Source organism: Halomonas sp. 5021 (assembly GCF_036663435.1).
Classification (GTDB): domain Bacteria; phylum Pseudomonadota; class Gammaproteobacteria; order Pseudomonadales; family Halomonadaceae; genus Vreelandella; species Vreelandella janggokensis.
Genome location: NZ_JAXOVU010000002.1, coordinates 57,672 through 114,980, shown reverse-complemented (window position 1 = coordinate 114,980; position 57,309 = coordinate 57,672). Strand labels below are relative to the sequence as shown.

The window sequence follows — 57,309 nt, the reverse complement described above, 5'->3', positions numbered from 1 at the left end:
ACCCTACCAGCGCGATTTCATTGCTTTTGCCATTGAGCAGGGGGTGCTCAAGTTCGGCGAATTCACGCTTAAATCCGGGCGTGTAAGTCCTTACTTCTTCAATGCGGGCTTGTTCCAGACTGGCCGCGCGCTCGCCAAGCTGGGCCGCTTCTATGCCCAGGCGATCGTCGATAGCGGCCTTGAGGCCGATGTGCTGTTTGGCCCGGCGTACAAGGGCATTCCCCTGGCGGCGGTAACTGCCGCGGCCCTGGCGGACCACCACGACCGCGACATCCCCTACGCCTTTAACCGCAAAGAGGCCAAAAGCCACGGGGAAGGCGGCAACATTGTCGGCGCACCGCTTGCCGGTGATATTCTGATTATCGACGACGTGATTACCGCAGGCACCGCTATACGCGAGGTAATGAGCCTGATCGAGCAGAATGGTGCTCGCGCAGGGGGCGTGATCATTGCTCTGGACCGTCAGGAGCGTGGCCAGGGCGAACAGAGCGCAATTCAGGAAGTGCAGGCTCAGTACGGCATGCCGGTGGTCAGCATCGTGACGCTTGAGCAGGTGCTTACCTATCTTGAAGAGCATGCCGGTGGCGAGATGCTGGCCTACGCCGAAGCCGTTCGGGCTTATCGTGACCGCTACGGAATTGCCGACTAAACGGCGCTAACGTGACAGGGCGCCCGCATAGTCTTGCTGGCGCCACGCCTCATAGCTCACGATAGCCACCGCGTTGGAGAGATTGAGGCTGCGGTTATTGGGCTGCATGGGAATGCGCAGCTTTTGCTGGGCAGGCAACGCCGCGTGAACCTCGGGCGAGAGCCCGGCGGTTTCCGAGCCGAACAGCAGCACATCGCCTGGCGCATAGGGAGCGTCGCTATGGGCGCGGGTGCCTTTCGTGGTGATTGCCCAGATGGTGCGTCCCTGCATGGCGCTTTGAAAGGCGCTAAAATCAGCATGGCGCGTCACATTGGCAAGATCACGGTAGTCCAGCCCGGCCCGGCGCAGCTTTTTCTCTTCCAGGTCGAAGCCCAGCGGCTCGATCAGATGTAATCGGCAGCCATTGTTGGCCACCAGGCGCATGATATTGCCCGTATTGGGCGCCATCCGTGGTTCAAATAAAGCGACTTCAAACATTAACACCTGCCTATTGTTAGCCCATTATGCGTCTACCCAGCGCCGCTGATTATAATCGAAACCGCCCTGCAACACTTTAGAGGTTACCCGTCGCCATGACGCCCCAGCCGCCAAAGAGCATCCTTAGCCGCATTAACGGGCTCAATCCGCGCCAGCAGGAAGCCGTGCGCTATATCGATGGGCCCTGCTTGGTCCTGGCAGGGGCAGGCTCCGGCAAAACCAGCGTGATTACCACCAAAATCGCTTACCTGGTGCAGGAATGCGGCATGAGCGCGCGCAAAATCGCCGCGGTGACCTTTACCAACAAGGCCGCCCGGGAGATGAAAGAGCGCGTCGGGCAAATGCTGCACGGCAAGGAAGGCCACGGACTGACGGTTTCCACCTTCCACACCCTGGGGCTGAACATCATCCGCGGTGAGCTGAAAACCCTGGGCTACAAACCCGGCTTTTCGCTCTTCGACCCGGAGGATGCCAAGGCGCTGCTGCGCGATTTGATGAATAAAGACGCCCAGGTAGACGCCGAACAGATCAACGCCGTGCAGAGCAAAATCTCCCAGTGGAAAAACGACCTGATGCTGCCAAGCGATGCGCTGTCGTTTGCGGCGGATGACGACGAGCACTTTGCCGCACGGGTCTACGAAGCCTATGTTCGCCATCTGAAAGCCTATAACGCGGTGGATTTTGACGACCTGATTCTGCTGCCGGTGGTCCTGCTGCAGCGCGACCCGGAAGCCCTGGCCCGCTGGCGGCGCAAGATCCACTACATGCTGGTGGATGAGTATCAGGACACCAATGTGTCCCAGTACCTGCTGGTGAAACTACTGATGGCCGAACGGGCCACCTTTACCGTGGTGGGCGACGATGACCAGTCGATTTATGCCTGGCGTGGTGCCCGGCCGGAAAACCTGATTACCCTGGGCGAAGACTTCCCGCGCCTGAAGGTGATCAAGCTGGAGCAGAACTACCGCTCCACCGGCACGATCCTGCGCGCCGCCAACACGCTGATTGCCTATAATCCCCACGTCTACGAAAAAACCCTGTGGTCGGAGATGGGCGATGGCGCCTCCATTCGAGTCATCGTCAATCGCCACGAGGAAGCCGAAGCGGAGCGAGTCGCCAGCGAAATGTTTACCCGGCGGATCAAGGAAAAAGCCGAATGGCGGGACTTTGCCGTGCTTTACCGGGGTAACTTCCAGGCCCGGCTGCTGGAGTTAAAGCTGCAGCATTACCAAATCCCCTACAAGCTGTCCGGCGGCACGTCGTTTTTCTCGCGCAACGAGATCAAGGACACCATGGCCTATCTGCGGCTGCTGATTAATCCCGCCGACGACAACGCCTTTTTACGCATCGTGAACGTGCCGCGCCGTGAAATAGGTCCCGGTACCGTCGAGAAACTTGCCAACTACGCCACCGAGCGCTCGATTTCGCTGTTTGCCGCCTGCCATGAGCTCGGCCTGGAGCAGGTTCTGCCCACCCGGGCGGTGGAGCGCCTGTCGCGCTTTACCCACTTTATCGATGGCGTGCGCAAGCGTATGGACCAGGGCGATGCCATTGCCGCGATTCGCGACATGTTGCGGGACATGGATTACGAGGCGTGGCTGTACCAAAACGCCAGCGCGCCGACTGTCGCCGAGCGACGCATGGCCAACGTGTGGATATTGATCGACCAACTGGAAAAATCGCTCAACCGCGACCCGGAAGACGATACAGCGTCCGAAGCCACCGAAACCGATAGCGTGGAAGCGGCGATATCACGCCTGGTGCTGCGCGATATTCTGGAGCAACAGGCGGAAGAAGACGACTCCGACCGGGTGCAACTGCTCACCATGCACGCCTCCAAAGGGCTGGAGTTCCCCCACGTTTATCTGATGGGCCTGGAAGAGGATCTGTTGCCCCACCGCAATGCCATTGAAATGGGCACAGTGGAAGAAGAACGTCGCCTGGCCTACGTAGGCATTACCCGCGCGCGGCGCACGCTGACATTGACGCTTGCCCGCCAGCGCAAGGCCTACGGCGAGTTGATGGACTGCCAGCCCAGCCGCTTCCTGGAAGAATTGCCTGCTGACGATCTGGAATGGGAAGGCCGCGCCGATAAGGAAGACCCGGAGAAAAAGCAGGCCCGGGGGCAGGATGCCATTGCGGGGCTACGGTCTTTACTTGGCTGAGGTGTCCGTTAAACCAGAAGTACGAGCGCGTGTTCAGCGCTTATAAATTATCCACAGGCGTTCAGTGACAACCGCTTGTGGACAATTCAAATACGCACAAGGAGCAACCCCGTTTATTCAGCCTCAGCGACCATGTAGTCGACAACCGCCTGGATTTCTTCATCGGAAGCACTACTGCCACCGCGTGCCGGCATGGCACCTTTACCCTCATACACGCTTTGATAGAGAGCCTCAGTGCCTTGCTCGATACGGGATGCCCACGCCTCGGAGTCCCCTAGCCCCGGTGCTCCCGCCGCACCGCTATCGTGGCACGCCGCACAGCCGACGCTGCTATACAGCGAGGCACCATCCAACTCACCATCACCGCTTTCCGCATTGGTTTCGGCTTCTGCTTGCGCCGCTTGGGTGCCACAGTCCTGGCCCTGTAAACAAACGCTACCTACCGGCGCCAGCCGCTCCGCAATCGCCTCCCGGGAGGCATCAGCGACGGCACCCGACCCGCTCAGCATGGCAACCCCAAGTGCAACAAGACCTTTTGCTATCTGCTTAACGTTCACTCGCACCACCTCTAATTTATTATTGTCGGCGTCTGGGCGGCTGAAGATCAAAGGCTACCAATACGCCTACTTAATGAATATTAGCAGTATAGTGGTAATTCAAAGTGCCACAAAACCCACCACGCCTACCGGGTCAACGCGGCAACGACGCCTTGACGGCTAGCCGCGCCAGGCCATGACGTACTGCTTTGCATATTCGCTGAAGCCAGCGTGCCTGTAGAGGTTAAATGCCGGCAGGTTTTCATGATCCACCGAAAGCAATAGCTCCAATGCACCCGCCTGCTGGGCGAGGGCCAAGGCATGGTTGAGAATATGGCCGCCCAAACCACGACGTCGCCACTCAGGCACCAGTCCCATCAGCATCAGCTCCCAACGGTTAATCTCGCTCCGCGGTGCCAACAGCAAGGCGCCGATGGGCGACGGCGATTCATCCACATACAGCGCATGCCAGTGAACGGGTGCGTGGTGGTCTTGCCCGTAGAAACCAGCCAGTAAGTCGTTGACCGATAAGATGTCGCGTAATCCACGACAGTCCAGCGAGTCATGCCCAACCGCGGTCATCAACGCATGCTCCTGAGCCGCTGTCAGTCGATCCCATGGTGCCCAATGCAGTTGGGTGAACGGCGCCGCGGCAGGAAAGCGCTGGCCCACGCCCGCTTTCAAACAGCGCAGCGATACGAGCGGCTGCATGCCATGGGCGATCAATTGCGCTCGCTGGTGGGTCGCTTCTGGGTTTAGCTCAATGTGACAAAGCGTTAAACGTTGCTGCATGACCCAATGCCGCGCCGTCTCGATCAACGCGCTTATTTGCTCACCTTGCGCATTGGGTAGCCACAACTGCGCCATATTCTGTGGCAGCCGCTGTACCCAAACAACGCCGTTGATACGCCCTCTATCCAGGCTTACCCATAAGCTCTGCCAAGCCGTTTCCGGTTCCTTCAGCATCGGCTTTAGCGCCTCGGTCAATGCTTTCTGTCCCTTCGAAGACTGCGATTTGGCCAGATGCAGAAGTGCCTCGCGGCGATGTTCAGGCGGGCATAGGATAATCTTTGAGGTATGTGCCATAGACGCTACTATCGTTGTCATCCATTGTGTTTATATGACCATCGTATTCATCTGAATAGGTAAACTCACCCAAGGACACCATCCCTCATCATGCGCATCCTACTGGTAGAGGACGATTCAAGTTTAGCGTCTGGAATACGCCTGGCGCTTAAACCTGAAGGGTACACGGTTGACCATCTCAGCGATGGGGTGAGTGCCCGCTCAACGCTGCTGGAAGGGATGCCCTTCGATGCCGTGATACTCGACCTGGGGTTACCCCGCCTGGATGGCGTCGACGTGCTCAAAGCCGTGAGACGGGAAGGTAACCAGGTACCCATCCTGGTGCTGACCGCCCGTGATGCGGTCGATGAGCGAATTGCTGGCCTCGACGCCGGCGCCGATGATTACTTGATCAAACCGTTCGATGTCACCGAGCTTACTGCCCGGTTGCGCGCTTTATTAAGACGCAGCCATGGGCAGGCACGCTCGCTGCTGGAGTGTCAGGGGATACGCTTTGATCCGGTCACTCTCAAGGTAAGTTATCAAGGACAAGAGGTGTCACTTTCACGCCGCGAACTGACGCTGTTGCAGGAATTCATGAGTCACCCTGGACGTGTGTTCACACGCGACACCTTAACCCAGTTGGTGTACGGATGGGATGAGGATGTCGAAAGTAATGCCATTGAAGTCCATATTCATCATTTGAGGCGCAAGTTTTTTCCCCATGTCATACGTACCGTACGTGGCATCGGTTACGTGATGGATAACCCCGAATGAGCTCGATTCAATACCGCACCCTCACCTTGGTGCTCCTGGTCTTTGGCATCAGTACGCTGGTGATCGGGGTGATCAGCTACCGCTATGCCGCGCATCAAATAAGCGAGCTTTCAGATGCTCGACTTGCACAACATGCCCGGCTTCTCGAAGGCATGGCGCAAGCGTCCAGACTGGGTGATGATCGCAAAACGATGCTGAGCAATATTGAAAACGCATTACAGCAGACCGAATCGGCCGATTCGCCCTACGGACACCGCTACTCAAGCCAGCTCGCCTTCCAGCTGTGGGAAAACGATCAGCTATTGCTAGGTTCCTCAAATGCGCCCGATATCCCCCTCCGCCAGCAGGATACGGGCTATGCGGACCTCACCATTGATCAACAGGCATGGCGGATTTATGTCTTGAAGCAGTCAGAGACTAATCAACGAATCGTCGTCGCCGAACGCGAAAACAGCCGCGGTGAGTTGAGTCGTTCGGTCGCCCTGCGCACCTTATTACCTGAGCTGATAGGCTTGCCCCTGGTCGCCTTGCTGTTGTGGTGGTGTATTGGCTGGGGGTTAGCGCCATTGTCGCGAATGGCCGAGCAGACACGGACCCGCGGCCCCCAAAACCTTCAGCCTCTATCACTTACGTCACTGCCTCAAGAGTTAGCCCCGATCGCCAGCGCGTTAAATCAATTACTGGCGCGTATCCGTCAGATACGCACCCGCGAAGAGCGCTTTATCGCTGATGCTGCCCACGAATTACGTACGCCACTCGCCGTACTGGACCTGCACGCGCAAAATGCGTTGAGCGCCCATAGCCATGAAGACCGTAAAGAGGCGCTTGATCACCTGCGCGACGGCGTTACCCGCGCTACACGAGTGGTCAGCCAGCTGCTTGCCCTGGCTCGTCTGGCGCCGGAAACCGAGATACAGCGCCACTACCGTCCAGCCAACTTGCTCATCGAAGCACGTGAAACCCTCGCTGAACTCTCGCCGCTAGCCGCCGAACGCCAACAGCAGGTAACCCTGCATGCCGATGAAGCGCTGGACTGGCAGATGGAAGCAGAGCCCGGTGCCATTGAAACCGTGTTGCAGAATATTGTGGGTAACGCTTTCCAGCACACACCCACTAACGGTGTTATCGACATCGCCTTAACCGCTACCGCTCATCACGTCACAATCTGCGTGGATGACCAGGGGCCCGGCATCCCAGAACAGGCATACTCAAAGGTGAGAGAACGCTTCCAGCGTGCAGGGCCTGGCGCCGGGGCAGGCTTGGGGCTATCCATCGTTGACCGTGTCGTTAAACGCCACAACGGTGAGTTCACCATGACCAGCGCACCCCAAGGAGGACTGCGCGTATGCATTACACTTCAGCGTTTTCCTTCTCGCCACGGAATGACCTTGATTGCCCCCGGCGATTCTTAAGGTTGTCATAAGAATACCGTGCAAATGTGACGTAACGGCAGGACATCTGTTGTTTGCCAATACATCACTTAACGCAGGTACTCTGATGAACCAGATAATCTTTTCCCCCAAACCTTTAATCCAACTGGGGTCAACGCCAACGCTGGTTGTCCCGAAGAAGCCGTCGTTATCGCCACAAAGCCCGGCTATCAGCGTTCTGACCGATTTTAGCCAGGTACGCCCCCAATGGGTTGATAGCGATACCCCGGTTGATCAGGCCCACCAAAAGATGCGCGATGCGGGAGTGCGGTTATTGTTTGTCATGGATAGCCATGAGCACTGTATTGGAGTGATCACGGCCAAAGAGATCATTGGCAAGCGGCGGATCAATATCGCCATGCAACAACGCCAACTGAGTCAAGAGGACATCACGGCCGAAATGATCATGACGCCCTGGCACAAATTAAGCGCTATGCCACTTAACCAGCTCTCGTCGCTGAGCATCGAGGATTTGGTGATATCGATGGAGAGCTTTACAGATCAGCATTTGCTGATTATTGAACATGATGACCACCACAACCCCAGCATTCGAGGCATCATTTCAGCCAGCGATATTCAAGCGGCGATCGGTAAGACGATCAATACCATCCCGAGGGCACAAAGCTTTGCGGATATCTGCCACGTCATAACAGGCCACGATATTTAAGCAACACAGCTTTCATTCTCCCGCCCGCGCGTGTCAACGCACGGGCGGTTGTATTGATACGGGGCTAAAACAACCCGGCATTTAACCAAAGGTGGGTAAGAATACTGGCGATATAGCCCAGCATGATGGCTGGCGCCCAACGCAGATGACGAGCAAAGGTATAAATACCCCTGGCCTGTCCCATCAGGGCCACGCCCGCGGCAGAGCCCATGGATAGCAGACTGCCCCCAACACCTGCCGTCAGCGTGATCAGTAGCCAGTTGCCCAACGACATGTCCGGTTCCATCGAAAGCACCGCGAACATCACCGGGATGTTGTCCACCACTGCGGAAATCAACCCCAATACCACGTTGGCCCACACCGGATTCCAACTGCCGTATAGAGTCTCCGACAGCAGGCCGAGATAGCCGATAAAGCCCAGGCCGCCCACACACATCACCACGCCGTAGAAAAACAGCAGCGTGTCCCACTCTGAGCGGGCAATCCGGCTGAAGATATCGAAGGGAACAACACCGCCCAGTTGCTCGAGTTTTTTCCAATCGCCGCGGCGGGAATAGCGCTCACGCTTGCGCTCCAGGGAGCGCGGCAAGCTGCGGCGCAGATAGTAACCAAAGAACTGCAGCAGACCCAGACCGAACATCATGCCCATGGCAGGCGGCAAGTGCAGCACAGAGTGGCAGAGCACCGAAATCGCCACGGTGACCAGGAACAGCACGACAATACGCCGCGCGCCGCGCTTCAACCATACGTTTTCCGACAATGCTTCAGGTTTTCGATTGCGAATAAAGCAACTCATGATCACCGCTGGCACCATGAAGTTGACGATTGACGGCACCAGCAACTGGAAGAAATCACCAAAGGCAACCTGGCCAGCCTGCCAGACCATCAGCGTCGTGATATCGCCGAAGGGACTGAAGGCGCCCCCCGCATTGGCGGCCACCACCACGTTAATACAGCAAAGGCTGATAAACCGATCATCGCCCTCGGCCACTTTCAGCACCACGGCACACATCAGCATCGCCGTGGTCATGTTGTTGGCAATCGCCGAAATACCGAATGCCAGGATGCCGGTAATCCAGAACAGGCTACGGTAGCTAAACCCCTTGCGCACCAGCCATGCGCGCAGAGCGTCAAACACCCGCCGCTCTTCCATGGCGTTGATATAGGTCATCGCCACCAGCAAGAACAAGAGGAGTTCTGTGTATTCCAGCAGCGTTTCACGAAATGCCGTTTCCGCCTCTTGAGGCAATCCCGCCTGGACGTATACCCAAGCCACCAATGCCCAGATCAAACCAGCAGCCACCAATACTGGCTTTGATTTGCGCATGTGCAAAAGCTCTTCAGCCATGACTAACGCATAGGCGAGCACAAATATGGCCACAGATAAGATACCGGCGATAGAACGGGTTAGGTCGAGCGACCCGGCAGCGGCATAAGATAAGGAAGGTACAACGAGGCAGCAGAATGCAAACAACAGGCACATCGCTCGGCGGCTATAGCGCCCGGCGATGTGGTAATCGGGTGGTTTCATGGCGAAGAAGTCCCTGCGGTAGAACGGAGGAAGGAATAAACCGCCATAATAATAAGCCGACTAATAGAATGGAGCAATGCAACATTGCAGTCAACGAAGCGTAACGGGTAGGTCAGCAGGATAAGATGCTTCGTTTGGTCGATGACATGGGTCAGGAACTCAAGTGCAGGTACCATTTTATTAATGAACCCGACGTTCCTTTTACTCTTCCAGGATAGCAAAATTTGCTATAACGCTTTGTTAAAAAATATCTTTAATGTAAGTACTGAGAAATCTCATACTTTTACCCCTCTCTTTAACACACTGTAACTTGACTTTACATTCCTCCAGGATCGACCAACACTAATCACACCCCAGCCTGCGATAGTGTCGTATGTTAGAAATCCTCACCCATTCATTCTCCGCCTAAAACTTGAAAAGGGTGCTTTCTATCGGGGCTTGAAAAATGATGATGCGCGGTTGCAACGCCGTCGCAAAAATTTGCCTTACGCAGGGCCTGATCACTATTAGCAGTGGTTGCCAGCAACCACGAGGTAACGTCATGATCGAGCCAACCAGGCAGCTCATAACAGCCGGAAACACGACGTTTCTTCAGAACACCGTAAAACAGCTTTTAGGGTATGGCTGGTCAATTAACCATGCTGTTAATGCTCATAAAGCAATAGAATTGCTCGACAATAAGCCTTGTCGAGTTGGCTTGATGGCTATCGATCCATCAACATCCATCCTTCCTTTGGAAATCGATAGTAGCCCCCGGCTGGCAGACATCTCTTGGGTAGCCATTATCGAACGTAATGGTTTAAGTCACGAGAAGACTCGCGAGCGGATTTTTAATACTTGTTATGCCTATCAGGTCCATCCCGTCGATGCGAGAAAACTCGATACCTTGATGGAGAGTGCACTGGCAATGGCCAACCTCAAAGGCACTCCCCCCATCCCGACACTTTCCTGTGTGGACGATGAATATCGTATCGTCGGCGATAGCCCGACCATGCAACTGCTCTATCGAACGATCGCCAAAGTGGCTACTACCAGTGCACCTGTGCTGATTACAGGAGAGTCGGGCACGGGAAAGGAACTAACGGCTCATGCCATTCATACCCATTCACCCAGACGCCATGGCCCATTTAACGTTGTCAATTGTGGCGCTCTACCCTCCGGTCTTATCCAGTCAGAACTCTTTGGGCATGAGAAAGGAGCCTTCACTGGGGCTAATCAGCGCAAGGTCGGCATCATAGAGAATTCACAGGGAGGTACTCTGTTTCTCGACGAGATCGGGGATCTGCCGCTGGATTTACAAGTCAACCTGCTTCGCTTTCTGGAAAACCTCAAAGTGCTTCGAGTCGGTGGGCTTAAAGAGATCCCTGTCGATGTCAGGGTGTTGGCCGCCACCCACGTCGACCTTGATGAGGCCGTTAGCAGGGGGGATTTTCGTGAAGATCTCTATCATCGGCTCAATGTGCTTCAAGTCAGGGTACCGGCGCTGAGAGAACACCCTGAAGACATCGAAGCCCTGGCCCACTTTTTCTTCCAGAAGTTCTCGACCGAAAAACCAACCCGAGTCGGTGGATTCAGCCACGAATGTATCACTGTCATGCGTCAGCATCACTGGCCAGGCAACATCCGCGAACTGGTCAACCGGGTTAGACGTTCCATGGTCATGTGCGAGCACCGGCTCATTACACCTGCCGATATGGGGCTGGAAAGGCGACATGGACTTTTCCGGGATGTTGATACCCTTCAGCAGGTTCGCGATGCGGCAGAGTTCGAGGCCATCAGGGCCGCCCTGGCACGCAACAGACACAATGTGCTGCGTGCATCGCTCGAACTGGGTGTCTCACGCGTCACCTTATATCGATTAATCGAAAAGCACGGTATCGAAAAGAATGGCTGTCCCGACGAACGGCAATCGATCCATGCCTCCTCCCGCTAGGACGAGGCACTACGCAAAAAAGAAAAAAGGAAAGAAACCATGACTCCACGTGGCACTAACATCCTCTATACCGCCGGCTTGGCATCTTTTATCAGTTGTACACCGGTGCTGGCTCAACAGACAACCGAGGACTCACAGGTCCAACCCGTTGGACAGGGGCCCGACCAGCAGGAGATGCAGCCAGACGTCCAGGCAATGGCGGAATATGGAGGCGTCTTGACCCCCAAGGGCAGGTTGGTTCTGGAGCCCGAATTCCAGTACTCTCACGAGAGCATTAACCGAACGACCTTCGAGGGTATCGAAGTATTGAGCACCCTGCTGATCGGGGTGTTTACCGCACAGGATGTCGACCGTGATAGCTATACGGCCTCTCTGACGGGACGGCTGGGTTTTACCGACCGCCTGGAACTCGAGATGAAAGTGCCCTACGTCTATCGGGATGAGTCGAACCGTGTCACGGTCTCGGAAGTTAATCCCGATTTTACCTTGAACCGTGAGTTATCTAATAATGCGCTGGGCGATATCGAATTAGCCGCCCACTACCAGTTGAACCGTGGCCTGAATGGTATGCCCTACTTCATCGGTAATCTGCGCTACAAGAGCACCACCGGTGAAGGCCCCTTCGATATTCGTCGTAACAGCGCCGGCACCCCATTGGAATTAACCACCGGCACCGGCTTTCATTCCTTCGAGCCCAGCCTCACCATGCTGGTCCCCTCGGCGCCCGCTGTCTATTTCGCTAACCTTGGCTATGTCTTCAATCTTGAAGATGATGTCAATCAGCAAGTTACTCAAGATGATGACGACCTGATCATAGATGAGGTAGATCCCGGAGATACCATTCGATTGAGTTTCGGCATGGCCTACTCAATCAATCCAAAAACGTCCTTTACGCTGGGCTACAAAAACGACTTCATCGGCGAGACGACAACGAAGTTTGTCAATAATAGTACCGGCAACACGGTTAAGGTCAGCTCAAACACCCTGAACGTTGGCTCCCTGCTACTCGGGTGGTCCTACCAGCTGAACCCGGATGTCTCGCTCAACCTGGGCCTGGAATTGGGTATCACCGATGATGCACCGGATACTACCCTGACACTACGCATGCCTATCGGCATGGGTATTTTTTAGCTGAAGGAAGAAACTCGACAGCTGCCTCATCGGCAGCTGTCGTATCAGCGCAGGATACCTGCAAAGGAATCAACAATCGCAGCCCGTTGCCTGGCAACCTTCAATGCTCCAATGTTGTTGAGTTGAACATCAACATCGATCCGCTGCTGTATACTCCGTCCAGAAGCGTTGCTCACTACGCCACTGACGATGGCGTCACGAGTGATATTTTGCAAGGCTGCCGTAAAGCCTTTGGCATCGCTCAAGGTAACGCCAGAAAAACCCGCCAGACCCGATAGATCTAGGCCTCTCGGTGTCATATCAGTGACGAGCAATCCCGTACCAGGCCCCACCTGACTGACTGAACCAGAAGGGGCGCGAAATGTCTGGGACACAACGTCGACGCCCGCCCTGGTGAAGTTGACAACCGACACCAGCTCAATGCTGTTATCGATCAGGGTCTGTAGCCTGGCCCCGAAGTCCACATCGAGCCCACCAAGACTGAATCCCGCTCGCAATTGATCGAGCTCTATCTCTGCAATAACGACGCCTCGACTAAATTCATCATTTACAGCCAATGAGGATACAACCTCAGTGTAAAGACTCACGGGTACTGGATAACCTGAAGAAGCTTCCCAATGGCTACTTGATGATTCTGACGCTGCATTGCTTGCCGGTGGGGAAGCTGCCCCAGTGCCGGTCGCGGCTATCATCAGCGCTGCACCGATCCATCGCCCGCCCCTTCGCCTCAGCATGGTGCTTGATTGAGATGGCATTTTCGTATTTCCTCATCATCGACCCATCTCATTTCTGGCGGGAAGGGTCAGCAGACTGGCACCTAGGCTTGAACGGTTCACTCCTACCGACAGAGGTGAATCGGGGCGCACGGCCCAATCCTGCTCGTTATTGAAGTTTTTCCGGGCAATCTCGATTTCCTCGCGCACGCCCAGAACCGTTCCGTCCCACAGCGATTCGAAATGATCCTTGGGCACCACCTGGGTACCTGCCGCGGGATCCCCAATCAGAATATTATTGGCATCCACACCCTTTACAACCACAAAATGCTTGTAACCCGCCGTGTTCACCATCGTAATGGCGGGCACACCAATGCGAATAAAGTCATCCAGGCTGATTCTGAACCCATCGGAGTTGAGCCCCTGAGCATCCAGATATCGCTTCATGTCCAACATGGAAAAGCCATGTCGCTGGATCTGCTCGGCATCCCCGGCTCGAATCATGCTTTCAAACACCTCTGCTTCTGAGGTCTCACGCTGATAATGAAACGTCAGCAAGGTCGCAACAGACGCAGAACCACAGCTGAAATCGTATTGCTGGCGAACCACTCTGTCCCAACCCTTTTCCTGCAGACTCTGGGCCTCGACCTGAAAACTACCGAAACGATTGAATATGGCGACCTGTCCGGCATGGGCAACCATCACGTTGCCAACAAGAAAGAGTGACGCCATGCCACTGCAAAGTTTTCTATCTAGTTTCATGGCCATCATTCCTTGTGGAAAACCCGATCAAGGCTCAGTTGGCAATAAAGACACTGATGCCTACGGCATTGTTGATGGAATTCCCATTACCCGTCACGGCACTGAAAATGCCTGTTCCGCTATAGCTCCCCAAGGCATCAGAAGCAAAGCTGATATTGCCTGAGACCATATTTCCGCCAATATTGAAGGAGGTATCTGTCACCGATGCTTTCATGTTCTGGATGCTTTTTACCGTATTGAAATTGACGATCGCCTCACCTTCTCTTGCCCTCGCCCTATCCATTTCCTCGATATCCATCCGTTGCATCGCTTCAAAACCATTGCTGTTAAGCACATGACTATCGTCGGCCTGACTCTCTGTCATTCCCAGGAAGGTCATTAAAGAAACGAGCGTAATGACGATCAGCGTACGCTGAGGACAAAGTAACTCGGATTGAATTGAACTGACTGAAGACTCCTTCATGGCATTGGCTCCCGGCACCCTATCCATACGAACAGTTCATCAAGGGAGCCGATGGATTTGCGCCCACCGACTCCCGGTTCATTAAAGCGCATTAGCGCTCTAAATCAGTTGCCGATACTCACATTGCTGTGAGCCGCGACGTTGGTACCCGATACCTGAGCGTTGTACAAGCCGGTGGTCACGTTCATGTTGTTGATGCCACCGAACACCCCAGCCGCTACGGAAACGCTGGCTGCGCCGGTTGCCAATCTTGCAGCACCGCCATTGCCACCATTGCCACCATTGCCACCATTGCCGGCAACTGCAGTGGCGTCACCGCCAACTCCCTGGCCGCTACCACCGTTGCCGCCGCTGCCTGCACCGCCGTTACCACCGCTAGCTGTCGCTAGACCGCCATCGCCGCCATCACCGCCGACGCCAGAAGCCGAACCGGTGCCGGAACCCGAACCGGAACCGTTACCTCCGGTTCCACCCGCCACGGCAGAGCTGCCGGTCGCGTCACCGTTGGTGCTATCACCGTTGGTGGCCGTATTGGTGTTGTCGTCATCGACATCATCGGCTGTGATAGATGCATAGCCTTCGGCTGTGCCACCCTGGGTATCGGTATTGCCATTGGCAGCATCCGCATTACCGCCTTCGCCATAGCCGTCACCGTAGCCTTCGGCATAGCCATCTCCATCGCCACCTTCGTAACCATCACCACCATCGGCAGTGGCATTACCGCCGTAGCCACCTTGTCCCTGGCCGCCATCACCGCCGGTGCCTTCACCATAGCTATCGGCATAAGCATCACCGCCATCACCGCCAGCAGCGCCGGTAGCTCCTCTGCCACCATAGACATTGATACTTGCGCCACTGACGGTGGAGCTCATATCCTGCATCGAGATGACATTGGTCGAGGTGTTGTAGGATTCGCTCATTGCCCACGCATCCCCACCACGCCCCGTTGTCCCTCCGGTGCCACCCATCCCGGTGCCGCTTGCAGCGCCACCGGTACCGTTACCACTGGTGAGGTTATTGTCATCGGAACTTTCATCAAAGTCGCCGTCGACATTGGCATAGACACTGCCACCGGTGCCCTGACCAGACCCACTGCCACCGTTTGCGCTTCCACTGCTGCCACCCGTCGCGGAGGCGCTTGAATCCACCGTCTGATCTACCTCTTCGGCTAATCCTGCGCTAGGGTTGGCATGCGCCGTAGAGATGGCCATCACAATGGCCAGTAGAGGCGTTCCTGCTACTACGAGATACTTTTTCATGTTCATGTCTCCGTTTGAATTGTCTGCTGCAGCCTGCGAACTTTCGCCATCGTCCCTAACGCTTAATTCTGGACCCTCGAATAACGCACCTTGCTCGCAGCCAACAACCCAGGAGCATGATCTATGCCAGTTGAAACCCAACTGGACGTAACCAATTACAAGAAAAGAAAATTTTTAAATAATGGACACTTTAATCCCCTCTAGGCCTTGCCAGGGCGTTTGTAACTTGATGATTAGTGTTTCATCCGCGGAACAGTTGAGCGATAAAAGCCCTAAATTTAAGAGCATTCTATTTAAAAACAGTTAATTAACAACATTCCATAAAGTGCAACGATAACGTTACACTAAGGAAGGAAAAAATGACGGGATCATTGATCAGATAGATAATTTTTTGGCTGATAAAGAAAGTACCAATGAGATAGTCACTGGCCCTGAAGCTTTTATCAAGTCGGCAGAGAAGTTCTGAGGAATATCGCTTATTCTTTGACTGGGATTAGAACAGTCTTAAAAACATACGTCATGACGTATAAGCCACTGGGAAAACTTGACTGAATTATTAAAGGAGGAGGGTAATAACATTTATGAAAAAGGGGCAGCCATTGTCTTGTGGATGCCCCTTTGCCAGACGCTACTCTACCGTGACACTTTTCGCCAGGTTACGCGGCTGATCCACATCGGTGCCTTTAAGTACCGCAACATGGTAGCTCAAAAGTTGCAACGGCAAGGTGTACAGCAATGGGGTCAGCGCTTCGTGGATATGCGGCAAGTGCAGTATTCGAAGATCGTCGCGCTCCTCAATCCCTACCTGCTCGTCGGCAAACACAAACAGCTCTCCCCCACGCGCGCGTACTTCCTGAAGGTTGGACTTGAGTTTTTCCAGCAAATCGTCGTTGGGCGCCACCGAAATCACCGGCATATCAGCATCCACCAGTGCCAGCGGCCCATGCTTCAGCTCTCCGGCCGGATAGGCTTCCGCGTGAATATAGGAAATTTCCTTAAGTTTGAGTGCACCTTCAAGGGCCACCGGAAAATGCGCGCCACGTCCCAAAAACAACGCGTGATGTTTTTCGGCAAATGCCTCCGACAGCACTTCGATTGCCGGATCTAATGCCAGCACTTGTTGGCAAAGTGCGGGTAAAGCTTTTAATGCCGATACGATATCAGCGTGATGATCATCGCGGCCATGTACCCTGCTGATCGACAGTGTCAGCAACATCAGTCCGATAAGCTGGGTGGTAAACGCTTTGGTCGATGCGACACCGATTTCAGGCCCTGCCCGGGTCATCAGAGTCACATCCGATTCACGCACCAATGAGCTACCCGGCACGTTGCAAATGGCCAGGGTGCCCACGTAATCCAGTTGTTTTGCATAGCGTAGTGCCGCCAGGGTATCGGCGGTTTCACCAGACTGGGAAAGCGTGACAAACAGTGTGCCCTCGGGTACTACGGGATAGCGGTATCGATACTCGGATGCCACTTCCACCTGTACGGGAATACCGGCATAACGCTCTAACCAGTAGCGTGCCACCAGGCCAGCGTGATAGCTGGTACCACAGGCGATAATATGGATTTGCCGGGTGGCTTTAAAAATAGCCGGGGCATCGGGGCCAAAGCTTTCAACCAAGACGTGATCATAGCTCAAGCGCCCTTCAAGCGCGGCCCGGATTACCTCGGGCTGCTCAAAGATTTCTTTGAGCATGAAGTGACGATAGTTACCTTTACTCGCCGCGCCGTCACCATGCTCAAATGTCTGAACCGGTCGTTCAACTGCTTTTCCGTGGCGATCAACGATACGAATAGCGCCCTGCTCACGCAGCTCTACCAGATCACCTTCCTCCAAATAAATGAACCGGTCGGTAACCTGCAACAGCGCCAGCGGGTCGGAGGCCAAAAATGCTTCGTCAATACCGACGCCAACCACCAGAGGGCTGCCCTGCCGTGCACCGACGACAACGCCTGGAGAGTTGGCACTCATCACTCCCAGCGCATAAGCACCGCCCAAGCCGTTGACGATCTGCTGAGTGGCATCAAATAAACTAAGGCCGCTATCCAGTTTCTCGGCGAGTAAGTGAGCAATGACCTCTGTATCGGTTTCAGAGGTAAAACGGTAGCCGCTGGCTTGCAGCCGATCTTTGATGGCTTCGTAATTTTCGATAATGCCATTGTGTACAACGGCAACCTGATCACCGCTTTGGTGGGGGTGGGCGTTGGCCTCAGAGGGTTTTCCGTGTGTGGCCCAGCGGGTATGGGCAATCCCTGATTTCCCGGGTAATGCCGCTTCATCCAGCTTGCTTGAAAGCGCTGCCACCTTGCCTATCGCCCGGTGGCGGGTCAGCGAACAGCCATCGTAAACCGTCATGCCGGCCGAGTCGTAACCGCGGTATTCGAGGCGTTTTAACCCTTCCAATAAGATACCCTGGACGTTGCGCTGGGCAACGGCGCCGACGATGCCACACATAGACTTTCCCCTTTTCAGTCGTGATGCTTGAGTGGACGCTGCCAGTCGCTTTTCTCGAGTTGACGCCCCCGCGATACGGCCAGCGCATTATCGCTGACGTCCTTGGCGATAGTCGAGCCCGCCCCCACCGTGGCTCCTTCCCCAATACTCACCGGTGCCACCAGAGCCGTGTTGGAACCAATAAAGGCATGATTGCCAATTTCGGTAAGGTGTTTGTTAGCCCCATCGTAGTTACAGGTAATCGTACCCGCGCCGACATTGACACCACGCCCCAGACGCGCATCACCCACGTAGCTCAAGTGATTAATTTTACTGCCTTCACCAACATCGGCATTTTTTGTCTCGACAAAATTACCGACTTTCGCCTTGACCGCTAGCCGGGTACCCGGGCGCAGCCGGGCAAAGGGCCCAATCTGGTTAAGTCCAGCTGCCACCGTGTGGTCGATGATACTATGCGAATCCACGCGGCTCTCGGCCCCGATCGTACTGTTTTTAATCACGCAGTAGGGACCAATACGCACACCCTCACCTAGTTCGACCTCGCCTTCAAACACGCAGCCCACGTCAATAAACACATCATGGCCACAAGTGAGGCTGCCGCGCACATCAAACCGGGCCGGGTCAGCCAACGCCACCCCCTGTTCCATGAGTTTCTCGGCGACTTGGGCCTGGTAGGCACGCTCCAGGCGCGCCATCTGGGCGCGATTATTGACGCCTTCAACCTCAATGGCGGTGGAAGGTTGAGCGGTGCAAACCGCAACGCCGTCGCTTTTGGCCATGGCAATCACATCGGTCAGGTAATATTCTCCCTGGGCATTATCCGCCGAGAGCCGAGGCATCCAGCGTTTCAATTGCTCGCTGGTCATCGCCATCATGCCCGTATTGCACTCGGTGATGGCGAGTTGCTCCTGGCTGGCATCTTTCTGCTCGACAATCGCCACCGCTTCGCCTTCTGAATTGCGCACGATACGCCCATAGCCAGCGGGGTCACCTAGCGTGACGGTTAAAAGCCCCATATGCTGATCATCCACCTGGGCCAGTAACGCCGAAAGCGAATCACGATGGATCAATGGGACATCACCGTACAGCACCAGTACTTTACCACTGCCCAACTGCGGTAGCGCCTGGGCGACCGCATGACCAGTGCCTTTTTGCTCGGCCTGAACAGCAAACGTCACGGGATAATCAACCAGTGCCTCGCGCAGCTGATCGGCACCATGGCCGATCACGACATGAGTGCGAGATGGACGTAGTCCGGCGGCCGTATCCAGCACATGCTGAACCATCGGCTTACCCGCCAGCGTATGCAGTACCTTGGGAATCTGAGAACGCATTCGCGTGCCTTTACCGGCTGCGAGAATAACAATATCGAGTTCTTGCATGTTAATTACCTGTCGCGGTTTCACGGTCGTCCGCACGGGCAGACGCAACCTCTATCTCTAACGACTCAATGAGCTCATCCCCGAAGTACTGCGCAAAGGCAGGGCTTGCGACGCTTCGCCATTGATCCCCCTCGCGTATCAGCATCAGAACATTCAGGTTCTGGTCGCGGGCCATCGCCATACCGTCCTCATTACCCGCTACCATCAGCGCGGTCGCCCAGCCGTCAGCCCAGGCGTTGGACGGGTGAAAAACCGACACCGAAGCCAGGTCGTGGGTAATCGGCTGACCAGTACGTGGGTCAATAGTGTGCGAATAGCGCTGGCCGTCAACCTCGAAGTAATTTCGATAGTCGCCTGATGTCGCCACCGAGATTGAATCAAGCGGCAGTACATGCTGGGCGCGCTGCTGTCCGTTCTCTGGCACTTCAATGCCGACGCGCCACGGGGTCTGTTCATCCTGGTCTCGAACGCCGCGGGTAATCAAATCTCCCCCCAAATTGACCAGATAATTCTCAACCCCTTGCTGATCCAGATAGGCGGCGACGCGGTCAGTCGCGTAGCCTTTGGCAATAGCCGACAAGTCAACGAACACGTCACGGATACGCCGCGCCTCGAGCGCCTGCGTATCCAGCTCAATAGCGTCAAAACCCACCTGCGCCAACCGCTCTCTGAGCTCTTGATCTGACGGAACTTCTTCAGGTCGAGCTTCAGGACCAAAGCTCCAAAGATTGACCAGGTTGCCGATGGTAATGTCGAAAGCACCGTCGCTTGACTCGGCAATCGACTGGCTAATCGCCAATACGTCGATGAGTCCGTCAGACAACGGCTGCCACTCGCCTAATGGCGATCGATTGAAGGCCATCAACTCGGCGTCGTCGCGGTAGGTCGACATTGATTGATCGACGCTTTCCAGTTCCTGCTCGATACCCGCTTCAATGTCGTTGACTTGTCCCTGGGTGAGCGAATCGGCCATTGTCACTTGATAGAAGGTACCGAATATATTGCCTTCCAGTTTAACCGGCGATTCCAGAGGCCGATCGGTTTCCGAACAGCCTATCAACGCTATCGTTAGCAGCACGATCACGCCGCAATAGCGCCACAAATGACGACCCTGTCGCATCGTTGTTACTCCGCCTTAACCATGAAAAAACCATAGCAGCCAAGCGCCCAAAAGTACGCGATATAACACAAAGGGCTGCATTCCCAACCGTTTGATCAGCACCAGAAAAACATGAATACAGAGATAGGCGCTCAATCCAGAGAGCAGCGTACCGGCCAACATTGCTGATCCATCGACCGGGTTGGGTTGACCAATGAGTTCTATTGTTTCTAAACCACCCGCTAACACAATGACCGGAATGGAAAGTAGAAAGGAAAAGCGTGCCGCCCCTTCGCGGCTCATTCCCAGCATCAACGCGGCGGTCATGGTAACGCCTGAGCGCGACGTGCCAGGAATCAGTGCCAGTGCCTGAGCCCCGCCAATCCACAGCGCATCTTTCAACGTCAACTGATATTCGCTACGCGACCCACGTTTTTGCCAGTCGGCATAGCCAAGCCAAAGGCCAAAAACGATCAAGCTGATGCCGATAATCAGCGGCGAACGCATATATTCCGAGATCACATCACGCATTAAAAAGCCCACGGCGCATACCGGTAGCGTGGCGATGACCACCCAACCAGCCAGACGTGCGTCGCGGTCGACGTGGTGACCTTTCAACGCGGCAACGCAGCTCAACATCATCTGCCACAGCTCAGCACGGAAATAGGCCACGACTGCTGACAGGCTGCCCAAATGCAGCGCCACATCGAATGCCAATCCCTGATCTTGCCATTCGGTGAGCACAGGCACCAGAATCAAATGCGCCGAACTGGACACCGGCAAAAATTCGGACACCCCCTGCACCAGTGCTAATACCACGACCTGAAGCCAATCCATTGCTTATCCTCATCTACTCTCGGTTGAGGGGGTACATATTGGCGCTTAAGGATACACATCCTGAGCAAACTTGTCCGCCATTGGCATTCTCCAGCCGCTTGGGACTATAGAGCACACCGGTGAGTGCGCTACAATAGGGCACCTACTCGCCAAGGGGCGTCCCTGCAAGGTACCTCATGACTCAGCGCGTCGACTCATCGGTTATTCAAGATACTCAGTTGCAAAGCCGCGAGGCAAAGCGTGTCACCTATATCGGTGCCTGGCTGGATGGGCTGCTGAGTATCGTTAAGGTCGTCGTCGGGTTGATGGTCGGTTCCGCGGCGTTGATTGCTGACGGCATTCATTCATTATCTGATTTGGTCACCGATGGTTTTGTCCTGGCGGCCATTCATTACGGCCGCCAGGAACCGGACAAAGACCACCACTATGGTCATGGCCGGATCGAAACCCTTACCACGCTCCTGCTAGGAAGTGTGTTGATTTTCGTCGCGGGGGGTATTGCCTGGTCCAGCCTGGATCGTTTGTTTAGTGGCGCTGACGTTAATGCGCCGGGCGTGTTCGCCATTGTGGTGACGGTGATTGCATTGCTCAGTAAGGAGTGGATCTACCGTTATACCATGCAAATCGCCAAACGGGTCGGTTCCAAACTGCTTGAAGCCAACGCCTGGCACTCACGCAGCGACGCCCTCTCCACCGCAGTCGTCTTGATTGCCCTGCTCGGTGCCCAGTTTGGCCTGGGTTGGCTGGACGCCGTTGCCGCCATCATTGTCGGCTTGCTGGTCGGTAAAGTCGGCTGGGACTTGTTATGGGAGTCGGCTCGCGAACTGGTCGACACCGCTCTGCCCGAAGACGCCCAACAGCAGATGCATGACGTCGCCTGCGGCGTACCTGGCGTGGATAGCGTTCATGACCTGCGTACCCGCCAATCCGCTGGCTGGGTAATGGTCGATTTACACGTTGTGGTCGGCCCCAAGATCACCGTCTCGGAAGCCCATGAAATCGGCAATGAGGTCAGCCGCCGCCTGCGTCACCAGTTCCCTGCATTAACCGACGTCATCTTTCACATCGACCCTGAAGACGACGCTGGCGAAGGCGACCCAAGCCGCTTTCCAGGTCTGCCCCTGCGCCCGGAAGTAGAGGCAGCGCTGGATGCGCGGTGGTACAAGCACCCGGTTTGGCGCACGCTCAACGAGCTACAACTTCACTACCTGAACGAAAAAATCTCAGTATCACTGATTATAAGCGACCCCGTTCACCAGCCGCCCCAATGCCTTGCCAGCCAGCTAAAAGCGCTGGCCAGCGATATCGAATGGCTCGGGCATGTGGAAGTGATGTTTATTACCCGCGCCGCCAGTCACACCATGCGTTGAGCCCGGCGCTGTTCATACTACGACAAAGGAGTAAGCACAGCGGTGGCAATGCTGAAGTAAATCAGCACCCCAGAGGCATCAATCAAGGTGGTGACTAGCGGCGCCGAGGCCGTGGCAGGGTCAACCCGAAAGCGTTCCAGCACGAAAGGCAGGCACATGCCGATCAGGCTGCCAAACATGACGATGGTCACCATGCTGAGCGCGACAATCATCGCCACCGCCTCACCACCGCGAAGTACCCCGATAGGTGCCACAGCAATCGCCATGGTGATCCCCAGCGAACCGGCCACCAACAGCTCACGGCCAAGCATTTTTCCCCAGTCCTTCACGCCGACATCACCGGTTGCCATCCCACGAACCATCAAGGTAGCGGCCTGGGCGCCCGCGTTACCACCACTGCCGATCAGCAACGGCAGAAAGAACACCAGGGCGACCTGTGCTGCAATGGTGTCCTCGAAATAGGCAATGCCGGCACCGGAGAACAGGTTGGCAAATACCAGCAACACCAGCCAGAAAACCCGCTTGCGATATAGCGTCCAAAGTGGCACCCGGCTAACGCCGTCCTCCAACTGACCGATCGACATCCCCTTGTGGATATCTTCTGTCGCTTCCGACTCGGCCACGTCCATGGCGTCATCGTGGGTGACTATTCCCACCATCCGGCCATCAGCATCGATCACCGGCAGGGCGAGCAAATCGTAGCGCGCCACAATCTTGGCGACGTCTTCCTGCTCTTTATCCACTGGTGTACTGATCACATCCTTGATCATGATGTCGTCGACCAGCGCGCCCGGGCGGGCCACCATTAGCTGGCGCAACGACATGGTACCTATCAACTGACCTTCGCTATCGAGCACATAGAGCTGATAGACCGTTTCAGCGTCAGGCGCGGTCTGGCGCACCCGCATCATGGCCTGAGAGACCGTCATGCCACTGGCAATGGCGACGTAATCCGAGGTCATGATGGCCCCGGCTGTGCCCTCCTCGTAGCTTGCCAACCGCTTGAGGTCTTCACGCTCCCTGTGGGCCATGCGCCGCAGCAGGGCTTCACGGCGGTCTTCATCGAGCAGGTTGAACAAATCGGCCCGCTCATCGGAGCCCATTTCTTCCAGCAGCTTGAGTGCATGAGTATCCGGGAGACTGCCGATGATCTCCAACTGGCTTTCGCCGGGTAGATAACCCAAGACATTGGCGGCGCGTTCAGTGGACAAGACATCGAGTAACGCCAACGCGTCGGCCAAGGCGTCATCCTCTTCGATCAGATCTTCGAGGATTTCACCGATATCTGCCGACCGGATCTCACTTAGACGTTCAGCAAACACTGCCGTGTTCGGTGCGTCCTTTTCAAGCTCGTCAAGCAGCTCGGTTTTTATGGCTTGCAGCGTTTCATCATTTAATGACACGGCATTCTCCTTTTACGCTTGCGAAGGCCAAGTGGCGACAATTCCTTATCCTTGCATTGTGGCTGCCATTCGGTTTCTATTTTATATACTACCAGACAAAAAAAACGCCCCCTGAACCCTAATCACGGGTTCAAGGGGCGTTGTGGTTCACGCCAAGCGTGACGGTTTTAGCCTTTACCCGCTTTTTTGCGCAGCTGCTGGATCGTACGCAACTGGGCAACAGCTTCGGCAAGTTCCGCAGCAGCCCGCGTATAGTCGAGCTCGGATGTCTTGTCGCTAAAGGCTTTCAGCGCTTGCTGACGCGCTTCTTCGGCAGCCGCCTCACTGAGGTCGCTGGCACGCGTGGCAGCGTCGGCCAACACGGTCACGATATCTGGCTGGACTTCCATGAAGCCGCCGGTCACGAAGAAATGTTCCTCTTCGCCGCCATCGTGAATCACCCGTACCGGCCCCGGCTTGAGTTCCGTCAGCAACGGCGCGTGACCGGGTAGAATCCCCAGGTCGCCCGTGCTGCCAGAAGCAACCACCATCTCGACCGTTCCCGAGTAGATGGACGCTTCAGCGCTGACGATATTGCAAGTGAAGCTATTCGCCATAGCGAATCCCCCTAATGGACGGGATTACTTCTTCATCTGGTTGGCTTTCTCGACTGCTTCGTCGATGGAGCCGACCATGTAGAAGGCCTGTTCCGGCAAGTCATCGTACTCGCCTTCGAGGATGCCCTGGAAGCCACGGATGGTGTCTTTCAGCGACACGTATTTACCCGGTGCACCGGTGAACACCTCGGCCACGAAGAACGGCTGCGACAGGAAGCGCTGGATCTTACGCGCACGGGCAACGGCCAGCTTGTCTTCATCAGACAGCTCGTCCATACCCAGAATCGCGATGATATCCTTGAGTTCCTTGTAACGCTGCAGAACGCCCTGAACGCCACGAGCCACGTTGTAGTGCTCATCACCGACCACCAGCGGGTCGAGCTGGCGCGACGTGGAATCAAGCGGATCGATCGCCGGATAAATACCCAACTCGGCGATGGAACGCGCCAATACAACGGTTGCGTCCAGGTGCGAGAAGGTGGTGGCCGGCGACGGATCGGTCAAGTCATCCGCCGGTACATAAACCGCCTGTACGGAGGTGATCGAGCCCGTCTTCGTCGAGGTGATACGTTCCTGCAGAACACCCATCTCTTCGGCCAGCGTCGGCTGATAACCCACCGCTGACGGCATACGACCCAGCAGGGCCGATACTTCGGTACCCGCCAGGGTGTAGCGGTAGATGTTATCGACGAACAACAGTACGTCGCGGCCTTCGTCACGGAATTTTTCGGCAATGGTCAGGCCGGTCAACGCCACGCGCAGGCGGTTGCCCGGCGGCTCGTTCATCTGACCGTAGACCAGCGATACCTTGTCGATAACGTTGGATTCGGTCATTTCGTGATAGAAGTCGTTACCCTCACGCGTACGCTCACCGACACCGGCGAATACCGAGTAGCCGCTGTGTTCGGTGGCGATGTTGCGGATAAGCTCCATCATGTTGACGGTTTTACCGACACCGGCACCACCGAACAGGCCAACTTTACCACCCTTGGCAAACGGGCAGACCAGGTCGATAACCTTGATCCCGGTTTCCAGCAGCTCTTCAGACGCTGCCTGGTCAGCATAGCCGGGGGCCTTGCGGTGAATCGGCATGCGCTCGTCTTCACCGATCTCACCCGCTTCATCAATCGGTTCGCCGAGTACGTTCATGATACGGCCCAGCGTGGCTTTACCCACGGGGACCGAAATCGCAGAACCTGTGTCAGCCACGTCCATGCCACGCTTCAAGCCCTCAGTGGAGCCCATGGCGATGGTGCGCACCACGCCGTCGCCCAGCTGCTGCTGGACTTCGAGGATGGTCTCTACATCAGAGACCTTCAGCGCGTCGTAGACCTTGGGCACAGAGTCCCGCGGAAACTCTACGTCAATCACCGCGCCGATGATTTGTACGATACGTCCGCTCATCTTGGTTCCTCTCAAAAACCTGCAAATGAAACCTGTCTGCCGGGAGCCGCTAAGCGTCGGCTCCCTAGGCGTTATACGGCGGCAGCGCCGCCGACGATCTCGGAAATTTCCTGGGTAATGGCGGCCTGACGGGCCTTGTTATAAACCATTTCCAGATCGTCAATCAGATTGCCCGCGTTATCGGTCGCACTCTTCATGGCGATCATCCGGGCGGCTTGCTCGCACGCCACGTTTTCCACAACCGCCTGATACACCTGCGATTCAATGAAACGAACCAGCAGGCTATCCAATAACGCCTTGGCATCCGGCTCATACAGGTAGTCCCAGCTTCCGGGACGGGCGTTTTCGTCGTCTTGCTCTGCGTCTTCGCCAATATCAGTCGTCAACGGAAGAAGCTGACGGACCACCGGCTGTTGCGTCATGGTGTTGATAAACTCGTTATGCACCACGTACAAGCGGTCGATATTGCCTTCATCGTACGCGTCGAGCATGACCTTGATACTGCCAATCAGGCCTTCGACAGATGGCGCTTCGCCTAACCCGCTCTTGGCGGCAACCAGGTTGCCCCCATAGTTGCGAAAAAAGCCACTGGCCTTCGCGCCAAGAGCGCAGAAGTCCAGCCCAGCGCCTTCCTGATGCCAAGCCTTGGCATCCTTCACCACGGCCTTGAACAGGTTATGGTTCAGACCACCACACAAACCGCGGTCGGTGGAGACCACAATATAACCAACGCGCTTCACCTCTTTACGCTCGACCATGTAGTCGTGCTTGTACTCGGGGTTGGCGTCGGCAAGGTGGCTGACCACATTGCGAATCTGCCTGGCGTAAGGCTGACTGGCCTTCATCCGCTCTTGCGCTTTACGCATTTTCGACGCAGCGACCATTTCCATGGCACTGGTGATCTTCTGCGTATTTTTAATGCTCCCGATCTGGGTGCGTATCTCTTTTGCAGCTGCCATAGCGATCTACCTTTCGTTCGTGGCTCTCAGAAAGCATGCAAACCCGCCCAATACAGACGGGCCAGACATTACCAGCTCTGAGTTGCCTTGAACTTCTCGAGACCCGACTTCAAGCCGTTTTGAATCTCGTCGTTGTAGTCGCCGGTCTGGTTGATCTTGTCGAGCAAATCGCTGTGCTCGGCCTTCATGTAGTCGTGCAGGGCACGCTCGAAGTCCAGCACTTTGTTGACTTCGACATCATCCAGGTGACCTTCGTTGGCGGCATAAAGCGTAAGCGCCATCTCGGCTACCGACATCGGCGAGTACTGGTGTTGCTTCATCAGCTCGGTGACGCGTTGACCATGTTCAAGCTGCTTGCGCGTGGCTTCATCCAGGTCAGACGCAAACTGCGAGAATGCCGCCAGCTCGCGATACTGAGCCAGGGCAAGACGCACGCTACCGCCGAGCTTCTTGATGATCTTGGTTTGCGCCGAACCACCCACACGCGATACCGAAAGACCCGCGTTGATCGCCGGACGAATACCCGAGTTGAACAGGTTGGTTTCCAGGAAGATCTGACCGTCGGTGATCGAAATCACGTTGGTCGGTACGAACGCAGAAACGTCACCACCCTGGGTTTCGATGATCGGCAGTGCGGTCAAGGAACCGGTCTTGCCTTTCACTTCGCCGCCCGTAAACTTCTCGACGTAGTCGACGTTCACTCGAGCAGCCCGCTCCAGCAGACGCGAGTGGAGATAGAAAACGTCACCCGGGTAGGCTTCACGACCCGGCGGACGGCGCAGCAACAGCGATACCTGACGATAAGCCACGGCCTGCTTGGAAAGATCGTCATAGACGATCATTGCGTCTTCGCCACGGTCACGGAAATATTCGCCCATGGTGCAGCCAGAGTAGGCCGCCAGGAACTGCATGGGTGCCGGGTCGGCAGCGCCAGCAGCGACGATGATGGTGTGATCCATCGCGCCGTGTTCTTCTAGCTTGCGTACCACGTTGGCAATGGTCGACTGCTTCTGACCAATCGCCACATAGACACAGGTCACGCCCTTGCCTTTCTGGTTGATGATGGCATCAATGGCAATGGCGGATTTACCAATCTGACGATCACCAATGATCAGCTCACGCTGACCACGGCCGATCGGCACCATGGAGTCAATCGACTTCAGACCGGTTTGAATCGGCTCATCAACAGATTGACGTGTGATAACACCCGGCGCCACTTTCTCGACAGCGTCGGTCATCTTAGCGTCAATGTCACCTTTGCCGTCGATGGGGTTACCCAACGCATCGACAACGCGGCCAATCAACTCGGGGCCTACCGGTACTTCGAGGATACGACCAGTACACTTGGCGGTCATGCCCTCTTCAAGCAACAGGTAGTCACCCAGCACCACGGCACCCACGGAGTCACGCTCCAGGTTGAGTACCATGCCAAAAACGCTGTTGGGAAATTCGATCATTTCACCGAACATCGCGTCTGCGAGGCCGTGAACTTTCACGATACCGTCGGAAACGCTAACGATGGTGCCCTGATTGCGGGCTTCAGATGCGACGTCAAGCTTCTCAATTCGCTGCTTGATGATGTCGCTGATCTCGGAAGGATTCAGTTGCTGCATGCCATGTCCCTCAGACTCAAGCGGTTAGCGCTTCGGAAAGGCGGTTCAATCGTCCACGTACCGAACCGTCAATGACGGTATCGCCGGCACGCAGGATGACGCCACCAATCAGCGTTTTATCCACTCGAGTGGTAATGGAGATTTCGCGATTCAGACGTTTCTTGAGCGCGTTCTTTAGCTTGGTCTTCTGCTTGCTATCTAGCTTGTAGGCCGATAACACCACGACGTCGACTCGCTGTTCATGATCGGCGCGCAGGCGCTCGAACTGATCAGCGATGTACGGCAAGGCATTAAGCCGACCTTCATCTGCCAGGGTGTCAAGAAACCGCCGTTGAGCATCGTCACCTTGCTCGGGCAAGACACCCGCAAGCAACTCAGCTTTCTGTTCGGCCAGTAGTTTCGGGTTACCCAGCAGACGATGCACGTCACTGTCCGTGACGGCTTGACTCAAAGATGCAAGCGCTTTTGACCAGCTATCCAGCGCCTCATGATCACGCGCGTATTCAAACGCCGCCTTAGCGTAAGGACGAGCGACGGTCAGTAATTCCGCCATGGTTCACCTCCTTACAATTCGGCAGCCAGCTCATCGAGTAACTTGCGATGGGCTTGTTCGTCGACCGACGCTTCCAAGACGCGCTCAGCACCGATAATGGCAAGGTGAGAGACTTGGGCACGAAGATCCTCTTTAGCACGGTTCACTTCTTGCTCAATCTCGGAACGTGCGCTTGCCACCAGACGTTCGCCTTCAGCGCGAGCCTGATCGCGAGCTTCTTCAACGATCTGAGCAGAACGTTTGTTGGCCTGCTCAAGAATTTGAGAAGCCTGCTCCTTGCTTTCACGCAGGGTTTGCTCGGCTTTCTCCTGGGCGACTTCGAGATCGCGAGAAGCACGGCTGGCTGCGTCCAGGCCATCAGCAATTTTCTTCTGACGCTCATGGAGCGCGTTGCTGATCGGTGGCCACACATACTTTATGCAAAACCAGACAAAGATCGCGAAGGCGATCGTCTGCCCAATTAGCGTCATGTTGATATTCACAGGAATGTACCTCTGACAAGTTCGTGGCGACCGGAGTGAAACAAAACCGAGCGGAATACCGCTCGGCTAAGCTGTCATTAACCGGCAACAACGAAGATCAGGTACATCGCGATACCAACACCGATCATCGGTACCGCATCCAGCAGACCCGCCATGATGAAGGTTTTGGTCTGCAGCTGGTCACCCATTTCCGGCTGACGAGCTGTGGACTCAAGCAGTTTGCCACCCAATAGAGCGAAGCCGATACCGGTAGCCAGAGCGCCCAGACCGATGATGATTGCAGCGGAGAGATAAACCATTTCCATGATGTTGCTCCTGATTTCAAGTTTTGGTTAAGGGTTGAGGGTTAATGAAAACGACATTGCTTGGTTAGTGATGTTCGTGCGCTGCGCTCAGGTATACAACCGAAAGCGTAGTAAAAATAAAGGCCTGCAGCGTTACCACTAAGATGTGGAAGATCGCCCATGGCACGTCCAATAACCAGATAGCCCAAAACGGCAGCAGGGCGATCAGGATAAAGATAACCTCACCGGCAAACATATTACCGAATAGACGCAGACCAAGGCCTAGAGGCTTCACAAGCAAACCAATGATTTCGAGCACCAGATTAAAGGGAATCAAAGCCCAGTGATTAAACGGCGTCAGCGACAGTTCTTTGGCAAAGCCCCCTACGCCTTTGACTTTCAGGCTGTAAAAGATAATCAAACAGAAAACACCTAATGCCATGCCCAGAGTGGCATTGGGATCGGTGGTCGGCACGATTTTCATGTAATCGACGCCCAGGCGGGCGAATAGCTCTGGAAAATAATCCACCGGTATAATTTTTAGCGTATTCATGAGCAAAATCCACACGAATAGCGTCAAGGCAAGTGGTGCAATCAACGGGTTACGGCCGTGAAATGTGCCGTTGACCAGGTTTTCAATAAACTCAACCACCATCTCAACGGCGTTCTGCAAACCAGTCGGTACGCCTGTGGTGGCCATTTTGCCTGCTTTGCGGAACACCCAGATGAATAAAAGTCCCATGGCAATCGACCATCCCATGGTGTCCAGATGAATCGCCCAAAAGCCCATTTCGCGAGCTTCTTCGGCAGAACTTGCCAACGACCAACCGTTTTCCGGGTGTTTTCCAAAGGTCAGATTCTGCAAGTGGTGCTGGATATAGTAAGTCGATGAGACTTCGTTTCCTGCGGCCATGGACTTGTCACCTCGATAAGTTGCGCAATTTTCTAGGCATCAGCCAGGGTGCTAACCAATGCATTAGAACAACCGCGACGTAAGCACTAAAAAAGAAAGCGGGGTTTGAGGGGGGTACGGTAATGAAAACGACTGCGAACAGTGCCACCGTCAAACCAAACTTGCCTGCTTCGGCGCGAAAAAGCCTGAGTGCACTTTGCGAAGCGGGTGCACGTTGTTTAAAAATCGCCATCCGCTGCACAAAAAACACTTGGGGCAGAAAAGCAACCAATGCCCCTAGCGCTACAGATGTTGCGCTGCCGTTACCGGCGGCGACCAACGCTAGTAACGACCCAACCAGTGCGACCAACAATTGAGCAATCGTTAACCGGATGACATAAGCCTGTCGTCGTAACGTTTCCAGTCGCTGCATGTCATTCCAGCCTATCAAGCTATGTCAAAACCCGTGTTTACAGGCAATGAACAACCTTGCGCAGCCTGCACAAATCTTGCGCGATTATAGGGAAGGGCTATGAGACCTTCAACCGAAGTTGTGGGTATTTCACTCCCTCAAGCGCCGATATGCGACCAAAGAGTGAAAAAACAGCCTTATTTCGCAATTTTTAATAAGCCTGCTATTTATAAAAACAATAGCAGGCTATTTAATATGCTCCAGGATACCGTCCAGCTCTTCCAGACTGGTATAGCGAATCGTGACCTTCCCTTTGCCTCTCTGACCATGGTCAATGGACACAGGGGCACCGAGCAGTTCCCCCAGTTGAGTTTCCAGACGCGCCACGTCGGAGGTTTTTGCCTCACGCCTTGGTGTAGGTGCTACCGGTTGGCTTTGCACTTTCTTGACCAAGGCTTCCGTGGCACGAACGGTCAGGTCGTTATTGACCACTTCATGGGCTACCTGACGCTGCTGAGCGCTGTTGAGTGTCAATAACGCCCGTGCATGCCCCATATCCAGGTCACCCCGCTCAAGCAGCGTTTGCACTTCTTCATCCAATGCCAGCAGACGTAACAGGTTAGCCACCTGGGTGCGCGATTTACCGACGGCATCCGCCATCTGCTGCTGGGTCATTTCAAACTCGTCGCCTAACCGCTTCAATGCCAGTGCCTCTTCGATAGCATTGAGGTTCTCGCGCTGGATGTTTTCGATCAATGCCAGCGCCAAGGCAACTTCGTCGCTGACGTCCCGGATGACCGCGGGGATAACGTCCAATTCAGCAAGCTGAGCCGCCCGCCAGCGACGTTCGCCGGCTACAATCTCGTAGCGGTCTTCCCCGATCGGGCGGACCACGATGGGCTGCATGACCCCTTGAGCACGGATCGAGTCGGCTAGCTCTTCCAGCGCTTCCGGCTGGATATCCCGGCGCGGCTGATATTTACCCCTTGATAGCTGGCCGAGCGGCAAACGCTCAAGGCGTTCCTGACTCTGCGGGCCAGCTGTATCCTCAGCACCATCGCTGTCAGCCGGTGCATATGATCCCGCCGCCAATTCAAGGCTATCGCGGCGACGTGCACCAGCACCAATCAGAGCATCCAAGCCACGTCCTAGCGCGGGCTTACGCGTCATGGGCATTACCTCGTGATAAATAGATCAGTCGTGGTGATTATAGCGCGAGTCGACGAATTAGCTCTTTCGCTAACACACGGTAGGCCTGGCTGCCGCGCGAAAACCGCGCGTACTGGGTAACCGGCAGGCCATGGCTGGGCGCTTCAGCCACTTTAACATTACGCGGAATCGTGGTTTTCAGCAGCGCATCGCCGAAATAATCGCGCAATTGCTTGTCGACTTCCCGGGTCAGGCTGGTGCGCTTATCGTACATGGTACGCAAAATACCGGAGACGGCCAGCTCAGGGTTGATGCTCTGTTTAATCTGCTCGACCGTATCCAGCAGTGCCGAAAGGCCTTCCAGTGCATAGAATTCACACTGCAGTGGAATCAACACGCCGTGAGCCGCCGTAAGGGCATTCACTGTCAGCATATTAAGCGACGGGGGGCAGTCAATCAGTACGACGTCGTATTGTGACAAAACGCCCGACAACGCCGTCGTCAAGCCGCTTTCGCGCTGGTCTGAATGCATGAGCTCGACTTCAGCGGCGGTCAAATCGCCGTTACTGGGTAGCACGTCGTATTTCACGGGTGGCTGCCGGACGATCGTATCGGCAGCGCTCGCCTCACCCAAAAGGACGTCGAGAACGCTTTTATCAAGGCTGTGCTTGTCGATACCACTGCCCATGCTGGCGTGCCCCTGTGGATCAAGATCCACCAGCAGTACACGACGGTCGAGTCCGGCGAGGCTGGCCGCCAAGTTGACGGCTGAAGTGGACTTGCCCACGCCGCCTTTCTGGTTGGTCAGGGCAATGATCTGGCTCACTTACTCAACTCCTTGTGGGGTCAGAATCAACAGCTGTCGCTCGGCCGTCTCAAAGGGGACATTTAAAGTGTGTTTTGCGTGGAGCCGAACATCACCTGGCAGATCGCGCAGTTCTTCGTTGGCACCAGGGCCTTTCATCGCCAGCCACTGTCCTTCGTCCGTCGGAAGTTTACGCGTCAGATTAACAAAATCCACCAAACTGGCGAATGCCCGCGAAATCACTTGATCAAAGACGCTTTCGGTAAACTGCTCTACACGCGCTTGAACGGGGGTCACGTTCGTCAATCCGAGCTCCATCACCGCCTGGCGCTGAAAGCGAACTTTTTTGCCGTTGCTATCGAGAAGGGTCACGGATAGCTCGGGCTTGAGAATGGCCAGAACCAGTCCCGGTAGTCCTGGCCCTGAACCGACATCAAGCAGCTTGGGCCCTTCGACAAACGGCAGCACGGCAGCACTATCCAGCACGTGGCGCGATACCATGTCGTTAACATCGCGTACAGCGGTGAGATTATAAGCCCGGTTCCACTTGTGCAATAGCGCAAGCAGGCCCAGCAGTTGATCACGCTGCTGGGACGTTATTGGGGTGCCTAATGCGCTGAGACCTTCATCCAGCCGGGTCTCAACCTGGCTGGGTAAATCGGAAAACAGCGTTGATACGCCGCTCATCCGTTGGCTACCTCGGGAGTCGATATAAGCCGACGTTTCTTGAGTTGAATCAGCAAAATCGATACAGCCGCAGGTGTCACGCCCGAAATACGCGCCGCCTGGGCGAGAGTTTCAGGCCGTGCTTCGCTGAGTTTTTGGCGAATCTCATTGGACAGGCCTTCAACGCGGTGATAATCCAGATCAGCAGGTAGGGGCATCGCCTCATGGCGTTTGAGTTTATCAATCTCGTCCTGCTGACGATCGATATACCCCTGATATTTTGCCTGAATCTGCACTTGTTCAGCCACGGCCTCGTCGGTCACCGGAGAAGCTTCCAGACCGGGAAGATGGGTCAAGGTCGCATAGCTCAGTTCCGGGCGTTTCAGCAGATCGCTCAACCGGTACTCGCGGTTCAACGCCTGGCCGGTGTGCTCGGCGATAACAGCGGCGGCCGGGCTTTTCGGCTGAACCCAGGTACTGGCAAGCCGAGCCGACTCGTGCTCGATGGCATCGCGCTTTTTACTGAACGCTGCCCAGCGCATGTCATCCACCAGCCCCAATTCGCGACCTTTTTCAGTGAGCCGGAGATCGGCGTTGTCTTCACGCAGCAACAGACGGTATTCCGCGCGTGACGTGAACATGCGGTAGGGCTCCTTGGTACCCATGGTGATCAGATCATCGACCAGTACCCCAAGGTAAGCTTCGTCACGGCGTGGATACCACGCTTCCAACTGCCTGGCACGGCGTGCCGCGTTCAGTCCAGCGAGCAAGCCCTGAGCCCCGGCTTCTTCGTAACCGGTCGTGCCGTTGATTTGTCCGGCAAAAAACAGGTTGTGGATAAATTTGGTTTCCAGGGAGTGCTGCAAATCCCGTGGATCAAAGAAATCGTACTCGATTGCGTAGCCTGGCCGGGTGATATGCGCGTTTTCCATTCCCTTGATCGAGCGTACGACCTGAAGCTGTATATCGAACGGCAATGAAGTGGAAATTCCGTTGGGATACAGCTCATTGGTATCCAGGCCTTCGGGTTCGATAAATATCTGGTGGCTCGATTTATCGGCAAAGCGATGGACCTTGTCTTCAATCGAAGGGCAATAGCGTGGCCCTATGCCCTCGATCACGCCCGAATACATTGGTGAACGTTCGAGGTTCGCCATGATGATCTCATGGGTGCGCTCGTTGGTGTGCCCAATGTGACAGCTCATCTGTTCGGGGTGCATTTCCCTTGAGCCCAGATAGGACATCACCGGCGTTGGCGTGTCACCAGGTTGTTCTTCAAGTTGAGAGAAATCAACGGTTTTGGCATCAATGCGTGGGGGTGTACCGGTTTTCAGACGATCAACCCGGAACGGCAGGGCACGCAGTCGCTCAGCCAATGCATTGGAGGGCGCATCGCCTGCTCGGCCACCGCGAGTTTGATCAAGTCCGATGTGGATAACACCGCCGAGAAAAGTACCGGTCGAGAGCACGACGGATTCACTGTGAAACCGGATACCGGTTTCCGTCACCACGCCCCGCACGGTGTCGTTATCCACAATCAGATCGCCCGCGGCCTGCTGGAAAATCGTCAGATTTGGCTGGTTTTCAAGCATGCCACGAATGGCTGCTTTGTAGCGTACGCGGTCAGCCTGGGCGCGGGTCGCTCGAACCGCTGGCCCCTTACGTGCGTTCAAGACACGAAACTGGATGCCACCTGCGTCTGTGGCAAGACCCATGGCGCCGCCTAACGCGTCAATTTCCTTGACGAGATGGCTCTTGCCGATCCCGCCAATTGCCGGATTACACGACATTTGGCCGAGCGTTTCGATGTTGTGCGTAAGCAACAGGGTTTGACAGCCCATGCGAGCAGAGGCCAATGCGGCTTCAGTTCCCGCGTGGCCACCGCCGATGACAATGACATCAAAGCGGTCAGGGTAATTCAAGAGACACCTCGTCTTGTGCCATCAGGCACGGATGAGTTGAGTCGGTGCATGCGCACCTTAATTCAATAAGCCCGCCAGTATAAACCCCTTGTGGGTAACCGTCAGTTTTTTCCACACCCCGTTTGTTCAGCAGCGCTTACTAATAACAACATAAATATTATATAAGAGAAGTTCTATTGATGTTGTTACTACTGGTGTGGACAAAATCTGTTGATAAGCGATTTTATCTCATTTTTATCAATACGTTATATTGTTGACTTCTACATGATTAAACGGCGGACTAACTGAGTAGAAACCGTGTTGGGCCTGTGGATGAAAGCTTGTTTTATCCACCGCTGTGATGAGGCACGGGTTTTCCACTCGTGTATACCAGGGTTGTTACCGTGACTGTGAACAAGGGAAGGAAATACGCTGGTATCGAGTTCGAAGGCGGCATGATGCAGGTTAAAGGCAGGTTGTGACAACCGATAGAAATAAATTATCCACAGGCAAAAAAAATGGCCTGTGGTGATCACAGGCCATCAAATGTCGGTTACCAAGCGTATTTTTTGGCTAAATCAGTGCTTGAGTACCCGGGCTAAAAACGATTGCGTACGTTCGTGTCGAGGCGCATCGAATAGCTGTTCGGGAGGCCCCTCTTCGGTGATTTCCCCCTGGTGAATGAACACCACACGGTCGGCGACTTCACGCGCAAAGCCCATTTCATGGGTGACGATCACCATGGTCATGCCCTCTTTAGCGAGCTCCCGCATGGCATCCAGTACCTCGCCAATCATTTCGGGGTCCAGCGCCGACGTAGGCTCGTCAAACAGCATTAATCGCGGTTCCATGGCAAGTGCACGCGCGAGTGCCACACGCTGCTGCTGACCGCCAGACAGCTGGCTGGGATACTTATCCGCCTGGTCGGAGATCCCAACGCGGTCAAGCAGTCGCTTGGCAGCTTCCAGGGCGTCTGAACGGTTCCAGCCACGTACTTTCATGGGAGCGAGGGTGATATTGTCGATAACGCTTAAATGAGGAAACAGGTTGAATTGCTGAAACACCATGCCGACTTCGGTACGGATGGTTTGCAGTGCCTGGCTACTCTTGCCGTTAGGTAGCAACTCGTTACCGTCGACCTCCAGCGAACCGGACTGGAATTCCTCCAGTCCGTTGATGCAGCGGATCAGTGTGGATTTACCTGACCCGCTGGCACCGATCACCACGACCACTTCACCAGGGGTGATGTGCATATCAATGTTTTTGAGTACGTGCAGGCTACCAAAGTGTTTATTGAGCTGCTGCATACGCACAATTTGCTGAGCATTGTCGTTCATTGTGCGTCTCCTTATTGGCCTACCAAGCCTTTGTTTTCAAGCTGTCGCAAGATGATTGAAAGGGTCCAGGTGATAGCCAGGTACATGATGGCCACCATCAGATAGACTTCCATCGCGGTAAAGGTGCTGGCGATATAAACCTGGCCTTGACGAACCAGCTCACCCACCCCGATTACCGAAAATAAAGAGGTATCCTTGATGCTGATGATACTTTGATTACCCAGGGGCGGGATCATCCGGCGAAATGCCTGAGGCCAGATAACGTAACGAAACGACTGGGTACGTGAAAGACCCAGCGACAGGGAGGCTTCCCGCTGGCCACGTTCAATGGATTGAACACCGCCCCGCACGATTTCGGAAATATAAGCCCCCGAGTTCACCGCTATGGCCGCAATACCTGCAACGAGCGCATTGATAGGGCTTCCCAACAACTGAGGCAGGCCGTAGAAGATAAACAGCACCTGAACCAGAATCGGCGTGCCGCGAAAGACCTCGACGTAGACGATGGCGGGCCAGCGCAGCCAGCGGAGGGGACTTATGCGCAGGAGGCCAAAAAAGATGCCGATAAAAAAACCGATGGCGAGTCCGCCAAAGGAAATCAGCAGGGTGTAGGGGATCCCCGGTAGCAAATGGGGAATCGAGTTAATGGTCGCTTCCCAATTAAACTCAAAGCTCGGTTCCACGCGCGTTCTCCTGAGAGATGAGAAGACAAACGAACAGGGCCGGGGGCGATGCCGCCCGGCCCTGATGAAATGGTCAAATAACGTTCAGCGATAATTATTCGTCGCTGGGCGCTTCACCAAACCATTTTTCATAGATTTCATCGTAGGTGCCGTCTTCGCGCATTTCAGCCAAGGCTTCGTTGGTAGGTTCTACCCACTCGCTGCCTTTGTTGAAGACGATGCCATATTGCTGGCCTTCGTAGAGGGGACCCACCACTTTAGTACGGCCTTCACCGCGGGTTTGCGAGAAATAAGCCACGTTGGGTGCGTCGTAGAAGACAGCATCGACGTTGCGGCCCAGCAGGGCCATGTACATGTCGGAAGTGCCGGGGTAGGGCGTATAGTCGGCGTCGTCACCAAACTTTTCTTCCAGAAAATCGTAGCTGGTGGAGCCTGTTTTGGTGGCGATGGACATGCCTTCCAGGTCATCAATGTCTTCAACGTCGCTATCGGCGCGAACGATGATTCTCAGGCCTGAATCGTAGTAGGGGTCAGAGAAGTCAACGATCTCCGCCCGTTCTTCGGTAATGGTGATCCCGGCAATGGCGATCTCCTGATTGCCGGTTTGCACCGCAGGAATAATGCCTGAAAAGTCCATGGTGGTGAGATTGACGTCAAAGCCTGCCCGGTCGGCCACTTCGTTGATGATATCGATGTCGAAGCCAACCATCTCGCCGGTGTCTTCATCCATCATCTCAAACGGTACGAAACTTGGGTCGGTAGCGACATTGACGCTAGGCGTCTCTTGCGCCTGAGCAGAAGCGCCGCCCAACGCAAGCGTCAGGGCGGATAAAGAAAGTACGGTGCTTGATAGCAGCGATTTCATAGGTTTTCCCCGTGGTTTGTATGGCAAAGTGCCAGCAAAGCAGTGTGCACCGCTTTGCGACTGGTACTTAAGCCTGTTATTGACCTAATAACCTTGGCGAGAAACCATCAGGGCGTCAAGTCACGGGTGGGAATTGCGATAAACGCTGGGTCGACGCAGTTCGATATTCAAGGGAAACCGCTACACCATAAATGAAGCCCCGCAACCACATGTAGTGGTGGCATTGGGGTTTTGAACTCGAAAACGCGCCCCTGCAAGGCCTTCTTCGTAGTCAACGGTTGAGCCCACCAGGTATTGGTAGGAGAGGGGATCAACCACCAGAGCGGCGTCACCAAATTCGATAACCGTGTCGTCATCGGCAACGTTATCGGCAAAATCGAAGCCGTATTGAAAGCCTGAACAGCCACCGCCGGTGACATAAACGCGTAGTTTAAGCGTTGAGTTGTTTTCCTCTGCCATCAAGGCGTTGATGCGTTTTTGAGCACTATCGGACAACAACAGTGGCGTTGGAACAAAGGATTCTGCGCTGCTCATGGCTACCTCCCGTGAGCGAATGGGGCGAGTGTCGTTTTAGTGACAGACGCTCGCCCCGAAGCGAATAGACTGCATGGATACTAATTATGAGTAAAACCTAGCAAAAGGGTCAACTATTACCGACCCAATGGAGGCTAGGGCATAACCGCCGGGGCACTGAGGCCGGTGGCTTCGTCATAGCCAAACATCAGATTGAGATTTTGAACGGCTTGCCCCGAAGCCCCTTTCACCAGGTTATCGATCACCGATAGCACCACTACCGTGTCGCTATTCTCCGGGCGGTGAACTGCAATACGGCACGTATTGGTGCCTTTCACACTGCGTGTTTCCGGGTGACTGCCAGGGGGCATGACGTCAACGCAGGGTTCGCCTGCGTAGCGACGTTCAAACAGTGTCTGAAGGTCACCGGGTGCTTCAATGAGCGTCGAATACAGGGTGGCGTGAATACCGCGAATCATGGGCGTCAGGTGCGGTACGAAAGTCAGGCTCACTGCACCGGCTTGAATGTCTGTCAGCCCTTGGCGGATTTCGGGCAAGTGGCGATGCCCGGAAGCACCGTACGCTTTCATGGATTCGCTGGCTTCGGCCAATAGCGAACCGACTTTAGCCCCGCGACCGGCACCCGTGACGCCTGATTTGCAGTCGGCGATCAGCCGGCCGGCATCGACCAAACCGGCCTCCAGCAATGGCAGATAACCCAACTGAACGGCAGTGGGGTAGCACCCTGGCACAGCGACAAGGCGCGCCGTTTTAATCTGTTCACGGTGCATTTCCGGCAGGCCATAAACCGCTTCGCCAAGCAAGGCAGGTGCTCCGTGGGGCTGACCATACCATTGCGCCCATTCGTCGGCGTCACGTAGGCGAAAATCCGCGGAGAGGTCAATCACGCGGGTACCTTGATCCAGCAGTTCACTGGCCAGTGCGTGAGCAACCCCGTGGGGCGTGGCAAAAAACACCGCATCCAGACGACCAAGCTGTTTGGCGTCGGGCTCGCTAAACGCCAGCGTGTCGTAGTGCCCGCGCAGATTTGGGTACATGTCGCTGACTCTCACGCCCGCTTCTGAACGTGACGTGATGGCTGTTACTTCGACGTGAGGGTGCATGGCAAGAAGCCGAAGCAGTTCAACGCCTGTGTAGCCTGTGCCGCCAACAATGCCTACCTTAATCACAATGACTCCTTGCAGTTTTTGAGCGCAAAACGAATCGCCAACGGCTTAAGCATAGGATACCAAGCTGTTTATGCGTATCCAGCTATGATACACAAGAGTGTATAGACACAAGAGCAAGGAAGGTTGCCTGTGGCGCTTTTTTCTCGATCTGATTTCACCCTGGACAGTTTTCGGCGCCAGTTGGCCAATGTCGATGCGCTGCCGCAGCTATGCGTATTGGGCTTGGTGTCGGGGCTGATTACCGGTGCCTTGATGGTCGTGTTTCGCTTGCTACTCTCTGCGGGGGCGTTGCTTTATATGCCCGAGGGCAATCCTGAAGCGTTTGAGTCACTGGCACCCTGGGGGCGGGTGGCGCTTCCGTTTATCGCTGTTGGCCTGATCGGCGCCTTGCTTTACCGCCAGAAAGCCACGGCCCGCAAGCTTGGCGTGGCCCATGTCATCGAACGCTTGACCTACCACCAAGGCCGTTTCCCGCTGCGTAACTGGCTCAACCAATGGTGGGTGGGTGTCGTGGCCGTACTGGGAGGCCTCTCGGCGGGTCGCGAAGGGCCTGCCATTCATCTTGGGGCGGCGGCATCGAGCGGCCTTGGTCAGCGGATGCGTCTACCCAACAACAGTTTACGGGTACTGGTTGCCTGCGGCACCGCCGCGGGAATTTCAGCCTCGTTTAACACCCCGATTGCCGGTGTCATCTTCGCCATGGAAGTGGTGATGATGGAGTACACGATGATGAGCTTTATGCCCGTTATATTGGCGTCCATGATGGGGGCGCTGGTGGCGCAAGTGGTTTACGGCAATCAACCGGCGTTCCATATCCCCGACGTTGCCCTTGGTTCATTAATGAACCTGCCCTGGGTGGTGATGACGGGCCTGGTGATTGGTTTGTTGGCGGGCGGGTTCATTCATTTATCGCGTTTGCAGCGTTTTCAGCAGTGGCCCTTGTGGGGCCGCCTGGGTGTTGTTGCGCTTATAACCGGTGTGGCCGCCTTCTGGTTTCCTGAGGTGCAAGGGATTGGCTACGACAGTGTGGCCGCCGCGCTCAATAACCAGTTGGCGGTTCAGGTGCTTCTGGCGTTGATTGCGGTAAAGCTTGCCGTGACGGCCCTGACGGTTGCCGGCGGGGTACCTATCGGGATCATCGGCCCGGTATTGGTGATAGGAGCCGCCACAGGCGCCCTGAGTGGCCACTTTGGGGGCTGGGTATGGGAAGCCAAAGCCGCTGACCCGGGCATTTATGCCATGTTGGGAATGGCCGCGATGATGGGAGCCGTCTTGCAAGCACCGCTGGCAGCGCTTATGGCTCTGCTGGAGTTAACCCATACGCCAGGTATCATGTTGCCGGGAATGTTGGCAGTGGTAGTTGCCTGCTTGACGTCGCGTCAATTAACCGGTTGCGAAGGGTTTTTTATCAGCAGCGTGCGCTATGGGCTGCACCCGCTACAGCAACCGCTGATGCAAGCGCTATCCAGGGTGTCTGTACCAGCGGTGATGGAGCGTCATCTGGTTCGCACATCGCGGATGATAACGCCCGATCAGGCGCGCCGCTTACTGGAAAATAACCCGATATGGCTGGTGATCGAACGATCCAGTTCTGATAAGCCGGTTCTTGGGCTAAAAGCCGCTGCCCTGGCGCGTTGGATGATTGAACACGATGAGTCGTCAAGCGATAACGCCTCAACTGAAGGATTGATCGATTTATTGGAAGTACCTGGGGAGCGGCTTGAAATGGCACCCATCGCGCTACAGGCGACCCTTTCCGAAGCCTTTTTGACGTTGCAGAATGACGCTCTGGACGCGCTTTATGTGGTTCACGGTAATCGGCCGAAACAACAGCGTATTTCAGGTATCATCACCCGGGGCGCTATCGAGCGTTATTACCATTACAGCGATCCTCGCGATAATGATTCATCTCACAAAGAGCCTTGGCCTAAGGAGTGACAATGTATTTATGGATCAAAGCGATTCATCTAATCGCGATGGTAACCTGGTTTGCGGCCATGTTTTATCTACCCAGGCTGTTTGTCTACCATGCCCAGGCACGCGATGCTGATGATCAGCAAGCGATGACGTATTTTACGACCATGGAACGTAAGCTTTATCGGGGCATCATGATGCCGTCGATGATTGCCGTGCTGATTTTCGGTGGCTGGCTTTTGTATCTGGCACCCGCCTGGCTCAGCCAGGGATGGATGCATGTAAAACTGCTGCTGATTGCGCTGTTAATTGCCTACCATCACGTCTGCCTGATTTACTTCAAGCAGTTCAGCCAGGCACGTTGCACGAAAAGTCATGTATTTTTCCGCTGGTTTAACGAGTTACCGGTGATTGGCCTGATCGGCATTATCTTGCTGGCGGTGGTGAAACCGTTCTGATGCGACAACCATTACCTCCTGTTGTATTAGTACTGGCCGGGCATGACCCGACCGGCGGAGCCGGGTTGATCGCCGACAGCGAATCCATTGCTGCCTGCGGCGGCTGGGCGGTGACCGTGCCCACCGCGCTGACCATTCAAAACTGCCATAACGTAGTGCGGGTGGTGCCCACGGATGCTTATCTCATCAACCAGATGGTCGATGAGATCGCGACTCTGCCGGTGGCGGCCATCAAGCTTGGCTTGATTAGCAGCGAGTCAACCCTTGAGGCGGCGATATCGATTATCCGGCGTTTCCCCGGTGTGCCGGTGGTGGCCGACCCGGTGCTCAAAGCCGGTGGCGGTGCTGAACTCTCGACCCCCGAATTGCGTCAACAGTATATCGAGCGGCTGCTTCCTCTGGTCGATATCCTGACGCCCAACCGGGCCGAGTTGGCAGCACTCACGCCTGAGTGTCAGTCAACGGATGACGATACGGCCAGGGCGGTAGCCTTGCTTTCGCTGGGTTGTCAGGCGGTGCTGGTGTCAGCAACCGATGATCCGCTACCCGGCAATGACGATCAGGTGCTACTGACGCTTCATTCACCGGATAATACCCGGCAGTGGCCATGGCCGCGTCTACCTGAACAATTTCATGGTTCAGGGTGCACGCTGGCATCGGCGATTGCTGCGCGCCTGGCTGTAGGTGAGCGCTTACTTACTGCGTGTGAGCAAGCTCAGCACTATACCTGGCAAAGCTTGTCACATGGCTATGAGACGCCAAGCGGACAGTTTTTACCCAATCGTACCCCGCGCGCTTCACGTTTTTGATTTGATGACGCCACGCAATTAATGAAGAGGACGCCATGACGACTTCCGCTGAATTGTTTGAACTTGCCAGCCGCCATATTCCTGGTGGCGTTAACTCCCCGGTGCGGGCCTTCAAGGGGCTGCATCGCCCGCCGGTATTCATGGAGCGCGCGCAAGGCGCTTATCTGTTCGATGTTGAAGGCAATCGCTACGTCGACTACGTGGGTTCATGGGGGCCGATGATTACCGGGCATGCAGACCAGGATGTGCTTGCGGCGGTCCGTGCCAGGTTGGATAACGGGTTATCGTTTGGTACCCCCACGGCGGTTGAAACCACCATGGCGGATCTGATCTGCGAAATGATTCCGTCGATGGAAATGGTGCGTATGACCAGCTCTGGCACCGAAGCCACAATGTCGGCCATCCGTCTGGCACGCGGCGCCACCGGGCGAGACAAGATCGTCAAATTTGAAGGCAACTACCATGGGCATTCCGATTCGCTGCTGGTTAAAGCCGGGTCCGGGGCATTGACGCATGGCGAGCCGAGCTCACCCGGCGTACCGGCGTCGCTTGCCGAACATACCATTACCTTGTCGTATAACGACCCCGAAGGTGTTGAGGCATGCTTTGAAGAAATGGGCGATCAGATTGCCTGTATCATCGTCGAGCCGGTCTCCGGCAACATGAACTGCATTCCGCCGCAGCCAGGCTTTCTCGAGACGCTGCGCCGCGTGTGTAACGAGCACGACAGTATCCTGATTTTTGATGAAGTGATGACCGGCTTTCGGGTTGCCCTTGGCGGTGCTCAGGCTCATTACGGTGTGACCCCCGACCTCACCTGCCTTGGCAAGATCGTGGGTGGCGGTATGCCGGTCGGCGCCTTCGGCGGCAAACGCGAGATCATGCAGAACATTTCGCCGATGGGGCCGATTTACCAGGCGGGTACGCTCTCCGGCAATCCGCTGGCCATGGCGGCTGGTATCGCGCTTTTGACCAAGCTTCAGGTACCCGGCTTCCATGATGCCCTGACTCAACGTGTTGAAACCTTGTGCACCGGTCTGCAGGAACGCGCCAACGCCGCCAATGTGCCAATGATGACCCAATCGGCAGGCGGCATGTTCGGGATCTTTTTTACCGGCCAACGCCGTGTGGATAACTTTGCCCAGGCGACCGCCTGTGACCCCGAAGCGTTTCGCCGCTTCTTCGGCGCGATGATCGACCAAGGCGTGTATCTGGCGCCCTCGGCGTTCGAAGCGGGCTTCATGTCCAGCGCCCATACGCCAGAAGATATTCAAAAAACCCTGGATGCTGCCGAGAAAGCCTTTGCCTTAATGTAACAGCAAGTAACGAAAACTCCGCTATACTCAAAGAGCCGCTGATAAAAGCGGCTCTTTGCGTTGTAGAGGCCATTATGAAACGACTCTGGACGTGGCCAGGCGCCACGCTATTGGCAATGGGGTTAACCCTTCACCTACCGCTAAGCGCTCAATCGCTTGAGGAACCATCGATGAATCCGATTCGTATTACCATGGAAGGGTCGGAAGGCGCGGCGTTCTCCGCCCATTGGCGCATTACCCACGAGGGTGAAACTACCGAACATATCGAGGAAAACGGCACGGTACCGGCGGAATTCAACTTTGAGGGCACCGCACTGGAAGGCACGGTCAAGTTGTTAAGCGATGGTGATCGCCTGGAAGTGGATATTCAGAAAGGTAGCAACCGCTCGCGTTCGTCTACTCAGGGCAAGGGCGGTACGCTAACGGTGTCGATCAGATAATAAAAAACCGCCTCTGATAAGAGGCGGTTTTGATCAAGGCAGCGTTATGAACGCTTAGTTGCCTTGTTGAACATAGTTATAGTTGAAAGAGCCAGTAGTGCGGATTTGAGAGAAGTTTTGCTGAGAAGGATCTCCCATTGCACCGCTCTGATTGACGCTATTGTAATTGTAGTTACCGACGGAGCGAACGAACGAATCGTGGCCATAGCCGGTTTGCTCAACAGCAGTGTAGTTACCGTTGCCTGACAGGATAATATCGCTATCCAGTTCGTCACCAGTCTGTGTGGTGTAGGTCTTGTTGAAATCACCTACAGCCTTAACGTAGCTGTCGTTTAGCTCGCCGTCCTGTACCACACTAGAGCTGTTGCGGTAGCCATCCTGCTCAACCCATGAATCATTCAGCTCGCCATCTTGGACGACATTAGCGTAGTTATAGGCCGCGCTCCAACCAAAAAATCCACCACGTTGGTCAATAATGGAGTCGTTTTTGTCACCAACTTGTGAGACGTCTGCGCGGTTTCCTTTATCGCGTTGCTCGATTAATGAATAGTTTTCACCCACTCCTGAACCACCCACCACATCGTCCTGCTCTACGTTGGCGGTATTAAAATCACCGATTTGCTTGATGCGGGAATCTTGCGTGCCCCACTGAACAACGTTGGTTGAGTTGAAATCGCCGGTCTGGTCGATTAATGAGTCATTGCCCAGGCCGCTGCCGTCATAGGAAGGACCTGCCATATCATCAATGGTATTGCGTGAACCATTGAATTCAGATCCTGGTGATGTTTGCGCCAGGGCAGATGCACTCATGGCAAGCGCGATAGCGGCGGCGATAGCAGTCATTTGAGTTTTCATGGTGTTTCCCCTTTACGATTTACTTGCTTTAGTTATTACTGAGGCAACCAGTGTTGCTCAGTAGGTTTCGACGGTGACTGGACGTGCATTACCCGAGAAAGCTCTTTGCTCTACGTTAATGCTGCGGTAGCCACTCCCCGATTGTGAAATCTGTATATCACTCTTACTGCCGAGCTGGGATACATTTGCTTCAAGGATTTTCCTTGCATCACCAACTTGGTTAATACTGGCCTCATGGGCATTGCCATCTTGCGATATCACACCAAAATTGTTGCCACCCTTTTGGGTGATATTGGCGGTATTGAAGTTACCGGACTGAATTATCTTGGAAAAATTACCGCGCTGATAAATCGCTGAGTAAGATTGGTTTACATTGGCTTTGTTGTTATTGCCTACCTGATCAATAATGCTGTAGTTGCCCCGATAGTTATTGGTATCAACCTGGTTAAAGAACTGCTCGATGCGGCTGTCGTCAGCCTTAACTGGTGCGGCAGTAAATATGCTGGCGGCCAATAGTGTTGCCAACAACATTGAGTGTTTGGCTGGGGAAATCCCCATTGATGCTTTATTGACGCGCTGCCGTTTCATGATGAAGCCCTCTGAAACATTTTGTATCCAAATGTATTCTATGTGTTGAGTTTGGACTATTTGGCGGGCTTCGCTATCGTAAGTTTTAGGGTTTGTAAGACGATTTTTTTAATTATATTCGTATTGTTTGGTACTATATTTCTAATACTTTTTTTGGGCTCTAGTATTAAAATAAAAAAGCCATGCAGAATGCATGGCCTTAATAATTTGATAATCTATGTTTTCCCATTATTTGACCAATTACAACTGGGGTATGGGGGCATTCAAGTAATCAGCAAGAACCGTGTCTGCAAAGTTAACGTCGTTGCTGAGGTTCCAAAGGTTGTTTTCTACGCCCCGAGCAATTAAGTGGATAACCGCTGATTCGATAGAGGACATTACCGCCATCTGGACTGGCTCGTTGGTAGTGATGCCTGCTTCTGCTTCCAAGAGGCGTCTAAAATCAATAAAACGATAAACGCCAGCGCGCAGTTCTTTCGAGTAGATGGTCTTTGTTGTCGTTACGTTGGCAAGTACTTCACCCGTAGAAATTTCCACCGCTCGCAAGTTAACCGTTACTTGGTCAACCTGGTATTCCCCCGACGCCCCAATCCCAAAATATTCTGCCCCCGCACCGCCGGTTCGTATATTAGATTCGTAAGCAATAATACCACCTTCCAGCATGACCGAAGCAGCACGTAATGAAGGGAGAGTATCGGGTTGATTAAAGCGCTCGAACTCAGCACGAATAATACGTCGCTCTGTTAACAGATTTTGCAGGCCCACCCGCTCAAGTGGGATGAACCAGCCAGAATCTGCCAGGGCGCCGGTTAACATCGCAGCGGCACCTTGGGTCACTGCCGTGGAGAAGGTGCTGGCGGGCGCAGGTCGATACTGCCCGGTTTGATCGCGGAAATCATATACCGAGACAAAAATTTTGCCTGCTGGTGGCGGTAGTGAGACAAGATCCTGGTAGGTGGCTCCCCGCGGCGTTAATGTCGCCTCCGTTCCTTCCAGGTTTTCGGAATTGGCGACCATTCCCGCGCAGCCGCTAAGCAAACCCGCAATTAAGAATGTAGCTATAATCTTCATGATGATCCCCTGACTTATCCATCATTTATGATGTTTGGTTTTTTAGTTCGTAAAGTTTTGTTTCGATAGTTGGGCTATCTCATGGATTAAAAATGCCCCCGACGCTGATATTGGTTTCGTCCCCAGTGAGTTTATCGATAACGCGTATCACTAACTGACCTCCGTTATCTTCTACCACTACGCCGAACTCATCGCTGTCGAAGCTACCCTGGTTGATATCGTTGCTGGGATCACCTACATCCGATAACAGCTGCGAAATCAAACGACTTTCAAGGCTTTGAATCAGCCTTTCGGTAGAAGAAAGACGATCAATATCACGCGTGTTTGGGTCGGTGTTGGTATCCTGGGACTGGGCTTTGTTGAGCATATAGCTGCCCATAAAAGGATCCCCGCCAAAGGAAGGGTTTAGCGGCTCGTAAATCATTTCTCCAGCGTGGGCTTGAAGAGTGATTAGCCCGGTAAGCAGAGCTGAACCGAATAACGCGGTGTGTACTAGGTTAGTTTTCATTATCGTAACTCCTCACTTCCTAAGTCTTTATCGGAAGATAGCGCTGAACTCAGCTTTTGACGCAGTAGAGCTTCTTCCACGATTTGTACGGCTTCCCCCGCTGTGCGATCAGCCTCACTGATTCTGGGAGAGAGTTGGGTGCGGAAATGCATCTGATTGCCTTCCATGATCCACACCTGGCTTCCCCAACGGGCGTCGGGGCGTTCCTGGATGGTGATAGTGGCGTTGCCAATAATCGGGTTACCCATGGCGCGCTGGCTGAAGGCGCGGTAGAAGGTTTTACCCGCCATCGTGATGGTGCGGTCCACCATGATGCCGGTTAATTCGCTGCCGTTGCTGGGTTGTTCTGCTTTAGCGCCATCTGGGCCAGCAAGCTGGTTGATAGCGTCGACTGCGGCTTGTTCTTCGGCAAGTGCCGCTTGCCCATTGGCAGTGGGTGATACGGTCTCTGTCATTTCTTCGGCGTGAGTCGTCGCACTTGCCCATAGCAAGAAATAACAGATGATGGCGGTCTTATAGCGCACTGCTTTCATCGTCAATCCCCTTTGCCATGCACTAGTGGCGACGCTGCAAACTACGTGCGGTTTCAATGTTGGGCAGGATGGGGCCCAAATTCTGATGGATCCAATTCAGTGCCTGGATACGGTTGTGCACGTTGATTTTGCGAAAAATGTTGTAGAGATGAGACTTAACGGTGTGTTCGCTAAGAAACAGTTTTTCAGCAATCTGATGGTTGGAAGCCCCGGCACTCAACAGCGAGATAATTTCCATTTCACGGTTTGTGAGACCGCAGGCGGGCCTGAAAGCGTTGTTTTGATATTTGCGATAAAACAGGATCAACCGCGTCATGAGCTCCCGGGACATCCATAGCTCGCCCTCGAGCAGCGCATGAATGCCCTTGCAGATGACATCCAGGCTTTCATGGCGATAGAAAACCCCTTTCAACTGCGCGCAGGACAACGCTTCAAGTGCATGATCCATATCGCGGATGTTAAAGGCAGCTAATGGCGCGTTATTGAGCGTCTCAGGGAGCTGATGCTGCCAGTCTGGCAGGGTATCAACGCTTATGTGATCGCTATCGATCAACATCAGGGTGTTACCCGATGACGGGGCCGTGATCCGTTCATTAGGTGACTGGATATGCACTTGGCACTCGGTATGAGTCCCTAGATATTCAGCAAATAGTTGTGATTGTGGGCTTTTTTCGGTAACGACAAATACCGTATCTGTAGCCTTTTCCTGCGGCATTGGAGGACCCTCATAGAAATCACGCATTAGCAGGTAGCCATTTTATTGTTGTCTAATAGTTTTTAAATGTAAACGTATGTTACTAGAAAATCATCAAATAAGATGAAATTAATTGGTGATTTAAGAATAAGTATATGAATATATTGGTTTATTATTTTCATAATCTTTGAAAAATTTTTGATGGAAATACATCGCGTTACATTTGGATTGCTTTTTTCGAACAAGGGGCATGCGTAGACTGGTAGTTCACCCTAGGAGCTCGCCGGATGACCAGTACTCAAACGCTTGTGCTTGCCAGCGGAAACGTTGGTAAATTGAAAGAATTCAATGAATTATTAGCGCCACTTGGGTTCGATGTGCGTACCCAGGCTGATTACGGTGTCCACGACGTGGCGGAGACGGGCGTGACCTTTGTGGAAAACGCGCTTATTAAAGCTCGTGAAGCGAGCCGCCAAAATGGATTACCGGCCCTTGCCGATGACTCAGGTCTAGAGGTTGATGCGTTACAGGGCGCTCCGGGCATCTATTCCGCTCGTTATGCAGGCGAACCCAAAAGCGACCAGCGTAATAATGCCAAGTTGCTTGAAGCCTTGCAGGATTGCCCGGAAGGGCAGCGAACGGCACGTTATTGGTGTGTTCTGGTTTACCTGCGACACCCTGAAGACCCGGTGCCCGTTATTGTGCAGCGTAGCTGGGAAGGCGAAGTGTTGGCACACCCGCGCGGTGAGGGCGGCTTTGGCTATGACCCACTATTCTGGCTGCCCGATCAGAGTTCAAGCGTGGCGGAATTACCCAGCGAAACGAAAAATCGCTTGAGCCACCGTGGTCGTGCTCTGAGCGGGTTAGTCGACGTGTTGAAGGTGGCCCATGGCTGAGCCGTTGCCACCGTTATCGCTGTATATCCATACGCCGTGGTGCGTGCGAAAATGCCCATATTGTGACTTTAATTCCCATGAGCCCAAGCGTAACGAATTACCAGAAGCCGCTTACCTGAAGGCGTTGTTACAGGATATTGATGGCGATCTTGAGCTGGCGGCGGGGCGAACCATACAGAGCATATTTATCGGCGGAGGAACCCCAAGCCTGCTTTCGCCAGGTTTCTATGGACGCCTTTTAAGCGAAGTGAGTGCTCGCTTACCATTTTCAGAGACGATTGAAATCACCCTTGAGGCCAACCCGGGTACGACTGAGCAAAGCCGCTTTACCGGTTACCGAGATGCCGGTATCAACCGGCTTTCGCTCGGGGTGCAAAGCTTTCATTCAGAACAGCTGGCGGCATTGGGTCGAATTCACGGTGGTGAAGAGGCCGTCAGTGCCGTCAGGCAGGCACGTCAGGCGGGTTTTGATAACCTCAATATTGACCTTATGCACGGCCTGCCGCAGCAGACGTCTCAACTGGCGATGGCGGATATTGAGCAAGCGCTGGCGTTATCACCTGAACACTTGTCCTGGTACCAATTGACACTAGAGCCCAACACGGCGTTTTATGTCCATCCACCGACCTTGCCTCATGAAGAAACCCTTTGGGACATTCAGGATCAGGGCCATTCACGTTTACAGCAGGCGGGACTGGAACGTTATGAAATTTCCGCTTACGCGCGCCTTGATCGACAGAGCCTGCATAATCTCAATTATTGGCAATTTGGCGATTACCTGGGCATCGGGGCGGGCGCTCACGGGAAGTTGAGTCATGTTGATACACAGGGGCAATGGCATATTGAGCGGCGTTGGAAAACGCGTCAGCCAGATGCCTATTTAAGACGCGTAAATGATCCGCGCGGTTTTATTGCAGGCAAGCAGCCTATTGCTGCAAACGAACTGCCGCTGGAGTTCTCGATGAATGCGCTGCGTCTGACCCAAGGGGTTCCTGTTTCCATGTGGTCAGCGCATACGGGGTTGCCGGTTGAGGTGTTGTTGGCGCGTTTACACAATGCCGAGAAAAAAGGACTTTTGATGGAAATGCCCAAAAGACTGCAAGCATCGCCTCAAGGTCTATTATTCTTGAACGAGTTGTTGGCTTTGATAAGCGACGAGTAACTTCATAAGTAGATGACAATGTTAAGGAGTGAGCGATGCGTATTTCTCGACTACTGACCCCGTTAGCGGCCGCTGTGCTGGTTGCCGGTTGTGCAACCTCGGACCCTTACGGCGGCGGTCAAACTCAGCGCTCATCGACGGCAACCGGCACAGGTATTGGTGCCGTTGTAGGCGCGGCTGCCGGTGCGCTGTCCGGGGATGGTAGCACCAGCCGCCGAGATCGGGCGCTGATTGGGGCGGCGGTAGGTGCCGCAGCGGGTGCTGGCATAGGGGCTTATATGGACCGCCAGGAGCAGCAACTGCGCCAAAACCTGGAAGGTTCGCGCATTGAAATTGATCGCCGCGGCGACGATATCGTGCTGAATATACCCAGCAGCGTGACTTTCGGTTTTGATTCCGCTGAATTGACCAGCCAGGCCCGCAGCTCGTTAAACGAAGTGGCCAATGTGGTCAGTGAATATGCTGACACCCGGATCAACATTGCGGGCCATACTGATAGCACCGGTGACGAAGCCTATAACCAGCGACTGTCTGAGCGCCGGGCTCAGGCAGTAGGTAGCTACTTGAACCAGAATGGCGTGTCCTCAATGCGTCTAAGTACTCGAGGCTATGGTGAATCCCAGCCGGTGGCCAGTAATGAGACTGAAAGCGGACGCAGCCAGAATCGCCGTGTCGAAATTACCTTAACGCCCACCGGAGAAGGTCAACGCCAAGGCGGCTAAGCAATGTTGCTGTGAAGCCTTCCCAATGCCCGCTATGCTGATATGGCGGGCTTTTTTATGAGTTGTCGAATTATCATGTTGTCATATCAACACGCATATCATGCTGGCAATTTTGCCGATGTACATAAGCATTTGACGTTATTTGCAACCATCGAGTATCTGCTGCGCAAACCTTCACCGGTGACATATATCGATACCCACGCGGGTCGCGGATTTTACCCGTTGTCGAGCGAAGAAACCCAGCGCTTGAAGGAGTATCGGGATGGTGTCTGGCCTCTCTGGGAAGCAGCTCAATCGGTGTCCGACCCGCTGCTGTGCAGCTGGCTGGATGCCCTGTCCCGTGCGCAGCGCCATCCCAACGAATTGGCCCATTACCCCGGCTCTCCCTGGTGGATCAGCCAGGCGCTTCGTGCCAGGGAGCGGTTGTACGGGTTTGAGTTGCACCCTGGCGAGCACCAGCATTTCGATGATCAGGCGCTAGCAGAAAGCGTAGAACGCATTCATGGCGATGGCTTGCAGGGATTATGCCACCGTCTGCCTGTTGCAACGCCTCGTGTCTGTGTGCTGATTGACCCAAGCTACGAGCGTAAAGACGAGTATCAGTTGGTGGCGGATACCCTTAATGTGGCGCTTGCGAAAGCGCGTCACGCGGTGGTGTTGATCTGGTATCCATTGCTGCCTGCCAACAACCACAAGGTGCTTTTGGAAGCGCTTGAGCGCAGCGGCATCCGTAAAATCTGGCGTAGCGAATTGTGCCTGCGAGACGCGGACACCCAGGAGCGCGGTATGTACGGAAGTGGAATGTTGGTGATCAACCCGCCCTGGGGGTTGGACGAACGCCTGGCCGGCGCGATGGCCCAGCTGACACCACTGCTGGGCACACAGAGCCGCTATTGCGCGTCTTGGTTGGTAGGGGAGTAGCGCTGTCTGGGAGAGCTTATTTGCCGATACAGAAGCTACCGAAAATTTCACCCAGCAGATCATCGGCGCTGAATTCACCGGTGATTTCACCTAGCGCCTGCTGCGCATCGCGTAGATCTTCCGCCAGCAATTCACCGGCGCCATTGCCTTCGAGCTGTCGGCGGCCGGTTTCAAGGGCGTTCATTGCCCGGTCAAGCGCATCCAGGTGGCGGCGGCGGGCCGAAAAACGCCCCTCGGTGGTCGCTGAAAAGCCCATGATATCTTTCAGGTGCGCTTTCAAGTTATCCACACCCATCCCTGTCTTTGCAGAAAGACGCACCGTGGGTGGGGTTGTGGATAAGTCTATGCCGGCCTGTTCGGCGCTGGTGTCGATTTTATTACGTACCAGCGTCAGGCGCTGCTGGTCCGGCAGCCGGGCGACAAATTCAGGCCAGATTGCCATGGGGTCGGTTTCATCGGTCGTTGACGCATCGACCAGGAGCAGCACGCGGTCGGCGCCTTCGATCTCTGCCCAGGCCCGTGCGACGCCGATCTGCTCAACGGCATCCGGCGTATCGCGCAGCCCTGCGGTATCAATCACATGCAGCGGCATCCCGTCGATGTGGATATGTTCGCGCAGCACATCCCGCGTGGTACCGGCAATATCCGTGACGATGGCGGTGTCCTGCTCGGTCAGGGCGTTGAGCAAGCTCGACTTACCCGCGTTGGGACGCCCGGCAATGACAACGCTCATGCCCTCACGCATCAAGGCGCCCTGGCCAGCAGCAGACCGAACGTCGATAAGCTCACGGTTTACCTCGTCCAGCAGGCTCGCCACGTGGCCATCAGCCAGAAAGTCGATTTCTTCCTCGGGAAAATCAATCGCCGCCTCGACGTAGACGCGCAGTTCGATAAGCCGCTCTACCAGCGCGGCTACCCGATTGGAAAACTCGCCCTGCAGCGAACGCACCGCGTTTTCGGCGGCCGAGCGGGAGGTGGCATCTATCAGGTCGGCAATGGCCTCGGCCTGTGCGAGGTCAAGCTTGTCATTCAGGAAAGCGCGCTCCGAAAACTCCCCCGGCCTTGCCAGCCGAGCCCCGAGCTGGACGCAGCGTTCGAGGAGCATATCCATGATCACCGGCCCGCCATGGCCTTGCAGTTCGAGCACATCTTCACCGGTGAACGAGTGTGGATCCGGAAACAGTAGCGCGATCCCCTCATCGATACTGCCTTCTGCGCCCATGAAAGCGCCATAGTATGCATAGCGAGGGGCTGGGCAGTGGCCTAGCATGGCGACGGCAATGTCGCGGCAGGCTGGGCCAGAAACACGAATAATACCGACGCCACCACGACCGGGAGGCGTGGCCAGGGCGGCGATGGTGTCTTGGGTATAGAGTCGGTCTGCCATGGCGTTTCTCTTTTAGGTGCAGGTGGCAAGTGAGCGTAGTGTGAGTTTTTGCCCCCTGAAACACCAGACCCCCGCAAGGGCGGGGGTCTGGGTGTTCAAGGTATCGGCTTTATTTTTTGGTTTTCATGCCTTTGCCGATACTTGGGTCCTGCTCGATTTTGCGCGTAATAAAGTACTGCTGCGCCACTGAGATAATGTTGTTGACCACCCAGTAGATCACCAGGCCCGCCGGGAACCACAGGAAGAAGAACGTAAAGATGATGGGTAGCATCTTCATGATCTTCGCCTGCATGGGATCAGGCGGCGTGGGGTTAAGCTGTTGCTGCACGAACATCGAAAGGCCCATCAGAATCGGCAGTATGAAGTACGGGTCTTTCACCGACAGATCCTGCACCCAGAAGATGAAGGGAGCGTGTCTCAGTTCAACGGATTCCAGCAACATCCAGTACAAGGCGATAAAGACGGGCATCTGTACCAGAATCGGCAAGCAGCCACCCAGAGGATTGATCTTCTCCTTCTGGTAGAACTTCATCATCTCTTGAGACATTTTCTGGCGGTCATCGCCGTACATCTCCTTGAGACGCTGCATCTCGGGGCCAAGCTTGCGCATCCGTGCCATCGACTTGTAAGCCTTGGCAGAAAGTGGGAACAGAATGGTTTTCACCAACACCGTCAACAGGACGATTGACCAACCCCAGTTGCCGACAATGTCGTGAATCTTGTCAAGCAGCCAGAAGAGCGGGTTTGCCAGGAACCACAGCCAGCCATAGTCGACCGTCAGGCGAAGGTTAGGCGCTACTTCCTCAAGATGATCCTGGACCTTGGGACCCATATAGAGAGTGGCGCCCAAGGAAGCTTCTTCTTCCGGCGCCAGCTCACTGGTGGGGCCAGCAAAGGCGACGACATTGCGGTCGCGCGAGTCTGTCGAGACGTAGTAAAGGTTCTGCTGATCCTGGGAAGGCGCCCAGGCCGAGACAAAGTAGTGCTGGATGATGGCAATCCAACCGCCTTGTGCCTCTCGATTATTGAAGTTGCCGCCTTGTATATCGTCAAAATCAATCTTTCCGTAGGTCTCTTCAGGCGTCGAAAACGCCGCACCCAGGTAGGAATTCATGCCCATACTGACGCCGCTTGACGGGTCAGGGCTGTTATCCCGAGCGAGCTGGCCGATAAAACGAGCGCTAATGGGCTCATCGGTGTTATTGGCCAAGTAGTAATTGACGTCAACAGCATAATTGCCGCGTTCGAAGGTCAGCCGCTTGATGACCTCAATGCCGTTTATCTCGGCGGTGAGGTTGACCTCAAGCTGTTCTTCGTCATCACCCAGCAGGTATTCGCTTTTCTCAGAGGTAAAGGCAATGCGATTTGCTTCCCCGTTAAGTTGCAAGCCCGAGCGTGCGACGTAACTGCGCGTTTGATTGTCGGAAAGCAGAATATAGCTGCGATCCGACTCGAGCGCCTGTTTATGCTGCGGCAAGGCGGCATACACGATATCGCCACCGTGTGGATCAATACGAACATCCAGCACGTCGGTGGTCACCGCGATGAAGTCACGGCTGTCGCTATCACTTTCGTCGCTGTTTAGCGCGTCCTGCGAAGCGGCAGTGCTATCTCCGGGAACCGACAAGTTTTCCGCGTCGTCATTGCCAGACGTACCGCCACTTCCCGACGATGCGTTGTTATCGCGTGTTTGATCTTGCGATACCTCGGACGACGGTTGATAAGACGTCTGTCCGTAATCCTGATTCCACTGTACAACCAGTAGATAGGCCAGAATGGCAAGTGGAATCAGTAATATAAGTCGTTTTACGTCCATGAGGGTTCTGCCCGCTGGGTGGTGAACATGCTAATGACGCAGTATCAATTACTCGACCCATGACACACGAAAGCCTGCCAGGCGGCAGGCCGAGGTCGAGCGATGAGGTGCCCATCAAGTAATGTGCTTTGAGCTTGCAGGTAGCGCCTTGTCTGCCTGGCTGTCGCGCCGAAGCCGTTTCCACATGCCATGGAGCTGACGATATAAAACGTCATTGTCCATGTCCTGAACGCCACGCCGAGCAAGTACCACAATATCCACTGCGGGAAGCTGGTCTTGACGTAGCCTGACTGACTCTCGAACGAGTCTTTTGAAGCGATTTCGATCAACGGCGAGCTTCACATTTTTTTTGCTGACCACGAGGCCAAGGCGGGGATGCCCGAGGGTATTCCGGCGTGCTAACGCCATAATCCCTTTACCATGTACCTTGAGATCTGCTTGCTCAAAAACGTAGCGGTAATCCCCGGCGTTAAGTAACCGAAAACACCGGGGAAACCCTTGATGTGGCACACGCAATCCGAGATCAGGCGCTCAGACGCTTACGGCCTTTGGCGCGGCGACGCGAAATAATGGCGCGGCCATTTTTGGTTGCCATACGAGCACGGAAGCCATGCGCGCGCTTGCGCTTGAGAACGCTAGGTTGAAAAGTGCGTTTCATAACTCGTTATTCCCACGTGGTTAGGACGGAAAATAAATTCCAAAAGACCCGGTCCAGTGAGGAACTAGCCGGGAGATTCAATTCAAGACCGGAAATTGTAGAGGCTTCCCGGGTTACGTGCAATTTTTTCCTTGTAAAAAATACCGCCTG

Annotated in this window: 58 protein-coding genes (1 of these 58 cut by a window edge); 17 read left to right on the top strand and 41 right to left on the bottom strand. The window is 54.7% G+C overall.

Translation table 11 applies throughout. The features are described 5' to 3' along the window. Positions 1-649: the 3' portion of an orotate phosphoribosyltransferase gene (gene pyrE / locus R3F64_RS04130; protein WP_332609960.1), read on the top strand. The gene continues 17 nt to the left of window position 1, outside the view; 649 of the gene's 666 nt are visible here — the last part of the coding sequence; the start codon falls outside the window, past its left edge; the stop codon is at positions 647-649. A 6-nt stretch (positions 650-655) separates the two neighbouring features. On the opposite strand, the gene R3F64_RS04125 is transcribed toward pyrE, so the two are convergent. Further along, positions 656-1,126, bottom strand: a complete 471-nt coding sequence (locus R3F64_RS04125; protein WP_332609959.1) for a tRNA (cytidine(34)-2'-O)-methyltransferase — start codon at positions 1,124-1,126, stop codon at positions 656-658. Between the two features lie 95 nt (positions 1,127-1,221). Here R3F64_RS04125 and rep point away from each other — a divergent pair, with 95 nt between their 5' ends. Beyond that, entirely contained in the window at positions 1,222-3,291 is a 2,070-nt protein-coding gene (gene rep / locus R3F64_RS04120; protein WP_332609958.1) for a DNA helicase Rep, read from the top strand. Between the two features lie 113 nt (positions 3,292-3,404). Here the strand turns inward: rep and R3F64_RS04115 are convergent, their stop codons facing one another. Both R3F64_RS04115 and R3F64_RS04110 read right to left on the bottom strand, forming a co-directional pair. Further along, a complete protein-coding gene (locus tag R3F64_RS04115; RefSeq protein ID WP_332609957.1) occupies positions 3,405-3,848 on the bottom strand; it encodes a c-type cytochrome in 444 nt (147 codons plus the stop codon). A 159-nt stretch (positions 3,849-4,007) separates the two neighbouring features. Further along, positions 4,008-4,913 carry a GNAT family N-acetyltransferase gene (locus R3F64_RS04110; protein ID WP_332609955.1) on the bottom strand — a complete coding sequence of 302 codons (906 nt, stop codon included), beginning with the start codon at positions 4,911-4,913 and terminating at the stop codon, positions 4,008-4,010. A gap of 90 nt (positions 4,914-5,003) precedes the next feature. Here R3F64_RS04110 and R3F64_RS04105 point away from each other — a divergent pair, with 90 nt between their 5' ends. The 3 genes from R3F64_RS04105 to R3F64_RS04095 all read left to right on the top strand — a co-directional run bounded on the left by R3F64_RS04105 (position 5,004) and on the right by R3F64_RS04095 (position 7,766). Beyond that, positions 5,004-5,669: a response regulator gene (locus R3F64_RS04105; RefSeq protein ID WP_066315735.1), complete on the top strand. Its 666-nt coding sequence runs from the start codon at positions 5,004-5,006 to the stop codon at positions 5,667-5,669. Next, positions 5,666-7,081: an ATP-binding protein gene (locus R3F64_RS04100; protein WP_332609953.1), complete on the top strand. Its 1,416-nt coding sequence runs from the start codon at positions 5,666-5,668 to the stop codon at positions 7,079-7,081. Before R3F64_RS04105 ends, R3F64_RS04100 begins: the two co-directional genes overlap by 4 nt. Before the next feature lie 85 nt (positions 7,082-7,166). Beyond that, positions 7,167-7,766: a CBS domain-containing protein gene (locus R3F64_RS04095; RefSeq protein WP_253023249.1), complete on the top strand. Its 600-nt coding sequence runs from the start codon at positions 7,167-7,169 to the stop codon at positions 7,764-7,766. A 64-nt stretch (positions 7,767-7,830) separates the two neighbouring features. On the opposite strand, the gene nhaD is transcribed toward R3F64_RS04095, so the two are convergent. Further along, positions 7,831-9,297: a sodium:proton antiporter NhaD gene (gene nhaD, locus R3F64_RS04090; protein WP_442908815.1), complete on the bottom strand. Its 1,467-nt coding sequence runs from the start codon at positions 9,295-9,297 to the stop codon at positions 7,831-7,833. Positions 9,298-9,838: 541 nt separating this feature from the next. On the opposite strand from nhaD, the gene R3F64_RS04085 reads away from it, so the two are divergent. Further along, entirely contained in the window at positions 9,839-11,230 is a 1,392-nt protein-coding gene (locus R3F64_RS04085; protein ID WP_332609948.1) for a sigma-54 dependent transcriptional regulator, read from the top strand. Between the two features lie 39 nt (positions 11,231-11,269). Then, positions 11,270-12,361 carry a transporter gene (locus R3F64_RS04080; protein WP_332609946.1) on the top strand — a complete coding sequence of 364 codons (1,092 nt, stop codon included), beginning with the start codon at positions 11,270-11,272 and terminating at the stop codon, positions 12,359-12,361. Positions 12,362-12,405: 44 nt separating this feature from the next. Here the strand turns inward: R3F64_RS04080 and R3F64_RS04075 are convergent, their stop codons facing one another. From R3F64_RS04075 to R3F64_RS04040, 8 genes are all read right to left on the bottom strand, one after another. Continuing rightward, positions 12,406-13,116 (bottom strand): hypothetical protein, encoded by a 711-nt coding sequence (locus tag R3F64_RS04075; RefSeq protein ID WP_332609945.1) that lies wholly within the window; start codon positions 13,114-13,116, stop codon positions 12,406-12,408. Positions 13,117-13,131: 15 nt separating this feature from the next. Continuing rightward, on the bottom strand, positions 13,132-13,836 hold the full coding sequence (locus R3F64_RS04070; protein WP_332609944.1) for a C39 family peptidase: 705 nt from the start codon (positions 13,834-13,836) through the stop codon (positions 13,132-13,134). Between the two features lie 34 nt (positions 13,837-13,870). Beyond that, the gene (locus R3F64_RS04065; protein ID WP_332609943.1) at positions 13,871-14,299 is read right to left on the bottom strand and encodes a hypothetical protein; all 429 of its coding nucleotides are present in this window, start codon (positions 14,297-14,299) and stop codon (positions 13,871-13,873) included. Between the two features lie 104 nt (positions 14,300-14,403). After that, the gene (locus R3F64_RS04060) at positions 14,404-15,558 is read right to left on the bottom strand and encodes a hypothetical protein (RefSeq protein ID WP_332609942.1); all 1,155 of its coding nucleotides are present in this window, start codon (positions 15,556-15,558) and stop codon (positions 14,404-14,406) included. 628 nt (positions 15,559-16,186) lie between these two features. Next, positions 16,187-18,016, bottom strand: a complete 1,830-nt coding sequence (gene glmS / locus R3F64_RS04055; RefSeq protein WP_332609940.1) for a glutamine--fructose-6-phosphate transaminase (isomerizing) — start codon at positions 18,014-18,016, stop codon at positions 16,187-16,189. 14 nt (positions 18,017-18,030) lie between these two features. Beyond that, complete coding sequence (gene glmU, locus R3F64_RS04050; RefSeq protein WP_332609938.1) at positions 18,031-19,398, bottom strand: bifunctional UDP-N-acetylglucosamine diphosphorylase/glucosamine-1-phosphate N-acetyltransferase GlmU; 1,368 nt, start codon at positions 19,396-19,398, stop codon at positions 18,031-18,033. A gap of 1 nt (position 19,399) precedes the next feature. Then, positions 19,400-20,518 (bottom strand): FAD:protein FMN transferase, encoded by a 1,119-nt coding sequence (locus R3F64_RS04045; RefSeq protein ID WP_332609936.1) that lies wholly within the window; start codon positions 20,516-20,518, stop codon positions 19,400-19,402. A 15-nt stretch (positions 20,519-20,533) separates the two neighbouring features. Then, complete coding sequence (locus tag R3F64_RS04040) at positions 20,534-21,334, bottom strand: undecaprenyl-diphosphate phosphatase (protein WP_332609934.1); 801 nt, start codon at positions 21,332-21,334, stop codon at positions 20,534-20,536. A 176-nt stretch (positions 21,335-21,510) separates the two neighbouring features. On the opposite strand from R3F64_RS04040, the gene R3F64_RS04035 reads away from it, so the two are divergent. Further along, positions 21,511-22,704 (top strand): cation diffusion facilitator family transporter, encoded by a 1,194-nt coding sequence (locus R3F64_RS04035; RefSeq protein ID WP_332609932.1) that lies wholly within the window; start codon positions 21,511-21,513, stop codon positions 22,702-22,704. A gap of 17 nt (positions 22,705-22,721) precedes the next feature. On the opposite strand, the gene mgtE is transcribed toward R3F64_RS04035, so the two are convergent. The 19 genes from mgtE to argC all read right to left on the bottom strand — a co-directional run bounded on the left by mgtE (position 22,722) and on the right by argC (position 40,411). Next, entirely contained in the window at positions 22,722-24,107 is a 1,386-nt protein-coding gene (gene mgtE / locus R3F64_RS04030) for a magnesium transporter (protein WP_332609930.1), read from the bottom strand. Between the two features lie 167 nt (positions 24,108-24,274). Next, entirely contained in the window at positions 24,275-24,703 is a 429-nt protein-coding gene (locus tag R3F64_RS04025; protein WP_332609928.1) for a F0F1 ATP synthase subunit epsilon, read from the bottom strand. 24 nt (positions 24,704-24,727) lie between these two features. After that, entirely contained in the window at positions 24,728-26,107 is a 1,380-nt protein-coding gene (gene atpD / locus R3F64_RS04020; RefSeq protein ID WP_332609926.1) for a F0F1 ATP synthase subunit beta, read from the bottom strand. 71 nt (positions 26,108-26,178) lie between these two features. Continuing rightward, complete coding sequence (gene atpG, locus R3F64_RS04015; RefSeq protein WP_332609924.1) at positions 26,179-27,066, bottom strand: F0F1 ATP synthase subunit gamma; 888 nt, start codon at positions 27,064-27,066, stop codon at positions 26,179-26,181. A gap of 68 nt (positions 27,067-27,134) precedes the next feature. Further along, positions 27,135-28,679 (bottom strand): F0F1 ATP synthase subunit alpha, encoded by a 1,545-nt coding sequence (atpA, locus tag R3F64_RS04010; RefSeq protein ID WP_332609923.1) that lies wholly within the window; start codon positions 28,677-28,679, stop codon positions 27,135-27,137. Positions 28,680-28,695: 16 nt separating this feature from the next. Beyond that, positions 28,696-29,232 (bottom strand): F0F1 ATP synthase subunit delta, encoded by a 537-nt coding sequence (locus R3F64_RS04005; protein WP_332609921.1) that lies wholly within the window; start codon positions 29,230-29,232, stop codon positions 28,696-28,698. Positions 29,233-29,243: 11 nt separating this feature from the next. Beyond that, on the bottom strand, positions 29,244-29,714 hold the full coding sequence (locus R3F64_RS04000; protein ID WP_066315677.1) for a F0F1 ATP synthase subunit B: 471 nt from the start codon (positions 29,712-29,714) through the stop codon (positions 29,244-29,246). 77 nt (positions 29,715-29,791) lie between these two features. Beyond that, a complete protein-coding gene (gene atpE / locus R3F64_RS03995; RefSeq protein WP_089701275.1) occupies positions 29,792-30,019 on the bottom strand; it encodes a F0F1 ATP synthase subunit C in 228 nt (75 codons plus the stop codon). Positions 30,020-30,083: 64 nt separating this feature from the next. Next, positions 30,084-30,911, bottom strand: coding sequence for a F0F1 ATP synthase subunit A (gene atpB / locus R3F64_RS03990; RefSeq protein WP_332609914.1), 828 nt, complete (start codon positions 30,909-30,911; stop codon positions 30,084-30,086). Positions 30,912-30,918: 7 nt separating this feature from the next. After that, entirely contained in the window at positions 30,919-31,323 is a 405-nt protein-coding gene (locus R3F64_RS03985) for an ATP synthase subunit I (protein ID WP_332609912.1), read from the bottom strand. 225 nt (positions 31,324-31,548) lie between these two features. Continuing rightward, positions 31,549-32,472: a ParB/RepB/Spo0J family partition protein gene (locus R3F64_RS03980; RefSeq protein ID WP_332609911.1), complete on the bottom strand. Its 924-nt coding sequence runs from the start codon at positions 32,470-32,472 to the stop codon at positions 31,549-31,551. A 37-nt stretch (positions 32,473-32,509) separates the two neighbouring features. Then, the gene (locus tag R3F64_RS03975) at positions 32,510-33,277 is read right to left on the bottom strand and encodes a ParA family protein (protein ID WP_332609910.1); all 768 of its coding nucleotides are present in this window, start codon (positions 33,275-33,277) and stop codon (positions 32,510-32,512) included. Further along, positions 33,278-33,943 (bottom strand): 16S rRNA (guanine(527)-N(7))-methyltransferase RsmG, encoded by a 666-nt coding sequence (gene rsmG / locus R3F64_RS03970; protein ID WP_332609908.1) that lies wholly within the window; start codon positions 33,941-33,943, stop codon positions 33,278-33,280. After that, positions 33,940-35,844: a tRNA uridine-5-carboxymethylaminomethyl(34) synthesis enzyme MnmG gene (gene mnmG / locus R3F64_RS03965; protein WP_085919187.1), complete on the bottom strand. Its 1,905-nt coding sequence runs from the start codon at positions 35,842-35,844 to the stop codon at positions 33,940-33,942. The genes rsmG and mnmG overlap by 4 nt, the downstream gene beginning before the upstream one ends. 557 nt (positions 35,845-36,401) lie before the next feature. After that, on the bottom strand, positions 36,402-37,160 hold the full coding sequence (locus R3F64_RS03960) for an amino acid ABC transporter ATP-binding protein (RefSeq protein ID WP_332609906.1): 759 nt from the start codon (positions 37,158-37,160) through the stop codon (positions 36,402-36,404). An 11-nt stretch (positions 37,161-37,171) separates the two neighbouring features. Beyond that, positions 37,172-37,843 carry an amino acid ABC transporter permease gene (locus tag R3F64_RS03955; protein ID WP_085919185.1) on the bottom strand — a complete coding sequence of 224 codons (672 nt, stop codon included), beginning with the start codon at positions 37,841-37,843 and terminating at the stop codon, positions 37,172-37,174. A 94-nt stretch (positions 37,844-37,937) separates the two neighbouring features. Further along, a complete protein-coding gene (locus tag R3F64_RS03950) occupies positions 37,938-38,708 on the bottom strand; it encodes a transporter substrate-binding domain-containing protein (protein ID WP_085919184.1) in 771 nt (256 codons plus the stop codon). Positions 38,709-38,888: 180 nt separating this feature from the next. Beyond that, positions 38,889-39,242 carry an iron-sulfur cluster insertion protein ErpA gene (gene erpA, locus R3F64_RS03945; RefSeq protein ID WP_066315652.1) on the bottom strand — a complete coding sequence of 118 codons (354 nt, stop codon included), beginning with the start codon at positions 39,240-39,242 and terminating at the stop codon, positions 38,889-38,891. A 134-nt stretch (positions 39,243-39,376) separates the two neighbouring features. Continuing rightward, on the bottom strand, positions 39,377-40,411 hold the full coding sequence (argC, locus tag R3F64_RS03940; protein ID WP_085919183.1) for an N-acetyl-gamma-glutamyl-phosphate reductase: 1,035 nt from the start codon (positions 40,409-40,411) through the stop codon (positions 39,377-39,379). A 129-nt stretch (positions 40,412-40,540) separates the two neighbouring features. Here argC and R3F64_RS03935 point away from each other — a divergent pair, with 129 nt between their 5' ends. The 5 genes from R3F64_RS03935 to R3F64_RS03915 all read left to right on the top strand — a co-directional run bounded on the left by R3F64_RS03935 (position 40,541) and on the right by R3F64_RS03915 (position 45,348). After that, complete coding sequence (locus tag R3F64_RS03935) at positions 40,541-42,349, top strand: chloride channel protein (RefSeq protein ID WP_199284372.1); 1,809 nt, start codon at positions 40,541-40,543, stop codon at positions 42,347-42,349. Positions 42,350-42,351: 2 nt separating this feature from the next. Further along, positions 42,352-42,783, top strand: coding sequence for a protoporphyrinogen oxidase HemJ (hemJ, locus tag R3F64_RS03930; protein ID WP_085919181.1), 432 nt, complete (start codon positions 42,352-42,354; stop codon positions 42,781-42,783). Next, positions 42,783-43,592, top strand: a complete 810-nt coding sequence (thiD, locus tag R3F64_RS03925) for a bifunctional hydroxymethylpyrimidine kinase/phosphomethylpyrimidine kinase (protein ID WP_085919180.1) — start codon at positions 42,783-42,785, stop codon at positions 43,590-43,592. The genes hemJ and thiD overlap by 1 nt, the downstream gene beginning before the upstream one ends. 35 nt (positions 43,593-43,627) lie before the next feature. Next, entirely contained in the window at positions 43,628-44,908 is a 1,281-nt protein-coding gene (gene hemL, locus R3F64_RS03920) for a glutamate-1-semialdehyde 2,1-aminomutase (protein ID WP_085919179.1), read from the top strand. A 74-nt stretch (positions 44,909-44,982) separates the two neighbouring features. Next, positions 44,983-45,348 (top strand): hypothetical protein, encoded by a 366-nt coding sequence (locus R3F64_RS03915; protein WP_233337315.1) that lies wholly within the window; start codon positions 44,983-44,985, stop codon positions 45,346-45,348. 54 nt (positions 45,349-45,402) lie between these two features. On the opposite strand, the gene R3F64_RS03910 is transcribed toward R3F64_RS03915, so the two are convergent. The 6 genes from R3F64_RS03910 to R3F64_RS03885 all read right to left on the bottom strand — a co-directional run bounded on the left by R3F64_RS03910 (position 45,403) and on the right by R3F64_RS03885 (position 49,618). Further along, a complete protein-coding gene (locus R3F64_RS03910; RefSeq protein ID WP_199284373.1) occupies positions 45,403-46,203 on the bottom strand; it encodes a hypothetical protein in 801 nt (266 codons plus the stop codon). A 57-nt stretch (positions 46,204-46,260) separates the two neighbouring features. Then, positions 46,261-46,791 carry a hypothetical protein gene (locus R3F64_RS03905; protein WP_199284374.1) on the bottom strand — a complete coding sequence of 177 codons (531 nt, stop codon included), beginning with the start codon at positions 46,789-46,791 and terminating at the stop codon, positions 46,261-46,263. Positions 46,792-47,031: 240 nt separating this feature from the next. Beyond that, complete coding sequence (locus R3F64_RS03900) at positions 47,032-47,862, bottom strand: CsgG/HfaB family protein (protein WP_199284375.1); 831 nt, start codon at positions 47,860-47,862, stop codon at positions 47,032-47,034. Positions 47,863-47,941: 79 nt separating this feature from the next. Continuing rightward, complete coding sequence (locus tag R3F64_RS03895; RefSeq protein ID WP_199284376.1) at positions 47,942-48,370, bottom strand: curli assembly protein CsgF; 429 nt, start codon at positions 48,368-48,370, stop codon at positions 47,942-47,944. After that, the gene (locus R3F64_RS03890) at positions 48,370-48,903 is read right to left on the bottom strand and encodes a CsgE family curli-type amyloid fiber assembly protein (protein WP_199284377.1); all 534 of its coding nucleotides are present in this window, start codon (positions 48,901-48,903) and stop codon (positions 48,370-48,372) included. The genes R3F64_RS03895 and R3F64_RS03890 overlap by 1 nt, the downstream gene beginning before the upstream one ends. A 22-nt stretch (positions 48,904-48,925) precedes the next feature. Beyond that, positions 48,926-49,618: a LuxR C-terminal-related transcriptional regulator gene (locus R3F64_RS03885; protein ID WP_085919174.1), complete on the bottom strand. Its 693-nt coding sequence runs from the start codon at positions 49,616-49,618 to the stop codon at positions 48,926-48,928. Positions 49,619-49,884: 266 nt separating this feature from the next. Between R3F64_RS03885 and rdgB the strand changes: the two genes are divergently transcribed. The 4 genes from rdgB to R3F64_RS03865 all read left to right on the top strand — a co-directional run bounded on the left by rdgB (position 49,885) and on the right by R3F64_RS03865 (position 53,298). Further along, a complete protein-coding gene (rdgB, locus tag R3F64_RS03880) occupies positions 49,885-50,493 on the top strand; it encodes an RdgB/HAM1 family non-canonical purine NTP pyrophosphatase (protein WP_332609895.1) in 609 nt (202 codons plus the stop codon). Continuing rightward, entirely contained in the window at positions 50,486-51,655 is a 1,170-nt protein-coding gene (hemW, locus tag R3F64_RS03875; protein WP_085919172.1) for a radical SAM family heme chaperone HemW, read from the top strand. The genes rdgB and hemW overlap by 8 nt, the downstream gene beginning before the upstream one ends. A 35-nt stretch (positions 51,656-51,690) precedes the next feature. Next, entirely contained in the window at positions 51,691-52,377 is a 687-nt protein-coding gene (locus R3F64_RS03870; protein ID WP_332609892.1) for an OmpA family protein, read from the top strand. Positions 52,378-52,452: 75 nt separating this feature from the next. After that, complete coding sequence (locus R3F64_RS03865) at positions 52,453-53,298, top strand: 23S rRNA (adenine(2030)-N(6))-methyltransferase RlmJ (RefSeq protein WP_332609890.1); 846 nt, start codon at positions 52,453-52,455, stop codon at positions 53,296-53,298. Between the two features lie 16 nt (positions 53,299-53,314). Here R3F64_RS03865 and mnmE read toward each other — a convergent pair whose 3' ends face one another. From mnmE to rpmH, 4 genes are all read right to left on the bottom strand, one after another. Next, positions 53,315-54,685: a tRNA uridine-5-carboxymethylaminomethyl(34) synthesis GTPase MnmE gene (gene mnmE / locus R3F64_RS03860; protein ID WP_199284379.1), complete on the bottom strand. Its 1,371-nt coding sequence runs from the start codon at positions 54,683-54,685 to the stop codon at positions 53,315-53,317. Between the two features lie 109 nt (positions 54,686-54,794). Continuing rightward, positions 54,795-56,501, bottom strand: a complete 1,707-nt coding sequence (gene yidC, locus R3F64_RS03855; protein WP_332609888.1) for a membrane protein insertase YidC — start codon at positions 56,499-56,501, stop codon at positions 54,795-54,797. A gap of 114 nt (positions 56,502-56,615) precedes the next feature. Then, complete coding sequence (gene rnpA / locus R3F64_RS03850; protein ID WP_085919167.1) at positions 56,616-57,011, bottom strand: ribonuclease P protein component; 396 nt, start codon at positions 57,009-57,011, stop codon at positions 56,616-56,618. A gap of 13 nt (positions 57,012-57,024) precedes the next feature. Beyond that, positions 57,025-57,159 carry a 50S ribosomal protein L34 gene (gene rpmH, locus R3F64_RS03845; RefSeq protein WP_066315595.1) on the bottom strand — a complete coding sequence of 45 codons (135 nt, stop codon included), beginning with the start codon at positions 57,157-57,159 and terminating at the stop codon, positions 57,025-57,027. Positions 57,160-57,309: the final 150 nt, after the last annotated feature.

Coding starts and splice junctions, on each gene's coding strand:
- R3F64_RS04035 (WP_332609932.1), top strand. CDS start 21,511: ATGACTCAGCGCGTCGACTCATCGGTTATTCAAGATACTCAGTTGCAA.
- R3F64_RS03870 (WP_332609892.1), top strand. CDS start 51,691: ATGCGTATTTCTCGACTACTGACCCCGTTAGCGGCCGCTGTGCTGGTT.
- R3F64_RS03865 (WP_332609890.1), top strand. CDS start 52,453: ATGTTGTCATATCAACACGCATATCATGCTGGCAATTTTGCCGATGTA.
- R3F64_RS03910 (WP_199284373.1), bottom strand. CDS start 46,203: ATGAAAACTCAAATGACTGCTATCGCCGCCGCTATCGCGCTTGCCATG.
- R3F64_RS03950 (WP_085919184.1), bottom strand. CDS start 38,708: ATGAAATCGCTGCTATCAAGCACCGTACTTTCTTTATCCGCCCTGACG.
- R3F64_RS04005 (WP_332609921.1), bottom strand. CDS start 29,232: ATGGCGGAATTACTGACCGTCGCTCGTCCTTACGCTAAGGCGGCGTTT.
- rpmH (WP_066315595.1), bottom strand. CDS start 57,159: ATGAAACGCACTTTTCAACCTAGCGTTCTCAAGCGCAAGCGCGCGCAT.
- atpE (WP_089701275.1), bottom strand. CDS start 30,019: ATGGAAATGGTTTATCTCTCCGCTGCAATCATCATCGGTCTGGGCGCT.
- R3F64_RS04125 (WP_332609959.1), bottom strand. CDS start 1,126: ATGTTTGAAGTCGCTTTATTTGAACCACGGATGGCGCCCAATACGGGC.
- mnmE (WP_199284379.1), bottom strand. CDS start 54,685: ATGGCAGACCGACTCTATACCCAAGACACCATCGCCGCCCTGGCCACG.
- R3F64_RS03960 (WP_332609906.1), bottom strand. CDS start 37,160: ATGAACGACAATGCTCAGCAAATTGTGCGTATGCAGCAGCTCAATAAA.
- R3F64_RS03900 (WP_199284375.1), bottom strand. CDS start 47,862: ATGAAGATTATAGCTACATTCTTAATTGCGGGTTTGCTTAGCGGCTGC.
- yidC (WP_332609888.1), bottom strand. CDS start 56,501: ATGGACGTAAAACGACTTATATTACTGATTCCACTTGCCATTCTGGCC.
- rsmG (WP_332609908.1), bottom strand. CDS start 33,943: ATGAGCGGCGTATCAACGCTGTTTTCCGATTTACCCAGCCAGGTTGAG.
- atpD (WP_332609926.1), bottom strand. CDS start 26,107: ATGAGCGGACGTATCGTACAAATCATCGGCGCGGTGATTGACGTAGAG.
- hemW (WP_085919172.1), top strand. CDS start 50,486: ATGGCTGAGCCGTTGCCACCGTTATCGCTGTATATCCATACGCCGTGG.
- R3F64_RS04105 (WP_066315735.1), top strand. CDS start 5,004: ATGCGCATCCTACTGGTAGAGGACGATTCAAGTTTAGCGTCTGGAATA.
- nhaD (WP_442908815.1), bottom strand. CDS start 9,297: ATGAAACCACCCGATTACCACATCGCCGGGCGCTATAGCCGCCGAGCG.
- R3F64_RS04085 (WP_332609948.1), top strand. CDS start 9,839: ATGATCGAGCCAACCAGGCAGCTCATAACAGCCGGAAACACGACGTTT.
- glmU (WP_332609938.1), bottom strand. CDS start 19,398: ATGCAAGAACTCGATATTGTTATTCTCGCAGCCGGTAAAGGCACGCGA.
- R3F64_RS04040 (WP_332609934.1), bottom strand. CDS start 21,334: ATGGATTGGCTTCAGGTCGTGGTATTAGCACTGGTGCAGGGGGTGTCC.
- R3F64_RS03895 (WP_199284376.1), bottom strand. CDS start 48,370: ATGAAAACTAACCTAGTACACACCGCGTTATTCGGTTCAGCTCTGCTT.
- thiD (WP_085919180.1), top strand. CDS start 42,783: ATGCGACAACCATTACCTCCTGTTGTATTAGTACTGGCCGGGCATGAC.
- atpA (WP_332609923.1), bottom strand. CDS start 28,679: ATGCAGCAACTGAATCCTTCCGAGATCAGCGACATCATCAAGCAGCGA.
- hemJ (WP_085919181.1), top strand. CDS start 42,352: ATGTATTTATGGATCAAAGCGATTCATCTAATCGCGATGGTAACCTGG.
- R3F64_RS03890 (WP_199284377.1), bottom strand. CDS start 48,903: ATGAAAGCAGTGCGCTATAAGACCGCCATCATCTGTTATTTCTTGCTA.
- R3F64_RS04100 (WP_332609953.1), top strand. CDS start 5,666: ATGAGCTCGATTCAATACCGCACCCTCACCTTGGTGCTCCTGGTCTTT.
- hemL (WP_085919179.1), top strand. CDS start 43,628: ATGACGACTTCCGCTGAATTGTTTGAACTTGCCAGCCGCCATATTCCT.
- R3F64_RS03905 (WP_199284374.1), bottom strand. CDS start 46,791: ATGAAACGGCAGCGCGTCAATAAAGCATCAATGGGGATTTCCCCAGCC.
- rep (WP_332609958.1), top strand. CDS start 1,222: ATGACGCCCCAGCCGCCAAAGAGCATCCTTAGCCGCATTAACGGGCTC.
- R3F64_RS04065 (WP_332609943.1), bottom strand. CDS start 14,299: ATGAAGGAGTCTTCAGTCAGTTCAATTCAATCCGAGTTACTTTGTCCT.
- glmS (WP_332609940.1), bottom strand. CDS start 18,016: ATGTGTGGCATCGTCGGCGCCGTTGCCCAGCGCAACGTCCAGGGTATC.
- atpG (WP_332609924.1), bottom strand. CDS start 27,066: ATGGCAGCTGCAAAAGAGATACGCACCCAGATCGGGAGCATTAAAAAT.
- R3F64_RS04110 (WP_332609955.1), bottom strand. CDS start 4,913: ATGGCACATACCTCAAAGATTATCCTATGCCCGCCTGAACATCGCCGC.
- R3F64_RS04025 (WP_332609928.1), bottom strand. CDS start 24,703: ATGGCGAATAGCTTCACTTGCAATATCGTCAGCGCTGAAGCGTCCATC.
- R3F64_RS04095 (WP_253023249.1), top strand. CDS start 7,167: ATGAACCAGATAATCTTTTCCCCCAAACCTTTAATCCAACTGGGGTCA.
- R3F64_RS04075 (WP_332609945.1), bottom strand. CDS start 13,116: ATGCCATCTCAATCAAGCACCATGCTGAGGCGAAGGGGCGGGCGATGG.
- R3F64_RS04070 (WP_332609944.1), bottom strand. CDS start 13,836: ATGAAACTAGATAGAAAACTTTGCAGTGGCATGGCGTCACTCTTTCTT.
- R3F64_RS03885 (WP_085919174.1), bottom strand. CDS start 49,618: ATGCCGCAGGAAAAGGCTACAGATACGGTATTTGTCGTTACCGAAAAA.
- R3F64_RS04080 (WP_332609946.1), top strand. CDS start 11,270: ATGACTCCACGTGGCACTAACATCCTCTATACCGCCGGCTTGGCATCT.
- atpB (WP_332609914.1), bottom strand. CDS start 30,911: ATGGCCGCAGGAAACGAAGTCTCATCGACTTACTATATCCAGCACCAC.
- R3F64_RS03915 (WP_233337315.1), top strand. CDS start 44,983: ATGAAACGACTCTGGACGTGGCCAGGCGCCACGCTATTGGCAATGGGG.
- R3F64_RS04045 (WP_332609936.1), bottom strand. CDS start 20,518: ATGCGACAGGGTCGTCATTTGTGGCGCTATTGCGGCGTGATCGTGCTG.
- rdgB (WP_332609895.1), top strand. CDS start 49,885: ATGACCAGTACTCAAACGCTTGTGCTTGCCAGCGGAAACGTTGGTAAA.
- R3F64_RS03985 (WP_332609912.1), bottom strand. CDS start 31,323: ATGCAGCGACTGGAAACGTTACGACGACAGGCTTATGTCATCCGGTTA.
- R3F64_RS04060 (WP_332609942.1), bottom strand. CDS start 15,558: ATGAAAAAGTATCTCGTAGTAGCAGGAACGCCTCTACTGGCCATTGTG.
- erpA (WP_066315652.1), bottom strand. CDS start 39,242: ATGAGCAGCGCAGAATCCTTTGTTCCAACGCCACTGTTGTTGTCCGAT.
- R3F64_RS03980 (WP_332609911.1), bottom strand. CDS start 32,472: ATGACGCGTAAGCCCGCGCTAGGACGTGGCTTGGATGCTCTGATTGGT.